Source organism: Clostridium sp. UBA5712 (genome assembly GCF_002419845.1).
In the GTDB taxonomy this organism is placed as follows: Bacteria; Bacillota; Clostridia; order Clostridiales; family Clostridiaceae; genus Clostridium_J; species Clostridium_J sulfidigenes.
On record NZ_DIGW01000011.1, the window covers coordinates 173,015 to 230,685 of the forward strand.

At 29.9% G+C, this 57,671-nt stretch carries 55 protein-coding genes, 1 tRNA gene and 2 pseudogenes (2 of these 58 running past the window's edge); 16 read left to right on the top strand and 42 right to left on the bottom strand.

Annotated elements, in window-relative coordinates:
* A protein-coding gene (locus tag B3B03_RS07100; protein WP_346846715.1) for a serine hydrolase domain-containing protein crosses the window boundary here: on the bottom strand, positions 1-476 show its 5' portion. It extends 805 nt beyond the left edge of the window; 476 of the gene's 1,281 nt are visible here — the first part of the coding sequence; the start codon lies at positions 474-476; the stop codon falls past the left edge of the window.
* 407 nt (positions 477-883) lie between these two features.
* Between B3B03_RS07100 and B3B03_RS07105 the strand changes: the two genes are divergently transcribed.
* The gene (locus tag B3B03_RS07105; RefSeq protein WP_346876856.1) at positions 884-2,971 is read left to right on the top strand and encodes a peptidoglycan-binding protein; all 2,088 of its coding nucleotides are present in this window, start codon (positions 884-886) and stop codon (positions 2,969-2,971) included.
* A 307-nt stretch (positions 2,972-3,278) separates the two neighbouring features.
* On the opposite strand, the gene B3B03_RS07110 is transcribed toward B3B03_RS07105, so the two are convergent.
* The 4 genes and pseudogenes from B3B03_RS07110 to B3B03_RS07125 form a co-directional block, all read right to left on the bottom strand.
* A complete protein-coding gene (locus tag B3B03_RS07110) occupies positions 3,279-3,764 on the bottom strand; it encodes a hypothetical protein (RefSeq protein ID WP_346876857.1) in 486 nt (161 codons plus the stop codon).
* A gap of 129 nt (positions 3,765-3,893) precedes the next feature.
* Positions 3,894-5,058, bottom strand: a pseudogene (locus B3B03_RS07115) (MerR family transcriptional regulator).
* Between the two features lie 379 nt (positions 5,059-5,437).
* Positions 5,438-6,292, bottom strand: coding sequence for a DUF6544 family protein (locus tag B3B03_RS07120; RefSeq protein ID WP_346846711.1), 855 nt, complete (start codon positions 6,290-6,292; stop codon positions 5,438-5,440).
* On the bottom strand, positions 6,276-6,743 hold the full coding sequence (locus B3B03_RS07125) for a MarR family transcriptional regulator (protein ID WP_346846710.1): 468 nt from the start codon (positions 6,741-6,743) through the stop codon (positions 6,276-6,278). Before B3B03_RS07125 ends, B3B03_RS07120 begins: the two co-directional genes overlap by 17 nt.
* 596 nt (positions 6,744-7,339) lie before the next feature.
* Here B3B03_RS07125 and B3B03_RS07130 point away from each other — a divergent pair.
* The 3 genes and pseudogenes from B3B03_RS07130 to B3B03_RS07140 all read left to right on the top strand — a co-directional run bounded on the left by B3B03_RS07130 (position 7,340) and on the right by B3B03_RS07140 (position 9,691).
* On the top strand, positions 7,340-7,960 hold the full coding sequence (locus B3B03_RS07130) for a VanZ family protein (RefSeq protein WP_346876858.1): 621 nt from the start codon (positions 7,340-7,342) through the stop codon (positions 7,958-7,960).
* 206 nt (positions 7,961-8,166) lie between these two features.
* A pseudogene (locus B3B03_RS07135) lies at positions 8,167-9,082 on the top strand (IS1595 family transposase).
* A gap of 81 nt (positions 9,083-9,163) precedes the next feature.
* Positions 9,164-9,691: a GNAT family N-acetyltransferase gene (locus B3B03_RS07140; RefSeq protein WP_346846708.1), complete on the top strand. Its 528-nt coding sequence runs from the start codon at positions 9,164-9,166 to the stop codon at positions 9,689-9,691.
* 524 nt (positions 9,692-10,215) lie between these two features.
* Here the strand turns inward: B3B03_RS07140 and B3B03_RS07145 are convergent.
* On the bottom strand, positions 10,216-11,157 hold the full coding sequence (locus tag B3B03_RS07145) for an iron-siderophore ABC transporter substrate-binding protein (protein ID WP_346846707.1): 942 nt from the start codon (positions 11,155-11,157) through the stop codon (positions 10,216-10,218).
* Between the two features lie 118 nt (positions 11,158-11,275).
* Here B3B03_RS07145 and B3B03_RS07150 point away from each other — a divergent pair, with 118 nt between their 5' ends.
* Genes B3B03_RS07150 through B3B03_RS07160 form a run of 3 tightly spaced genes read left to right on the top strand, consistent with a single transcriptional unit; the run spans position 11,276 to position 14,078 of the window.
* Entirely contained in the window at positions 11,276-12,283 is a 1,008-nt protein-coding gene (locus B3B03_RS07150) for an iron ABC transporter permease (RefSeq protein WP_346846706.1), read from the top strand.
* Positions 12,280-13,302: an iron ABC transporter permease gene (locus tag B3B03_RS07155; RefSeq protein WP_346846705.1), complete on the top strand. Its 1,023-nt coding sequence runs from the start codon at positions 12,280-12,282 to the stop codon at positions 13,300-13,302. Before B3B03_RS07150 ends, B3B03_RS07155 begins: the two co-directional genes overlap by 4 nt.
* 5 nt (positions 13,303-13,307) lie before the next feature.
* The gene (locus B3B03_RS07160) at positions 13,308-14,078 is read left to right on the top strand and encodes an ABC transporter ATP-binding protein (RefSeq protein ID WP_346846704.1); all 771 of its coding nucleotides are present in this window, start codon (positions 13,308-13,310) and stop codon (positions 14,076-14,078) included.
* A gap of 386 nt (positions 14,079-14,464) precedes the next feature.
* Here B3B03_RS07160 and B3B03_RS07165 read toward each other — a convergent pair whose 3' ends face one another.
* The gene (locus B3B03_RS07165; protein WP_346846703.1) at positions 14,465-15,169 is read right to left on the bottom strand and encodes an XRE family transcriptional regulator; all 705 of its coding nucleotides are present in this window, start codon (positions 15,167-15,169) and stop codon (positions 14,465-14,467) included.
* Between the two features lie 108 nt (positions 15,170-15,277).
* On the opposite strand from B3B03_RS07165, the gene B3B03_RS07170 reads away from it, so the two are divergent.
* Positions 15,278-16,555: a DNA polymerase thumb domain-containing protein gene (locus B3B03_RS07170; protein ID WP_346876859.1), complete on the top strand. Its 1,278-nt coding sequence runs from the start codon at positions 15,278-15,280 to the stop codon at positions 16,553-16,555.
* Between the two features lie 9 nt (positions 16,556-16,564).
* Positions 16,565-16,801, top strand: coding sequence for a hypothetical protein (locus tag B3B03_RS07175; RefSeq protein ID WP_035135836.1), 237 nt, complete (start codon positions 16,565-16,567; stop codon positions 16,799-16,801).
* Positions 16,802-16,921: 120 nt separating this feature from the next.
* Here B3B03_RS07175 and B3B03_RS07180 read toward each other — a convergent pair whose 3' ends face one another.
* From B3B03_RS07180 to B3B03_RS07200, 5 genes are all read right to left on the bottom strand, one after another.
* Positions 16,922-17,599, bottom strand: a complete 678-nt coding sequence (locus B3B03_RS07180; protein ID WP_346876860.1) for a class I SAM-dependent methyltransferase — start codon at positions 17,597-17,599, stop codon at positions 16,922-16,924.
* A gap of 22 nt (positions 17,600-17,621) precedes the next feature.
* Positions 17,622-17,960 carry a DUF6054 family protein gene (locus B3B03_RS07185; RefSeq protein WP_346876861.1) on the bottom strand — a complete coding sequence of 113 codons (339 nt, stop codon included), beginning with the start codon at positions 17,958-17,960 and terminating at the stop codon, positions 17,622-17,624.
* Positions 17,961-18,328: 368 nt separating this feature from the next.
* Entirely contained in the window at positions 18,329-20,566 is a 2,238-nt protein-coding gene (helD, locus tag B3B03_RS07190; RefSeq protein ID WP_414632751.1) for an RNA polymerase recycling motor HelD, read from the bottom strand.
* A 319-nt stretch (positions 20,567-20,885) separates the two neighbouring features.
* Positions 20,886-21,710, bottom strand: coding sequence for a GNAT family N-acetyltransferase (locus B3B03_RS07195; RefSeq protein WP_346876862.1), 825 nt, complete (start codon positions 21,708-21,710; stop codon positions 20,886-20,888).
* A gap of 13 nt (positions 21,711-21,723) precedes the next feature.
* Complete coding sequence (locus B3B03_RS07200) at positions 21,724-22,596, bottom strand: AraC family transcriptional regulator (protein WP_346876863.1); 873 nt, start codon at positions 22,594-22,596, stop codon at positions 21,724-21,726.
* A gap of 446 nt (positions 22,597-23,042) precedes the next feature.
* Between B3B03_RS07200 and murC the strand changes: the two genes are divergently transcribed.
* Positions 23,043-24,458: a UDP-N-acetylmuramate--L-alanine ligase gene (gene murC, locus B3B03_RS07205; RefSeq protein WP_346876864.1), complete on the top strand. Its 1,416-nt coding sequence runs from the start codon at positions 23,043-23,045 to the stop codon at positions 24,456-24,458.
* Positions 24,459-24,631: 173 nt separating this feature from the next.
* Here murC and B3B03_RS07210 read toward each other — a convergent pair whose 3' ends face one another.
* From B3B03_RS07210 to B3B03_RS07220, 3 genes are all read right to left on the bottom strand, one after another.
* The gene (locus B3B03_RS07210) at positions 24,632-25,459 is read right to left on the bottom strand and encodes a class I SAM-dependent methyltransferase (RefSeq protein ID WP_346876865.1); all 828 of its coding nucleotides are present in this window, start codon (positions 25,457-25,459) and stop codon (positions 24,632-24,634) included.
* 170 nt (positions 25,460-25,629) lie between these two features.
* Positions 25,630-26,895, bottom strand: coding sequence for an alkaline phosphatase family protein (locus B3B03_RS07215; RefSeq protein ID WP_346876866.1), 1,266 nt, complete (start codon positions 26,893-26,895; stop codon positions 25,630-25,632).
* A 175-nt stretch (positions 26,896-27,070) separates the two neighbouring features.
* Complete coding sequence (locus B3B03_RS07220) at positions 27,071-28,024, bottom strand: GNAT family N-acetyltransferase (protein ID WP_346876867.1); 954 nt, start codon at positions 28,022-28,024, stop codon at positions 27,071-27,073.
* A 371-nt stretch (positions 28,025-28,395) separates the two neighbouring features.
* Here B3B03_RS07220 and B3B03_RS07225 point away from each other — a divergent pair, with 371 nt between their 5' ends.
* Positions 28,396-29,745, top strand: coding sequence for a DUF4317 domain-containing protein (locus tag B3B03_RS07225; RefSeq protein WP_346876868.1), 1,350 nt, complete (start codon positions 28,396-28,398; stop codon positions 29,743-29,745).
* A 31-nt stretch (positions 29,746-29,776) separates the two neighbouring features.
* On the opposite strand, the gene B3B03_RS07230 is transcribed toward B3B03_RS07225, so the two are convergent.
* Positions 29,777-30,616, bottom strand: coding sequence for a hypothetical protein (locus B3B03_RS07230; protein WP_346876869.1), 840 nt, complete (start codon positions 30,614-30,616; stop codon positions 29,777-29,779).
* Positions 30,617-30,835: 219 nt separating this feature from the next.
* Positions 30,836-31,267 carry a GNAT family N-acetyltransferase gene (locus B3B03_RS07235; protein ID WP_346876870.1) on the bottom strand — a complete coding sequence of 144 codons (432 nt, stop codon included), beginning with the start codon at positions 31,265-31,267 and terminating at the stop codon, positions 30,836-30,838.
* A 138-nt stretch (positions 31,268-31,405) separates the two neighbouring features.
* Between B3B03_RS07235 and B3B03_RS07240 the strand changes: the two genes are divergently transcribed.
* A complete protein-coding gene (locus B3B03_RS07240; RefSeq protein ID WP_346846687.1) occupies positions 31,406-32,110 on the top strand; it encodes a DUF421 domain-containing protein in 705 nt (234 codons plus the stop codon).
* A 328-nt stretch (positions 32,111-32,438) separates the two neighbouring features.
* Here the strand turns inward: B3B03_RS07240 and B3B03_RS07245 are convergent, their stop codons facing one another.
* Positions 32,439-32,642, bottom strand: coding sequence for a hypothetical protein (locus B3B03_RS07245; protein ID WP_346876871.1), 204 nt, complete (start codon positions 32,640-32,642; stop codon positions 32,439-32,441).
* Positions 32,643-32,814: 172 nt separating this feature from the next.
* On the opposite strand from B3B03_RS07245, the gene B3B03_RS07250 reads away from it, so the two are divergent.
* Positions 32,815-32,890: transfer RNA gene (locus tag B3B03_RS07250), tRNA-Met, on the top strand.
* Positions 32,891-33,122: 232 nt separating this feature from the next.
* Positions 33,123-33,758, top strand: a complete 636-nt coding sequence (locus tag B3B03_RS07255) for a chloramphenicol acetyltransferase (protein WP_346846906.1) — start codon at positions 33,123-33,125, stop codon at positions 33,756-33,758.
* 43 nt (positions 33,759-33,801) lie between these two features.
* Here the strand turns inward: B3B03_RS07255 and B3B03_RS07260 are convergent, their stop codons facing one another.
* Genes B3B03_RS07260 through B3B03_RS07270 form a run of 3 tightly spaced genes read right to left on the bottom strand, consistent with a single transcriptional unit; the run spans position 33,802 to position 36,515 of the window.
* On the bottom strand, positions 33,802-35,040 hold the full coding sequence (locus tag B3B03_RS07260) for a radical SAM protein (RefSeq protein ID WP_346876872.1): 1,239 nt from the start codon (positions 35,038-35,040) through the stop codon (positions 33,802-33,804).
* Between the two features lie 39 nt (positions 35,041-35,079).
* On the bottom strand, positions 35,080-35,943 hold the full coding sequence (locus B3B03_RS07265) for a methyltransferase domain-containing protein (protein WP_346846684.1): 864 nt from the start codon (positions 35,941-35,943) through the stop codon (positions 35,080-35,082).
* Positions 35,940-36,515 carry a class I SAM-dependent methyltransferase gene (locus B3B03_RS07270; RefSeq protein WP_346846683.1) on the bottom strand — a complete coding sequence of 192 codons (576 nt, stop codon included), beginning with the start codon at positions 36,513-36,515 and terminating at the stop codon, positions 35,940-35,942. The genes B3B03_RS07265 and B3B03_RS07270 overlap by 4 nt, the downstream gene beginning before the upstream one ends.
* A gap of 256 nt (positions 36,516-36,771) precedes the next feature.
* On the opposite strand from B3B03_RS07270, the gene B3B03_RS07275 reads away from it, so the two are divergent.
* Positions 36,772-38,832: a catalase gene (locus tag B3B03_RS07275; protein ID WP_346876873.1), complete on the top strand. Its 2,061-nt coding sequence runs from the start codon at positions 36,772-36,774 to the stop codon at positions 38,830-38,832.
* Between the two features lie 155 nt (positions 38,833-38,987).
* On the opposite strand, the gene thiI is transcribed toward B3B03_RS07275, so the two are convergent.
* From thiI to B3B03_RS07370, 20 genes are all read right to left on the bottom strand, one after another.
* A complete protein-coding gene (gene thiI, locus B3B03_RS07280; protein WP_346876874.1) occupies positions 38,988-40,136 on the bottom strand; it encodes a tRNA uracil 4-sulfurtransferase ThiI in 1,149 nt (382 codons plus the stop codon).
* Between the two features lies 1 nt (position 40,137).
* Positions 40,138-41,271 carry a cysteine desulfurase family protein gene (locus tag B3B03_RS07285; RefSeq protein ID WP_346846680.1) on the bottom strand — a complete coding sequence of 378 codons (1,134 nt, stop codon included), beginning with the start codon at positions 41,269-41,271 and terminating at the stop codon, positions 40,138-40,140.
* Positions 41,272-41,574: 303 nt separating this feature from the next.
* Entirely contained in the window at positions 41,575-41,937 is a 363-nt protein-coding gene (locus tag B3B03_RS07290; protein ID WP_346876875.1) for a DUF4180 domain-containing protein, read from the bottom strand.
* Between the two features lie 14 nt (positions 41,938-41,951).
* Complete coding sequence (locus tag B3B03_RS07295; protein WP_346846678.1) at positions 41,952-42,440, bottom strand: helix-turn-helix domain-containing protein; 489 nt, start codon at positions 42,438-42,440, stop codon at positions 41,952-41,954.
* Between the two features lie 277 nt (positions 42,441-42,717).
* Entirely contained in the window at positions 42,718-42,843 is a 126-nt protein-coding gene (locus B3B03_RS18045) for a hypothetical protein (protein ID WP_414632272.1), read from the bottom strand.
* 42 nt (positions 42,844-42,885) lie between these two features.
* The gene (locus tag B3B03_RS07300) at positions 42,886-43,875 is read right to left on the bottom strand and encodes a GNAT family N-acetyltransferase (protein ID WP_346876876.1); all 990 of its coding nucleotides are present in this window, start codon (positions 43,873-43,875) and stop codon (positions 42,886-42,888) included.
* A 215-nt stretch (positions 43,876-44,090) separates the two neighbouring features.
* A complete protein-coding gene (locus tag B3B03_RS07305) occupies positions 44,091-44,921 on the bottom strand; it encodes a phosphoenolpyruvate hydrolase family protein (RefSeq protein ID WP_346876877.1) in 831 nt (276 codons plus the stop codon).
* Between the two features lie 38 nt (positions 44,922-44,959).
* Positions 44,960-46,168 carry a Tm-1-like ATP-binding domain-containing protein gene (locus B3B03_RS07310; RefSeq protein WP_346846675.1) on the bottom strand — a complete coding sequence of 403 codons (1,209 nt, stop codon included), beginning with the start codon at positions 46,166-46,168 and terminating at the stop codon, positions 44,960-44,962.
* 157 nt (positions 46,169-46,325) lie between these two features.
* Complete coding sequence (locus B3B03_RS07315) at positions 46,326-47,519, bottom strand: phosphoenolpyruvate hydrolase family protein (protein WP_346846674.1); 1,194 nt, start codon at positions 47,517-47,519, stop codon at positions 46,326-46,328.
* A gap of 153 nt (positions 47,520-47,672) precedes the next feature.
* Complete coding sequence (locus B3B03_RS07320) at positions 47,673-48,782, bottom strand: peptidase S41 (protein ID WP_346876878.1); 1,110 nt, start codon at positions 48,780-48,782, stop codon at positions 47,673-47,675.
* A gap of 590 nt (positions 48,783-49,372) precedes the next feature.
* Positions 49,373-50,392 carry a MerR family transcriptional regulator gene (locus tag B3B03_RS07325; protein ID WP_346876879.1) on the bottom strand — a complete coding sequence of 340 codons (1,020 nt, stop codon included), beginning with the start codon at positions 50,390-50,392 and terminating at the stop codon, positions 49,373-49,375.
* Positions 50,393-50,538: 146 nt separating this feature from the next.
* Positions 50,539-50,733: a hypothetical protein gene (locus tag B3B03_RS07330; protein ID WP_346846671.1), complete on the bottom strand. Its 195-nt coding sequence runs from the start codon at positions 50,731-50,733 to the stop codon at positions 50,539-50,541.
* A 55-nt stretch (positions 50,734-50,788) separates the two neighbouring features.
* The gene (locus tag B3B03_RS07335; RefSeq protein WP_346876880.1) at positions 50,789-51,559 is read right to left on the bottom strand and encodes an ABC transporter permease; all 771 of its coding nucleotides are present in this window, start codon (positions 51,557-51,559) and stop codon (positions 50,789-50,791) included.
* A complete protein-coding gene (locus B3B03_RS07340) occupies positions 51,553-52,254 on the bottom strand; it encodes an ABC transporter ATP-binding protein (protein WP_035135480.1) in 702 nt (233 codons plus the stop codon). Before B3B03_RS07340 ends, B3B03_RS07335 begins: the two co-directional genes overlap by 7 nt.
* Positions 52,254-52,622, bottom strand: coding sequence for a GntR family transcriptional regulator (locus tag B3B03_RS07345; protein WP_035135482.1), 369 nt, complete (start codon positions 52,620-52,622; stop codon positions 52,254-52,256). Before B3B03_RS07345 ends, B3B03_RS07340 begins: the two co-directional genes overlap by 1 nt.
* Positions 52,623-52,788: 166 nt before the next feature.
* Entirely contained in the window at positions 52,789-53,334 is a 546-nt protein-coding gene (locus B3B03_RS07350; protein ID WP_346846668.1) for a cyclase family protein, read from the bottom strand.
* 1 nt (position 53,335) lies between these two features.
* Complete coding sequence (locus B3B03_RS07355) at positions 53,336-53,806, bottom strand: MarR family transcriptional regulator (RefSeq protein ID WP_346877184.1); 471 nt, start codon at positions 53,804-53,806, stop codon at positions 53,336-53,338.
* Positions 53,807-54,087: 281 nt separating this feature from the next.
* Positions 54,088-54,918 carry an endonuclease VIII gene (locus tag B3B03_RS07360; RefSeq protein ID WP_346876881.1) on the bottom strand — a complete coding sequence of 277 codons (831 nt, stop codon included), beginning with the start codon at positions 54,916-54,918 and terminating at the stop codon, positions 54,088-54,090.
* A 151-nt stretch (positions 54,919-55,069) separates the two neighbouring features.
* Entirely contained in the window at positions 55,070-56,092 is a 1,023-nt protein-coding gene (recA, locus tag B3B03_RS07365; RefSeq protein WP_346846666.1) for a recombinase RecA, read from the bottom strand.
* Positions 56,093-56,203: 111 nt separating this feature from the next.
* The gene (locus B3B03_RS07370) at positions 56,204-56,707 is read right to left on the bottom strand and encodes a CarD family transcriptional regulator (protein ID WP_346876882.1); all 504 of its coding nucleotides are present in this window, start codon (positions 56,705-56,707) and stop codon (positions 56,204-56,206) included.
* Between the two features lie 154 nt (positions 56,708-56,861).
* On the opposite strand from B3B03_RS07370, the gene B3B03_RS07375 reads away from it, so the two are divergent.
* Positions 56,862-57,290, top strand: a complete 429-nt coding sequence (locus B3B03_RS07375) for a MarR family winged helix-turn-helix transcriptional regulator (RefSeq protein ID WP_346846664.1) — start codon at positions 56,862-56,864, stop codon at positions 57,288-57,290.
* A gap of 97 nt (positions 57,291-57,387) precedes the next feature.
* Here B3B03_RS07375 and B3B03_RS07380 read toward each other — a convergent pair whose 3' ends face one another.
* Positions 57,388-57,671, bottom strand: partial view of a hypothetical protein gene (locus B3B03_RS07380; RefSeq protein ID WP_346876883.1) — the 3' portion only. 70 nt of this gene lie beyond the right edge of the window; the window shows 284 of its 354 coding nt (coding positions 71-354); the start codon falls outside the window, past its right edge; its stop codon occupies positions 57,388-57,390.

Consider the following 57,671-nt stretch of genomic DNA (forward strand, 5'->3'; position numbering starts at 1 on the left):
TAGTATCCGTAATTAGAGTAATTCCACCTTTCCCCTGGCTCACACAAAAGAGGTTTATCTTTAAATATATTAAACATATCTTCATGTGTATGCTTTGATTTACTATACATTATTGGAAAGTTTGGTCCAAATAAATATTGAAGACCGGAAGTATGAGTTAAAAGATGATGTATAGTTATTCTTTTATCAAATTGATGAAATTCAGGAAAATAATTAGTAATGCTTTCATTAACATCTAATAAGCCTTTTTCTTGTAACATCATCACTGCTATAGCGGTAAATTGTTTTGTTATAGAACAAATTCTAAACTTTGTTTGTGATGTATTGGGAATACTATGTTCTATAGAAGCCTTTCCATAGCCTTTTTTAATGATAGTCTCACCCTTTTCAGCTACTAATATGGAACCACTAAATGCCCATGTATTGCAGTATAATTCCATAAAATCATTTATTTTTGTTGCTAGTAAACTGTTCATTACTATACTCCTTACTTACATTCTTTATTTTTTAGTTCTATTTAATATAATTTTAGAGTTAATAAAATTATATTACAATAGTAGAAAATATTTCTATATCATTTTTTACATAAAGCTACCACCTATTATAAGAGTAGTAGCTTTAACCTAAAAATTTCTATCATAATTTTCTCCTTTATGTATTAATACTCTTATTTTTAAATGTATAAGACTTAATAATACCTTTCTTGTATCACCCTAATCTTTATCCCTCAATGAACAAATATCAATTTAGGCAGTCTTATCCTTTAGGACAGTTTAGCATTAATAGCTGATTACAATATAATTATTTTTTATACCGCAATGTGACAGTATCAAAACAAATATCCATCAATATAATATATTAGAGTAATATTTAGTGGTGTAAAATGGGAAAAGGATATATAATAGTTCAACTTTCAAAAGAACAAGAAGCCTTACCTATCACAAGTGCAAAGATAAAAATTAGAGATCAAAAAACAAAAGAGGTTATTTTTGAGACAGACAGTGGTGTAGATGAAAGTGGCAGAAGTGAGATTATTGAGTTAGATGCTCCCGATAAAAATTTGTCATTAGAACCAATGAATAAAACATATATTCCTTATGCTAGATATGATGTGTTAGTAACCGCAGAAGGATATAATAATGTACTAATAGAAGGTGTTAGTATTTTTGATGAAACTACTTCTATTCAAAATGTATCATTAACTGAGATAGTTAAAGTTGGTGCAGCTGCATTTTACAACACAACGGAAAATAGGATTGTTATACCTCCTCATCAATTATTATTGGATGTTCAAAGAGATCAGAAAACTGGAGTGTTATCTCAACCTTTTGTATTAAGAGAAGTATATATACCAGAGTATATTACAGTACACCTTGGAGCTCCTAGTGCATGGGCGCAAAATGTCACTGTCAGGTTTGTAGATTATATTAAAAATGTTGCTTCCAGTGAAATTTACCCAACATGGCCTGAAGAATCCCTAAGAGCCAATATTTATGCACAAATAACCTTTGCTCTTAACAGAGTTTATACAGAATGGTATGTAAGTAGAGGTTATTCATTTCAAATAACAAATTCTACAGCCTATGATCAATACTTTGTACCTGGTAGAAACATATTTGAAAATATAAGCAAAATTGTAGATTCTATTTTTAATGAATATTTTTCTATAGTTAATAGCAGAGCGCCATATTTCACACAATATTGCAATGGTACAACATCTAGGTGTAATGGACTGTCTCAATGGGGAACTGTAGACCTAGCAAATGCTGGTAGAAATGCTTTTGAAATACTACAGTATTATTATGGTAATGATAAAATACTAAAAAGAACTCCAATTATTGCAGGTTTAGTAGAATCATATCCTGGATCAGCAATAAGGATCAACGATAGAAATTCCAATGTAACTATAATACAACAACAGTTAAATAGAATATCACAAAATTATCCTGCTATCCCTAAGCTAATTCCAGATGGAATCTTTGGACCTAACACTGAAGCATCCGTTAAAGTATTTCAAAGAATATTTAATTTAGTTCAAGATGGAATAGTGGGAAGAGCAACCTGGTATAAATTATCAGCAATTTATACTGCTGTAAAAAGATTAGCTGAATTAGATCAAGAAGCAGAAGAAAATATGATTATTGAAGAATTAGATGGAAGTTTTGATGGAGATTATCCATTAGGAGGATTAAAATATGGTTCTAAAGGAGGAAAAGTAAGGGAGCTACAAGTATATTTAAGTACCCTAGCAGAGGCTTATGGATTAAAGAAAAATGCTATAACTGGTATTTTTGATTATGAAACTCTGGAAACCTTAATGGAATTTCAAAAGGCATTTAATTTGCCTATTTTAAAATCAGTTGATAGAAGGCTTTGGAATACTATATACTGTGCCTATGTAGATTTAGAAGACATTTACTCAGTAGAGGACTTAACTAGATATCCAGGGTATGTTTTAAGGAAAAATTTTAGCAATAAAGATGTAAGAAGACTTAAAACAATGCTTAGAAAGATATCTACATTATATAAAGAGATACCAGAAGTTAATGTTGATAGAGATTTTGATGGAAGAACACAAAATGCTGTGTTAAGATTTCAAAGAACCTTTGGATTAGTTCAAAATGGCGAGGTGGATATTAATACTTGGAGGAATATTGTATTTGTATATTTGGCATTAGACTCTGGTAGGGATATAAATACCTCAGATATTCTTTTCCCATTCCCATTTGAACTAAAACTTGGAGATAACAATGGGTATGTTGCTGTTCTTAAAGAGTATATGAATGTTTTAGCTAAAAACGGATATAACATAAGAATTCTACCTATAGATAATATATTTGACTTAGCAACGGAAAGAAATGTTAAGAGTCTTCAAAAGGTATTTGACCTAAGGAGAACTGGAGTTGTGGATAGAATAACCTGGGAAAAAATCGCATCAACCTATAACGACTTCTTCACTGGTAGAAGGTAAGGTCCATTCTTAAAATTTATATAGCTATGGAAAAACAGCTAACTTCAACAAAAAGAGAGTAGGTAAATTTGTATTTACACAAATTTACCTACTCTCTCTTAACCTAAATTAAACTTTAATAAAATTATAATCTTCTGATTGGGAAAATAAATATAATTGTCCTATACCCTGCTTCTCTAGCAAGCTGCATTGTTGTTTCTAATAATAAACCACCAATACCTGTGTTCTGTAAATCAGTTTCCACACAAAGTGGTCCAAAGGTTATCACATCATAAGTTTCTTTATCATTAACAACTTCGTACTTTGTTTATCTATCATATTTCATTCTTAGCTTAATTGGTATAAATGTTTCCATCTGTGCCCATCCCTGTGCCTTGATAATATCCTTAGGAGTAATAATATGTCCCATACTATAATGATTATTGCGTTCATCCAATTCAAACAATTCTGATTTATTAATGTATTCTATAGCCTCATTATACAATTTACTACTCATTTCTTCATCGCCGTCTCTATATGTGTAAGTAAGATAATACCCGCCATCAAAGTCAACTACATTGTTACTACCGCTATCCATGTCATCATTTAGCGCCCACCACCAAACCATACCTTGTTCGACAGGATCAAAAAATAAAAAATCTCGTGGCATAAAGTCATCTCGTGGTAATGGCTTAATATCAGAAAAATATGCATCAAACTTTCCCAATATTCCTTCTGCAGAAAAATCAAAATTTTTATCAACCCCTGATGAAGCAGCTTTAAACGGTGGTAATGAAACAATTCTAAATTTCATAATTCCATCTCCTTGTATATATTACAAAAATTTTATTTTACCTAATTATAACATATATCCTAGCGCCAATATACGTTAATACTTGTAACCTTCTTTCTATATGGCAAATCCTTCATAGTTTTTAATTCATTACTTACTATTTTCAGCATAAAACTTTAAAGCTTCCCCCATAAATTTAGATGCTCCACTTCCATAATTGTTTATCAATGGCTTTTATCCATGTGGAATTTGATAAATAAAGCTCTGCTGTATAACCCCAATGATTCTCTCCCTCATCTACTTTGTAAAATTCTTGACTTTTTTTAGTTGCATCTGATATTTCTTCAACAATTTGTTGAACCTCTTTTGAATAAGGATCTTTACTTAAGTCAGATGCAAGCTTTTTATATAGTTCTTCTAATTTAGGCTGCTTATCTCCCAAATAATTTTTTAGAGCTTCTCCGATAAATTTAGATGCACCATTTCCATATTTCTTATCCACTTCTTCTATCCACTTAGGATATACCAAATAAATTTGCACCATATAGTACCAATGATCATCCCCATTATCCATTTTGAAAATTTCATAATCTTTTTTAGCTATATCTGTTATTTCTTCAGCAATTTCTTGAATCTCCTTTGAATAAGGATCCTTACTTAAGTCAGATGTAAGCTTCTTAAATAGTTCTTTTAATTTAGGGTGCTTACCTTCCAAGGAATCTCTTTTAAACTCATCATATTGTTCTGCTAAAGTAAACGTAGCACTATTGTTAAGATTTTTCTTTAAAGCCGTAGCATATTTTTCAATACTTCCATATTTCTTTATAGCCATTTTAGCAATTTCATCTTCCTTAGATTTAAATTTTTCAATATGGTCATTATATTTATCTACACTACCATAAATTTCACTTACCTTATCCTCGTGTTCTGTTTTAAATTCTTCCAATACATTAAAATATTCATTCATATCAAATTCTTTAAAATTCATTGTGCTTTCTCCTTTTAAGGTTTTATTTATAAGCTCTATTAAACCATTCAATCTTTTTCTTTTTAAAATAAGCAACTTTTTCTGATTTTTTAGTGCTTGCATTTTATCAAAATATGGACTCATCATTATCTCTTTAACATCTTTTAAAGGTATATCAAGCTCTTTGAAAAATAAAATTTGCTGCAGAGTTTTAAGAGCTTCATCATCATAAAGTCTATATCCTGCCTCTGTAATTTCACTTGGTTTTAATAATCCTATTTCATCATAGTAATGTAATGCACGCACACTTACTCCTGTCAAATCCGAAACTTGTTTTACTGTTCTCATTGCTACACCTCAAAGTTTGATTTTACAGCTATCAATATTATCTAATACTCAGCCGGCTGTGAGTTTTTGTTAATATACTCAAGTTATATTTTTATATTACACTATGACGTGGTGTTAGAGTCAACGCTTTACAAAAGAATTTACACACTCTTTAGTTTTCTTGTTTTTAAACTTTAAGCAAAGAAATCTCATGAGAAAAGAGGCTGTGACAAAGTATTTTCATACTTTTGTCACAACCTCTGTTTCACAAATCTGTCTACTCTCACCTATATTTGAACCTCTAATGTAAAACTTATAATATTATATTTTCATATAACAATTTTAGTAAAAGGGTTTCCACCTATAGATTCAAACCATATCTACTGTAACTACCAATCTACTAATAGAATGTATATTCTATATCAGTACCATCAAAATATATTATATCTTCATTATCAAAATGCCACTTAGATTTTAATCTATTAGGTAATAGTAAATCACCATTATTCTTATAATCTTCATATAGCGCAGACCATTTTCTATGTTCTAATCTTCCATCATTATAGATAAGTGCTCTATCATCAGTTGTAAATTCAACAAGCTCTCCACTATCTAAGAATTTATAAATTCCACTTGCCTTTATGTTATCATACGTTATTGATACACCCACTGTATTTTTATCTATTTCTTTTATGTCTACATCTCCACTTAATAACTGTGACGGCATAAATATAATTTCGGCAAGCCAGGTCACCAAGGCTGCTTTATTCATTTCTTCCCCGCGTTGATTGAATAGAGTAATATTTTTTGCTACTACTCCCTTCATCCCACCTTCACCATTAATAAATGAGTCCAAGCCTTGAAATGGTATGCCATAAAGTGATGAATCTATAAAAGCAAATCTAGCTGGAACATCTCCAAAAATATGTTCTGAATAATTTATTTTCAATGTTTTATTCATCTCTATATTTACAAAATCGGCATCCTTAAAATTAAAACTCACATGGTTACTACTAACCTTATTAACTAGCTTAGTATAGCTATAAAAATTCTGCATGGATTGTGGTAAATCCTCCAATGTATATTTAGCAGCTTTTTTATTTTCATTAATATTTTCTTCACTTGCAACTAAATAATCCTTAAAGTTTGTTTTTAATCTTGAATAAGGTACATTGAAATAAATAACTAATATAGATACTAATAATAAAATTATGCCTGAAATTAACCCCATTTTTTTCTTAACTCTCCTCTTCATTTTGTTTCTCCAATACCATAATATTTTTCTCTAATTGCTTTATTCCTTTAAATACACCTAATAACATTTCTTCATCAAAATCTGCAAACAAATTTTCAATATACTTTTCTTCACTTTCCATTCTTTGTTCAAAATAGTCTGTACAGTACTTTGTTAATTCTAATCTTTGTATTCTACCATCCTCTTTATCCTTAACTATTACTAAGAAGCCTCTTCTTTCTAATATACTAGCCATCTTTTTAACATTCTGTCTTGAAGTCCCCATTCTTTCCGCAGTCATTGAAATTGTTGGAGCTTCATATTTAAAGCTAGCTATAATAGCAATTAAAAACCATTGCTTTGTAGATATATTAGAATCGAATTTATCTCCTAGTAGTTGTAATTTATTAGATAAAGCAAATATACCTCCATATATATAAGCTTCCATTTTCTTTTCCTCTTTTTTATCCACTATTCATCACACTCCATAAAAATTATATTCACCAATATTTATTGTAACTTAAAAGTAACTGATTACATATATAATTATACGTAACCAGTTACCCTTATGTCAATACTTACAAAAAGATAATAGATACTTACCTATTATCTCTTATTTTCCATATTTAAATGATTTGTAATAACACTTATTCTTCATATTTGAATATATTAAATCCTACCTTCGAAATAGGAAAACCTCTGAAATACCCATAAACAGAACAACTATTTGACTAGCATTCCTGCTATATAATTAAAATTAAATATATATATTTATAAAAATATGATTTTCATCTAGGAGGCTTAATGATAGTAGTAGCAATAGAGTTAATAAGATGAAGTTACTAAAGAGTTTCATAACAACTATTACAAAGGTATATAATTGAAAGTTTGCAATAATAATCTTAAGAAAACCTTAAGAAACAATTAAGAAGATTTTAAATAATTACTTATATACTATATTTAGTAATAAAAAATAATTTATAAAGGAGTGTTTTAGAGATCAGTTTTCAAATTAAATTTTTAATGTAATAGTAAATATTAAGATTAAAACGGGGGAAAGAGATTTCTATGATGAAAAGTTATATAATACCAATGATATTATCATTTTTTCTAATAACTATTTTAAATATATTCTTAAATAAAAATAGTAAGAGTCTTAAAAAGAAAATAGGATGGCAACATTACTTTTTGGGATATCTTTTTATATTATATCTTATGATTTCCTTAATAGATGTAGTCGGAATTCCTACTTTGAGCGAATGGAAAAGACTTTCAAGATTAAACAGGCCATTATTTAATCCCATTATAAATTTAGTGCCTTTTAACGATGGACTTGAGCTTTCAGCAATACTTAATATAATACTTTTTATGCCTTTTGGATTTTTATTGCCAACATTATGGAAAAAGTATAGAACATTATTGCCCACAGTATGTAGTGGAATATTATTTTCAATTATTATTGAAATTGCTCAATTGTTTGTCCAATTTCGTGCATCAGATATTAATGATTTAATAATGAATACCCTAGGAACTATTTGTGGTTGGATTATTTTCAATATTATTAGTAAGTTTTTTCATGAACTTGCCAATAAAACAGTAGTTGAAATTTCTTCTAAGGATAGTATGGTTATTAAATTAGAACCTTATCTATACATTGCAATTCCAATTATAAGTACGTTTTTGAGTTAATAAAATGATACTCTTATTTTTAAAAGGGTTACTTTAGATGTGTTATCTTTAGATTACTGTATTACAATTAACTGTTAGATTTAAAGAATAGTGTTTATAATATTACATTTTTAATTTAGGCTATGTTTAAGATAAGTGTTGAAAATTTATATTTTCTGAATATTTGGGTGCAATAAGACTATATAAAGGATTACGGAGGTATTATTATGCCAAGTGTAGCGTCAGTAAAGAAAGATTTAGATGCTTTAGGAACAACAGGACAGGAAGAAATATTAAATTATCTTGAAGAAGTTATTGTATTAGGTTCTTTTGCTACCGAGGTTAAAGAGAACCGATTCTCCAAGGGAAAAGTCTGCCCCCACTGTGGACATGAGGAAGTATCAAGAAATGGCAAGTTCAATAGCAAACAAAGATATATCTGTAAGTCCTGCCGAAAGACCTTTACTGATTTTACACGTTCACCCCGTTACAACAGTAAGAAAGATATTAAAAAGTGGATATTATATTCTAAATGTATGATAAATGGTTATTCCATAAGAAAATGTGCAGAGATAGTTGGGATTAGTGTGCCTACATCTTTTTATTGGAGGCATAAGTTTTTAGACGCTATCAGAGTGTATATGGGTATTGGTAATGTTGGTGGAGTTATAGAAGTTGACGAGGCGTTTTTCAGAGAATCCTTTAAAGGAAATCATAAGAAAAGCACTACGTTTATAATGCCACGAGAACCTCATAAATGTGGAGTAAAAGGCAGTAGGAGTAGTAAGAGGTATATCAAAGGAACAGGTCTGTGTACTATGTGCCATTGATAGAGTGGGAAATATTATGACTGAACTAATATGTAAAGGTAGGATGAAACATACAGATTTAGAAAGGCTCTTTACAGGCAGGATTGAGGATGAATCTATCCTTTGTACTGATTCACACAAGAGTTATATTAGATTTGCACAAAATTTAGGTGTTAAACTACAACAAATTAAACGTGGGAAGCATAAGGAAGGCATTTACCATATACAGCACATAAATGCTTTTCATAGCAAACTAAAAGAATGGATGTATAGTTTTCATAGTGTAGCCACAAAATATCTTTTGAATAATCACATTACTATGTTGTATAATTAAATACAGACACAATAGTAGATTAATGTGGCTATAAAAGATGTAAAACAACTCAACAAATAGTAATTTATAGAGGTGATTTTTATGGAAGACTTAGTATTAAAGAAAGTAGCAATAGAATATGGTGATGACATATTCTCATATAAGAATGAGTTTATTAAAAATAATGAATCAATGGATGGAACAGGTTTCTTAAGAAATTCGAATTCGCCACAAGAATATATTGAAAAGTCATTATTGAATGAAACAGAAGAAGTAGATGGAAGAAAAGTTACATCAACACAATTATTAGCAATTAGGAAAAATGATAATTGCATTGTAGGAATGATACAAATAAGGCATTTTTTAAATGATTATCTTTTACAATATGGTGGACATATAGGATATTCTGTAAGAAAGTCTGAAAGAAACAAAGGATATGCAAAAGAAGAATTAAGACAAGCATTAATTTATTGTAAGGACATATTACAACTAAGTAGAATTTTACTAACTTGTGATAATGATAATTTGGCTTCTCAGAAAACCATATTATCCCAAGGTGGAAAAAAAGAAAATGAAGTATTAATTAAAGATGAGAATTGTGTTGTTGAACGATATTGGATAGATTTATAAATTCCAATTTGTAGGGCTGATGTAACATAATTTTAGATTCAGTTCTGTCGTATCTTTCTTTAAATATGAATTAATGGAAGCCATTTTTGACTTCCATTAAAAATTGCCATATTATCAACACTGTTATTAAACATAGCCTTAATTTAATATTATTGTTAGCGAATGCCATTCGAACTTAGTTCTTCTAATTTACTAGAAGAACTTCCATGAATATTTTATTACTTAGTATTTATGAATGGTAAAATCGTAAGCAACACAACTTGTTTGAGTGTATACGAGTTATTGTGTTGTAGATTTTATCTTGAATAAATGCTTTAGTAAATCAATATTCCGAAAGGGCTGAGCGTTAATAATATAAGAGATTATTCAATATTTATTTAGACTAGCTTATTTTACGAAAGCTTCTTTTCACCCTTAAAAACAAAAGGTTCTGTCTTGTCCAGGAAATATATCCCATTTTTAGATAGCACCTTTTTTATTATATTATATGTATTAAAATTTCCATTAATGGCTAATTAATAACCTTAGATTTTTCCTTCCTTTAACATATTAGTTAAATCATCAAGCATTAAATTAGCGGCTTTTATACCACCTGCTGTATTCCAAATAGTATCGTCTACTTTATAAGCTTTATTATTTTTTACAACATTTAGAGATTTAAACATCGGATCATTTAACCACTCTTCTTCTCTAGCAAGACCTTTACCATCTCCTAGTTCATAAGTAAAGTATAACATTACATCTCCATCAGCTTCATTTAATCTTTCCTTGCCTATTTCATTAACGAAGTCTGTTCCGTGTTGAGCTGCTGGTCTTTTAAATCCTATTTCTTTAAGAATAGTTCCAGCGAAAGTATCACCAAGGTATATTCTAGTTTTTCCATCCATAAATCTCACAAGTGATATTTCATTATTTAATTTATCACTATAAGTTTCTTTTATAGAAGTAATCTTACTTTCATATGCTTGTATAGCTTTCTCACCTTCAGATTTTTTATTTAAAACTTCAGCATAGAATTTAAAATTATCCTTCCATTCGCCTCTTATTGTATCTGAATAAACAGTTGGTGCTATTGCACTTAATTGGTCATATATCTTTTCATGTCTCATTTTATTTCCAATTATTAAATCAGGTTTTAAAGCAGCAATTGCTTCTACATTTGGCTCTGTCTCCTTACCAACAGGCTTAACACCTGTAAGTTCACTTTTAGTATGTTCATACCAATCACCAGTAAAACCAGTTACAGCTCCAACTGGTTTAACACCAAGTGTAAGAAGTGCTTCTACACCCTCATTAGTTAATATAACAACATTCTTTGGATTTTCAGGAATTTCTGTTGTTCCCATAGCATGTTGTATAGATATAGTTTTATAATCTGTTGTATTTTCTGTTTTATTAGAGCAACCAACAAGTAAGCTTACAATTAGCATACCTAATAAAATTGCAGATAATAATTTTTTTTGCATTTGTCATTCCTCCTAAAATTTATTATGGATTTTATCACTTAATTATGATATCATGTTTGAGAAAGATTATCAATAATAAATGATATCATTTTTCAATATTATAAATCGGAGGAGTTATATGAAAAATATTCTAAAAAGTAATAGCGGTAGATGGATGTTACTTATATTACTTACAATATTCACTCTTATATTATGTTACTTAAGTATTACTAAAGGATTTATACCTACATCTTATGATACTTTAATAGATGCATATAAAGATTTTAATAATTCTCAAGAACATATAATTATAAGAACTTCAAGAATTCCAAGAACATTAAATTCTCTTCTAGTTGGAGGAGCTCTTGGAGTATCTGGACTTTTAACTCAAGGATTGACTAGAAATAAATTAGCCTCGCCAAGTATCTTAGGTATAAATTCAGGAGCAGTATTAACTTTGGTTATAGTTCTCACATATTTTCCCAATGTATCTTCACTAAGACTTGCCTGGTTAGCATTTTTAGGTTCACTAGGATCTTCTCTACTAGTTTATTTATTATGTGGAGGTCTTTCAGGTGACATAAGGCCTATGGACTTAACATTAGGAGGTACTGCTTTAGGTGCACTATTCTTTTCCTTAGCACAAGGTATTTTGTATAAAAATGAGGCTGCACTTGAGCAGGTTGTTTATTGGATGACAGGTTCTGTTGAAGGGAAGAAATTAGAACTAATAGTTAAATTTATTCCAATAATATTAATAGTAATAGTATTTACGTTGCTTATCGGGAAAAAATTCAATGTATTTTCATTAGGAGAAGAAATGGCAAGGTCATTGGGTATGAAAACTCTATATTTTAAAATACTTATAATAGCTATAGTTGCTATTTTATCTGGTGTATCTGTGGCTTTGGCAGGTCCAATAGCTTTCATTGGACTTATAACTCCACATATAGTACATAAATTTATTGGAACTGATTATAAATGGCTAATACCATTTTCTATATTAACAGGGGCATCTATACTATTGCTTGCAGATATAATGTCAAGATTTATAATTTATCCAAAAGAAGTCCCAGTTGGTGCTTTAACTGCACTTATAGGTGGTCCTTTCTTTATATATGTTGCGAAAAGGAGGACCAGACAATGATAAATATAAGTAAAAAAGCTATTAAGTTAAGTGCGCTTTTACTAGGGATTACTATCTTAATGATATTTTTTTCATTATGCCTAGGTGAAGCTATGGTAGGTCCATTAGATGTACTAAAGAGTATATTAGGAATAGATATAGGATTTTCATCTATTTTAGTTACGAAAATAAGGTTACCAAGAGTTCTTGTTGCCTTTTTTGTTGGAGCCTCTTTAGCATTATCGGGAGCTATACTTCAAGGAGTGGTTAAAAATGATTTAGCATCTCCAGATATATTAGGTGTAGTTAATGGAGGTTCCGTTGGAGCATTGGTGTTTTTAACTATTTTTATAGATCCTAAGAATAATTCATTAACAACATCTATATTATATATGCCTATATTTACTTTTATATTTTCATTTATAGCTTTAATGTGCATTTTGCTTATAAATGGAAAATCTTCTTCAACAAATAAATTAATTATAATAGGAATTGGAGTCTCTGCTATTGCTAAGGCCATAACTAATATTCTTATAATAAATGGACCAATAATTTTTATAAAAGAAGCTACAACTTGGATAACAGGAAGTATATATGGTGCTAACTGGACACATGCAATACTGATTATAGTAATATTTAGTATTTTCGCTACATTAACATTAATATTTATTAAAGATTTAAATCTTCATCAGCTTGAAGATGAAGTTGTAATAGTCCTTGGTAATAAGCTACATAAAAGCAGGATAATACTCTTAGGCATTTCTGCTGCATTAGCAGCAGGAGCTGTAACTATTGGTGGTGGTATATCTTTTGTAGGTTTAATAGCTCCTCACATTGCAAGAAAATTGGTAGATTCAAAGTTTGAAAATGTAATCCCACTTTCAATACTTATAGGTGGAATAATAACATTATTAGCTGACTTTGTATCTAAATGGTTATTTTATCCACAGGATTTACCTATAGGTATATTTACAGCTTTTATAGGAGCACCTTACTTTATATACCTTTTAGTTAAAAAAAGAAACTACAAAAGGGGATGATAGAAATGATAAAAGCAAAAAATTTAAAGTTATGTTATGATGAAAAAATTATATTAGATAATATTAATATAAATATAGAGAAAGGAAAAATTACTGCCTTAATTGGCTCTAATGGATGTGGAAAATCTACATTAATAAAGGCCATGGCAAGAATACTTAAACCTAAAAATGGAGATATACTCATGGAGGATAGAGATATTCTTAAAATGCCTTCAAAGGAAGTTGCCAAGCTTATGTCCATGCTTCCTCAAAGCAGTAATGCTCCAGAAGATTTAACTGTCTATGATTTGGTGAAACAAGGAAGATACCCTTACCATAATTTATTATCATTTTGGAGTAAAAAGGATGAAAATCTAGTTTTAGAAGCCATAAAAAAGGTTGGACTTATAAACGATAAGGATATAACTTTAAATAACCTATCTGGTGGTCAAAGACAAAGGGCTTGGATTGCATTATCTTTAGCACAAGATACAGATATCATCCTTTTAGATGAGCCTACAAATCATCTAGACATAAAGTATCAGCTAGAAATTTTAAATATTTTAAGAAATTTAAATGAAAAAGAAAATAGAACCATAGCAATGGTTATTCACGATATAAATCATGCATTAAAATATGCTGATAATATAGTTGCTATAAAGAATGGAAACATATTGGCTCAAGGCCCTAAGGATGAGATTATAAATGAAAAACTTATAAAGGATGTCTTTGATGTTGAATGTACTCTTATTAATTCCCCTATAGATAACTGTAAATTATGTGTACCTTTTATTTAAGTTTTATAACGAAAACATATTAAGATATAGTTATTCGTATCATAATATGATGTTATTATTGAGGTTTTCCACATCCTTTTGTTATACATAGATTTAAAAGTTATCCCTTATTGTAACTTAGATAAACTATTTTATAATAGGGAATAACTTTTTTATTAGTATAATTCTATTGCTATTTATTTTTCATATTTTTACATACTTAATCCTAACTTCAAAATTGGAAATTCCCTAAAACCCGCATGACCACAACAACTATTTTAATAGTTATATATTTCTATAGTTAAATAGGTTCATATTTTTATAGTTAAATAGTTTCCTACTTACATTTTTAAGGGAACTCTTAAAAAGAATTCCCTTAATTGATTTGAGTATCTATAAAAAATTTATTACTCTACAACCTTCCCAAAGCAATGAAACTCTACATTTCTTGGAACACTTATAGGCGCATATTTTTCATTAAGGGAAATAAGCTTAATTCCATCTCCACAAATAGAAATCTTTTTACAGTAGGAGTTATTTTCAAAGGCAAATACTCCAATTTCTCCATCCTCCAAAATGTCCTGTTTATGAATCCAAACTATTTGGCCATCTACAAAACGAGGCTCCATACTATCTCCTGAAATTCTAACTCCAAAGTCTGCTTCCATAGGAACATCACTACCTACTTCAATGATTTCACAGGAGTTGTCATCTAGATATTTACCAGTTCCTGCAGATACCGGTAAATCATAAAGAGGAAGCTTTCTCATATATATTACTTTTTCTTCTTTAACATCATTACTATACATACCGCTGGCAATAAGGAGCGTTATGTATTCTTCTACCTTATTTTTCCCCTCTTGATTTAGATTAGATAAAGGTGAGTCTACACTGCAATCCACAAAGGTTCCTAGCACGTCACTAACCTTTAGTGCTTCACAAAGAGCTAAAAACTGATAAGCATTGGGAGTAGTATAATTAGTTTCCCACTTACTAACCTTTTGATTCGTTACATCTATACCTTTGTTTTTTATAAACTCAGCTACTTCATATTGGGATAAACCTATAGCTTCCCTTGCAGCTGTTATTTTTTCTCCTAGGGTCTTTTTCATAATTAGACACCCCCTTATGTTAATTGTATATTAGTGGAATGATAATTACAATAGAAAAATATCATTATATGATACATAAAACTATTTACTTATCATATAATGATATATATGATGTTAATATATCTCATATGGAGATGGTTTTATTTTGAACGAGTAATTTTACATTCAGATATTAATTCTTGTTATGCAAGTATTGAACTTTTGCATCATCCCGAGCTAAAAGGAAAACCAGTGGCAGTTGGTGGAGATCCTGAAGCTCGTCATGGAATTGTCCTTGCTAAGGATGAAATAGCTAAAAATTTTGGAGTGAAAACAGGAATGCCTTTGTGGCAGGCAAAACAGCTATGTCCTGGAATCATATTTTTGCCACCAAGGATGGATCTTTATCTAAGATTTTCTAGAATGGCCCATGAAATATATGGACAGTACACAGATATGCAGCAGGCTTTTGGAATAGACGAAAGCTGGCTAGATGTAACAGGGAGCTGTGGGATTTTTGGCAATGGCTTTGAAATAGCAAAGCAAATTAGCAATAGAATGAAGGAAGAATTAGGTATAACAGTTAGTATAGGAGTTTCATGGAATAAGATATTTGCAAAGCTAGGCTCCGATTATAAAAAGCCTGATGCTATAACTGTAATTTCAAAGGAAAATTATAAGAACATAGCTTGGTCTTTACCAGCTTCAGATCTTTTATATGTTGGTAGAAGCACCAATGCAAAACTTAAAAGCATAAATATAAATACTATTGGAGATATAGCCAAAACCCATCCTAATTTTCTTAAAAGGCATCTAGGGAAAATGGGACTTATTCTACATTCTTTCGCCAACGGTTATGACACTTCAGAAGTACTAGTTGAAAATTATAGTGCTCCCATAAAATCTATAGGTAATAGCACTACTACGCCTAGGGATTTAGTTTGTGATGAAGATGTATGGCTTATTATAATAGTTTTAGCTGAAAGTTTTACAAAACGACTTAGAGAAAATGGATTAAAATGTACCGTAGTTGAAATATCAGTTAGAGATACCAAGCTTTGCAGTTTTTCAAGGCAAAGGAAACTTCTAACTCCTACCAATATAACCAAGGAAGTTGCCCAGGCAGCCTTTAAGCTATTTAAAGAAAATTATAGCTTTAAAAATCCCGTAAGAAGTATTGGTGTAAGAGGTGCTGACCTTGTAATTGATACAATGCCAGTACAGACAGATTTATTTATGGACAATGAAAAAAGACTTAAACTGGAAAAAATAGATGAGGCTTTAGACCAAATTAGAAGACGTTTTGGATATAAGAGTATTCATAGAGCTATTATGTATACAGATAGGAATTTATCAAGGATTAATCCTTGTGAGGATCATACAATACATCCTCATGGTTATTTTTAGGAGGTAATTATGTCAAAGATTTATGTGGATGTTTTAGCAGAGTTTACAAAGGAAGGTGTATTAAAACCCAGAGAAATAATTTGGGAAGATGGCCGCCACTATGAAGTAGACAAAATAATAGACACAAGACCAGCTGCTAGCTTAAAAGCTGGAGGAGCCGGAATTAGATACACTTGCAAAATTCAAGGCCGTGAAAAGTACGTATTTTACGAATCAAATTACAAATGGTTTGTAGAGGGAAAGTAGATAAAATAACCCTTCATAACATAGAAATGTATTATGGAGGGTTTCATGGATGAATGTAAAATGCTCCCTACCTAAATCTCAATATGATATTTTTTTATGAAAATTAAGGATAGACTAAAATTAATCTATGGACTTTTTAATAATAAGAAATAGACTAGACTCATCTACTTCTTCAATGCTATAATCACTACCGAATTCCTCACCAAACTTTTTAAGTTCATCTTCAGAAAATGTATTAGCAACAAATCCGTCCTTACACACAATCATACCATCATGAGTTTTTTCCAAATCAATTTCTCCAAGTAGCCCCTTATCCGCCTGTTCATAGAACCAGGCTATACGATGATTCCAAAATTTAGGGCTGTATGTGCTAAAATAAGCCTTTCCTCCAGGAATAAGCACTTTCATACATTGTCTAATTAAATCCATAGGGTATCCTTTCATAGCTGATAAACCATTTTGTAAACATAATACCACATCAAATTCTTCACCAAATTTAAGGTCGTGGGCATCCATAACTTCAATACTACATTTAGGGCTTTCTTTTATATAATTCCTACCAAGTTCTACAGAGTCCTTTGAAATATCGATACCTACAAACTTTGATGCAAAAGGTGCCAGTTCCTTAATTATACGTCCATAGCCTGTTCCAACCTCCAACACCTTCTCATTACCCTGTAAATTTTCACCCACAAATTTGATTTCTTCACCTAAATAACGCTTAATTCTTGGATATTTTGAATCATAAACCTTAAACAATTTTGTAGAATTTAAACTTTGTTCATAGTAATTAGACACAAATACACCTCCCAATTACTGTTTATATTATATAATTTTTTAATATTTCTCTTGGAGAATTAGTAAATTTATCACTTGCTCCCCAGTCAAATCTAAATAGTCCTTCACCACCACCGGCACCTATGCAGTGAACATGTGTAACATCATGAACATTATTTATGCATACTGTTAATGTAAGCCTGTTCCCAGCTCTATAGAAATGTTTTTCATAGACTATTACAATCATAGCATGAATATCATCAATACTTACAACATGATAATCTATCCTTTCACCTGTAATACTTTCATTTACTATTCCTTTGTCTAATAATTCAGCTACCTCACTTAAGCTTAAGTTAACATTAAAATTATCTCCAGTCATAATATTCATCTCCCATAAAATATTTAATTAATTCAATTTGTATTTGTTTTACTATATATTTATGAAAAACCACTACCCTTAAATTCCTATTTATCTAATACCTTATAGTAATTTCCCCTTTTATTATAACATATTTTGTAATTAACCCTTGCTTAAAATATGGTATTTAATGAGTTAATGCTTTTTCTAGCAATATTAATTTTGATACTTAATCGTCTAAAAATATTCTCTTCTGTAAATTTGCCTGCCACACAAATAAACCTAGTTAACTACCCTATACAACAAAATTAATAATATTTCAGATTCAAGTTTTGATTACATTTTCATATAAAATAAGATAGACTTTTTTCAGTCTATCTTATTTCTTTTCACTTTAATAATGATGATACATTCCTTAAATAAAATATATTTAAAACATGAAGAGCTCTTGTACAAGCTGTATAAAGTAGCAATCTATCCTCTTCATTCTTATACCTTAAATCACTGGCATTATATATCATAACCACATCAAATTCCAAACCCTTAGCAAGATATGCAGGAATAATTAAAATATCATTAACATACTCATCATCCTCACTTATAACCATTTTAACACTAATCCTATCCTTCAAATGATTGTAAACCCTCTGTGCCTCATCAACATTTTTTGTTATTATTCCTATAGAATTATGTCCATCATCCTTATGAACTTTTACCTCTTCCACTATTCTTTCATTTATATCTTCTTCATCTAAAATACCAGTTAATTTGGGCCAATCCCCACTTCTTTCCACGTATTCATCATGAATTTCATCACTTAATATTTTTCGAGAAAATTTAGTTATTTCCATTGTAGATCTATAACTTTTAGTTAAATTTATTATAGAAGTATCCTCAGGTTTAAGTATATTTACAACATTGTTATAGCTTCCAACACTCATATAAGGATTAATGGATTGAGATATATCGCCAAGGACTGTTTTATTTGCTTTGTTAAATAATTGATTAAAAATTTCATACTGTAATGGTGAATAATCTTGAGCTTCATCAATAATTACATACTTCACTTCTTCTGTTTTTAGAATATCACCTACAGCTCCTTTTATAAATAATAAAGCTATTTGATCTTCATAATTTATCTTTTTAACCCCTAAATCCTCTAGGGTATATCTTTTAATTTCTCTAATACTTTCATTATCAAATTTAATATTTGCTATCTTTAAGAAGTCTTCTAAATCTTCATAAAAGGCTTTATAGCAATCCATCAAATCAAATTTAGTTTTTTCTTTCACCTCATTAATTATAGTTTTAATTTCTCTATCTACTAAGGATTTACTTACTTTAACAATTTCATCGCTATCTAAATATTCACCAGAGTTTTCAAGTTCTTTCATAGCTTTATTGACTAATGTTTTTTCATAAGGTTCTATAACATATAAAATTCTTTGCTTTAGCTTTTCTAACCTTCTCTTAAGAGGAAGCCTCTTATAGTCCTTGTAAAACAATTCCTGTATTTCCACTGCTGAAATTATAGTTTTCCCTCTTAAAGTGATATCTTTAAAATCTCTACCTACCTTTTCTAAGTGCTTTATATATATCTTTAATAAATTAACAAACTCAGCAGATGACTTAAATTTTAAGCTTTTAATCCTTATATCATAAGACTGCTCACTGTTATCACCAAAAATTGTCTCCATCATTGCACAATAATCTTCTTTATCTCCTACCTCCTCTAGAACTTTATGCATATATTCTTTAAAGGTAGTTTGAAGCATATTCTCTTCCCCAAGCTGAGGTAAAACATTAGAAATATAATCATTTAAAATATTATTTGGAGAAAATATTACTATGTTTTTAGATGTTATGGTATCACGATGCTTATATAATAAATATGCAATCCTATGAAGAGCAACAGAAGTCTTTCCACTCCCTGCAGGACCCTGAACAATTAAATTTTTATATTTTTCATTACGAATTACCTTGTTTTGCTCTCTTTGAATTGTAGTCACTATAGCCTTCATTTTATTATCGCTACTTTTACTTAATATATCTTGTAATACTTCATCATCTATTTTTATATTACTGTCAAACATATAATCAATCTTGCCATCACTAATTTTATATTGCCTTTTCATTGATATTTTGCCATTTATAATCCCATCAGGACATTTATAATTAGCACTTCCAATTTCATAATCATAAAACATACTAGAAACTGGTGCCCTCCAATCATATATAAAGAAATTAAAGTCTTCATCAATTAAATTAGAAATTCCAACATAATACTTTTCAGCTTTTTCTTCTCCCTCTTCCTCAAAATCCATTCTTGCAAAATAAGGAGATGAAATCATCTTCTCATATTTATCAACTAGCTTTCTTTCAAACTCATGGGTCCTCTTTTGAATTTTCATGGTATTAATAAACTGCATAAAATCTCCTATATGCTGCATACCATTTTCTACTGAAACAGCCCCAAGATTTTCCCATAATTCTCTTTGGGTTTCAATAGCTTCCTTTTTAAAATTATCTTTGGAGTTTTGCTTTTCTTTTAATTGCTTTTTTACTTCCCTAAGCACCTTTTCTAACCATTCCATTTCTACTAGCCATTCAGATTTATTTATTGACAAAATATCTCCTCCTTGTAATAAGCTTTAGCATTTTAGAATTAACATTGCTATTTTATCACATGTACCTTAAATTACCAGTCTATAATTACTTTGTTATATATGTTATAATTAAAGTGTAGAGATAGTATATTAAAACTTTCTAGCTTAAAAATAGTAAAAAGTGAAAAACTCCATTTATATGAAGTTTCTCACTTTTTATCATTTCTTCTCACTATACTAATTTTTCTTTTTATTTATTTTGTTTCTCAACAGATACACTTCACCCTAACTATTATAATTTGTGTTTTCCATTTAATATTCCTATATTTATTCTACATAATTAAATAGTTATACCTGGAAACATGAAGTTCTTTTCAACCTCATTATATCCAAAAGATTTATATAAATTTATTGCACGTTTATTAAGTTCCCATACTTCTAGCTTTGTTTTATTTAAGTTTTTTGACAAGAAATAATTAAATATATACTTAACTATAATTTTTGATATTCCTTTGCCACGTGCTTCTGATAAAACATATAAAGTTTCAATATAGCCGTAGCCATCCTTTTCAAAGATTGTACAACCACCTTGTATATTTCCATCAACTAAAAAATATAGATTTTTAAAATGCTTTTCCTTACTTTGTTCTAAAAGTGCATCTACATCTAAGGGTGATATAAAGATTTCATTATATATTGCACTATACTCCATAAGCTCCTTCTGAGAACTTAAATTTATCTCAGTTACTTCCACTTCAGTGAATGTATATTTAGGATTCTCTTCAATATCTGCTTCCATAATGATACTGTAGTTTTCATCAAAACCATTTTTAATATAGAAATCAAGCTTCTCATTGTTATATTCAAATCCAGAATATATTCTTGCTTTTAAGTCTGGTCTTTCCTTATGAAGCTCTTTAGCCCTTAGAAATACCTTATCAAATAATTTTTGTTTAACTTCATCTTTTAAAAGCTTGTCTATATTAGATTCTATATCAATATCTATAAAGATAAGGTATGGTGTTTCATGGGCCTGATGATAATTTATATTAGGATATGTATAGGCACTTCCCAAATAGCTTCCATCATCACTAAAGGCTAAAAAAATATTTTCTTTACTATTACCGTACTGATCTTCCTTTGGATTTTTTATTTCAATACTCATTTTATCCCCCATTTTATTTTCTTTTTACTGGAATCCATAACTCACAACTATAATTAATATATTGATCATCATCCCAAAAATACTTTTCTATACATGGTCCTTCTATTTGTTCAAATCCTGATGATGGAAACCATTCTGAATATATTAGCCTCCATAAATCTGCTATGGCAAGGGTATTCAAGTTATCTCCCCTGCCATCGAAAACAGCCCATGTACATGAAGGTATGTTTACTATTTTATATTCATTAGGTATATCTTTATCAGGAACTTTCCACCCCATCATATATTTTCTACTTCCATCTTCTTTAAAATCATAATGAATTCCATAAAGTATATTCATTTTAGAATATCCTAAAAATTCATTAATCTTAAGATGGGTTCCATCCTCCCAAATTTTATCACAAAATTCTGGTATCTCTTTATACAATGCATTATCTATTATTGTAGTTAAAAAATCCACTCCAAAAAATTTAAATTCATCTTGTTTAACTATTCTATAATTAATTTCGCATTCCCCTTTAATTGATATTTGAAATGAGAGTTTTGGAAATGATTTAAGTCTTGTATTGCCCTTTTTTATCATAGAAGGTGTTGAACCATGAAGTCTTTGAAAAGCTTTAGTAAACGTATCTGGACTTTCATAACCATATTTAGCAGCTACATCAATAATCTTTACATTTTTAGAAGATAACTCTTCACCAGCGAGTGTTAGCCTACGATTTCTAATATATTCTGTTAAAGTAACCCCAGTTAATGCATGAAACATTCTTTGAAAATGGTAACGTGATGTAAATGCAACCTTCGCTATTTCATCAATACTTATATTTGAACCTAAATTATCTTCAATATATTCAATTGCATTATTAATATCCTTAATTATTTCCAAAATTCTAACCTCCATTAAAGTATATAGTAACAAAGGATTTTATTCCCGTCTTACTGTGCTTTGTTTTGTCCATACTAATTTGATTATATTAATTTATTAATTACCTTATATTCTGTTAGTTCTTTGCCAAAGATGAAAAAATTCATTAAATTTAACTTCTTATTTATATTTTAAATACAACTTAATTTTTCACATATTATCAAATTTTTACTTAATTCTTATTATACATTACTTTAAAATTGAATTGAATGGTTTCTTGAGCTTCATGTGACAAGTCTATAATCATTTCTTTTTCACCCATTGGAAAACAATAGTAAATTCATGTTATAATTAATTTGAAATTGTAATTTAATGTGAATCAACTTTATTTTGAATAAATATCAGAACAAAGGCTTTTCTAAAACATATTCTTAATCTAAATTACATTATGATAGGAGTGAATTATATTGGAAAATAAAATAAAAGTGCATTTCATGGGTATATGCGGAAGTGGTGCTGCACCTATAGCAATTATTGCAAAGAACATGGGGTTTGATGTTTCAGGATGTGACTTGAATATATCAGGATATTATAAAGATGCTCTTTTACAAAATAATATAGATATTTTAAAAGGTCACGATTCAAGCCATATACAGGATATTGATATCTTAGCTATATCACCTGCCATTTTAGATATTTCACCGGATCATCCAGAAATACTTGAAGCTAAAAGAAGAGGAATTTTAATGACATGGCAGGAGTTTTCAGCTAAATATGTGCAAAATGAAAAGTTTGTTGTTTCCATTGCAGGTACCCATGGTAAATCTACAACTACAATTTTAATGGGACTTGTTTTGGAAAATGGTGGTCTAGATCCAATTGTTGAAGCCGGAACAACCTTTAAGAATTGGGGTGGTGGATACAGGTTAGGAAAGTCAGATTACTTTGTATGTGAAGCTGATGAATTCAATAATAATTTTTTAAATTATAGTCCTTCAATAGCTGTAATAAACAATGTGGAAATGGATCATCCAGAGTTTTTCAAGGATATAAATCATGTTAAGGATTCTTTTAAAAACTTTATAGAAAGGCTTAAAGGTCCAAAAATTTTAGTTGTTAATGAAGATAGTACAGCTATTAGAGAAATATTATGTGAGTTAAGACATTGGCTAAATGAAGAAGGAGTAAAAGTTATTGGATATTATATAGATAATAAGCTCGAATTCCCTTTCTACATGGAGTATAAAGCAGAATTGACTTCAAACACCCCTGAATATTCCTCCTTTAAAGTAGTAAATGGAGATAAAGAATATAATTTTAACCTTGGACTTATCGGTAAGCATAACGTTGAAAACTCTTTAGGGGTGTTAATTACTGCCCTAGAGTTAGGTGTTGATATAGATGCAATAAAGAATTCATTTAAAAATTTCAAAGGAATAGGAAGAAGACTAGAATTAGTAGCAGATATTGATGATATTAAGATTTTTGATGACTTTGCTCATCATCCTACAGCAGTAGCAACTACCTTAGATTCAATTAAACTTAGTTATCCAGGAAAAAAGGTTTTCGCTGTCTTTGAACCACATCAACTTTCAAGAACAAAGCTGTTTTTTAATGAGTTTGCTATAGCATTAAAAAAGGCAGATAGAGTTATTATTACAAATCCCTTCTTAGGACGAGAAGCAAATAAAAACATAGAGCCAGTTAATTTAGATATGCTATGTAGTGAAATAGATATAAATAAAGCTGAGTATATAAAAAGCTCTGATAAAATATGTAGTAAACTCCTTAATGAAGCTAAAAGTGGAGATATAATTATAGTTTTTGGAGCGGGTGAATCTTATAAATTATCTAGAAAAATTATTAATGTATTAAAAGAATAAAATAATAAGGTGTGTAATAAATTCAACATAATTTATTACACGCCCTATTTGCTTTAATTATAACTCAACTCATATGCGTTCGCTGAGTAAGTTCTACTAATTAAATATGAAATTTGAAGCATAACTCAAATGTAACTCTACTCATATGCGTTCAAATATAGCAATCATTCCTTTTATAACACTTTCTTAGGATTCTTAGCTATAAACATTCCGCTAGATTTAGGTATATCAATACTTCCTTCTCTTAAAATTATATCTTCCAAATATCTGTAAAAATCCTGTACTTTGCTCTCCGTCATTATATCCTGTATGTTCACATGTCCATCTAATGATAGAACATAATCCGCTAAAGGCTTTGCTTCTGTAATATGAAGGGAATCTTCATATACTAAAGTTTCAACAGAATCAAAATGCTTTGATAACTGCTCTGCCCCATTTTCTATACCAAACTCCTTTGCAACAGAAAAGGATTCATAATCAAGTTGAGAATCAAAATTTCTCACTAAGTCTTTTAGTCCCTTCATATTATAAAGACTATTGGTAGTAGCATAAAAAGTTCCATCTGCCTTAAGTATACGGGCAATTTCACTGATTGCTAAATCTCTATTTTCCACATGGTAAAGCATATGATTTGCAATGGCACACTGAAATGAATTGTCTTCATATTCAATATTTTGTATATCACTAACAGAATAATCAAATACTTCATCAATTCCTAAAAGGTTATCTTTTGCTGATCTCAACATACCTTCAGACAAATCTGTGAGAATCACCTGGATATCCTTTGGTATCCTATTTCTATTATTAGCCCATGTACTTCCATTCCCACATCCAAATTCAATAACTTTATCATTAGGCTTAAACTTATATTGATCAAATACCCAATTAAACCATCCATATTTATTTGTACTAAAACCATCATGTAAAGCTTGTCTGGCTTTTAAATTCTTATCTGAATTATACTGTCCCCTAACTATATCTCTGTTATTTGCTCTAGACACATAATCACTCCATTCCTATCATTCAACATTAAAACCTGACCTTTGTCATTACAGCCTCTCCCATTCATCCCCCCTTTCCATCAGGCAGATACAATCAGATTGTGTTCATAACTTGTTTATGTCTCCCTGGGGACTTTTCGAAGTAGCTTGTAACTTAGGTTACTACAATATTATTTAAACATATAAAATAGAAATGGTATCTCCATCTCTTCTTTACTTGCTCCACCATGCATTCCTAGGAATGTAACTTCAAATATATCTTTTTCATACCACCAAACAGTATTATTTTCTTTAGGCAATATAACTAAATTTCCAACTCTCTCTAATAACTTTTCACTAGGAACTCCAAATAAGCCTTTATCTTTTAAATCTTCAAATAGATATACTTGTGCTATTTCATATAACTCCTTTTCAAGAATAGTCTTTAACTCTATCAAATATTTCTCCTCTACATGCAGAAATAAATCTCTACAATATCCTGCTGGTGACATGATATCATTGTTTTTATTTTTCTTTAAATACTTCTCTATATCAGGAATTAGTTTATTAATATAATATGGATTTTTTAGATCAATATCAATTTGACCATGGTCTGCAGAAATTATAATAGCAGTATTACTAAACTTATCTTTTCCTTCTTCATAAAACCTATCTAAATTTTTAAATAAATTACCCATAACTATTTTAAATTCTTCTGATTGATTTCCTTTTGCATGAGCTATAGCATCAATGTCATGTAAATAAACATAAAAATATTCTTTATCATCATTCTTTAATAAATCCTTTGATAATGATTTAAACAAATCTTCATTTGTGTCATAACCCTTTAAATTAGCATCCCTACATGTGAATCTAGTATAGGTACCATTATTTATATGACTAGGTTGATAAACAGTACTTTTTATTCCATGGTTTAATAATTCTTTAAAAAAGCTTTTTTGTGGTATAAAGTCACTGGGTTTTATATTTTTCCTTGTTAAGGTTTCATTATATTTATTTCTTGCTTCCTTAAATAAAAATGATGTTACTATATCATCAGCTTTTGGTTCATAATAAAACCACTCATAAAGTCCATGTTCATAAACTGATTCACCAGATAATGCTGTTGTTACATGTGCTGTTGTAGTAGATGGGAATTGTGAAGTTAATTTTGAAACTACACCGCTCTTTTCTAATTTACATAAAAATTTAGAATGCTCTTTATATTTATCGTAAAAACACCATCCAAAAGCATCCGTTAGAAAAAATACTATTTTATTAGGTTTCTCATTGCCATTTCCGATAACATCACTAGGAAGTTTTTTATCTGAATCAATATTAAATAAATCTTTTATAGTTCCACAAATATTAGAAAAACAGTAACTATCATATAAAGGAATTGTCAGTCCACTAATATTACTTTTATTAACTTGGTTTATTGAATTTGTATTTATCATATACTCACCTCTCAACTTTGAGTTTACAAATATATTTTAAAACTTCCATTTATTTCCTTCAAGCTCTATGCATCTTATTTCTACATTATAGAAACCGATTTCTGCAAATATCACTATATATTAATAACGGGATACCATATTAGAGTATATAGAAATCAGCATTTGCTTCTAGTTTTTATCTAAGAATTCTTTCATCAATTCTTCTAACAAGACTATACGTATAACTATCAAAATACTTTTCCCAAAATCTTAACGCAGTTGGATTAATTGTTTCAAAATCCACACCTAATCTCTTTATACCATCCCTTTTTAATGTTTCAATAACAACGGAAAGTAAACTCTGGATTATATTCTTCCCACGATAGCTATCTTTCAAATATGCCCCACAGATATGCAAATAGTCTGGTTCTTCAGTGATAAATGTTTCTCCATCATTTGTGACTTCTAAATATCCTATTATTTCTGATTTATCCTTGGCAATAAAGAAACGTGATTGTCTATTATTGCATCTCTCTACAAATTCCCCTTCTGAAAGCTCTTCATTCAGAAAATATGTAGGGCTCTTTCTCATATGCCTTACTAAACTATTGCTTAACGATAACAAACATCCTGCTTTGCTATAATGTACTTCTTCATAAGAATATTCTGTGTTAATTTCAATATTGAGCGGCTTGTTAACATTTCTGATTCCATCTCCACACCTTATGCCAAATCCATTCATTGTCAAAGATTTCATAACTTGAGCATCATAGCTATATAGACAAATTGCATAACTTAAAATTTCTTCCTTAATCATTTCTTCTGATACATATTGAAAAAGAAGTGATGCTATTTTACCCCTATTTTCTCCGCCATAAGCATTTGCAAATAATGGAGAAAATGAACCTTTAACATTGCCAAAATGACCGTTTACACTTTTCCAAAAACTTAAATACCCTAATACTTTTCCTCTTTCAATAGCTACCATTCCATGATTATTCTTAAAAATATCACTCAATAAATCAGTAAGAACCTCTTTATAGTCTTTATCATTTAAGGCTTCTATATATTTCTGCTCCATATTATATTGTTTTTGTGCAAGCTTAACTGCATCCTCTAAATACTTTTCATTTAACTTTTCAAATACCATTCTCTTACCCCTCTTAATATATAACTTATTTAGTAAAATCCTGTTTTAGTTTTTCTGCCACTAACCTTCTATATGGAATCATACCCTTATTATACCAGATACATTCTAGGTATGCTTATTATTTTCATATCATCTGTATTTACTTTACCTAATAAACCCTTTAATTAAGATGAAAAAAATATTATACTTAAGTGAGTGTCCAAATCTTTGGTTTGGCTTACATGGACTTATTTATCCTAAAGGACAACGAGTCCTAAGTATGGAAAATACTGATACTAAGAACTCTGTTTATTGGAATGAATATAGTGATGCCTTTCTGTATAGTTAATAATACCTACAAATAGAAAAATACTAGATTGAGGAGTTTATATATGAGAAAAAAAGATATACTTGAGTTAAAAAGACGTTTAAAAAAAGATCATTGCACCTTCACTAAGTTGTGTGGTTGCTATGTTAATGGAGAAAAAAATATCATTTTAAAATTTAAAGAATCATTTCTAAATTTAGATGAAGATGAATACTTTAAGTACTTAGAAATCGCTAAAAAAGTACTGTCTGGTACTATTGGAAATAATATTTTAGAACTTAACTTTCCAATTAATGAAGACTATGTGAATGAAAGACAAATTTCTCTTATGCAACTTAAAAAAAGTCAATTAAAAGATGATGCCCTCCTTGATAACTTTTATAATTTAATTATTGATAATTATGATTTTACCGGTAATTTTATAATACTTGTTTTTCATGATGCTTATGACGTTATTACTAAAACCACTGATAATGCAAAGTTAGATGAATCTGAAGAAGTATATGAATATGTGTTATGTGCAATATGCCCTGTTTCACTTTCTGAGCCTGGTCTTAGATACTTTGAAGAAGAAAATAAAATAAAAGCACGTATTAGAGATTGGGTAGTTGATGCTCCAACTAATGGCTTTGTGTTTCCTGCTTTTATTGAGCGTAGTTCAGATGTCAACTCTATTATGTATTACACGAAAAATGCAAAGGATACCCATCCTGAATTAATGGAAAATGCTTTGGGTTGTTATTCAAAACAAACTGCTACCTTGCAAAAAGAAACATTTGAGTCAATTATTAAAGATTCTTTTAGTACTGAAGAAAAGAAGGCTGATAAAATTTTTATGGAAGTACAAGAAAATCTAAGTGCTATGGTAGAGGAATACAATGCTATATATGATGATGCAGATTGTGAACCTATAAGCTTAACAAAGAAGGATATACAAAACCTTTTAATAGAAAGTGGGGTTCCTAAAGAAATCACTTCTAAGATTGAAGAATCCTATGTAGAAAACTTTGGTGATGATCTTCCTTTAGCAGAAAATTTAATTGATTCAAAGGTACTTAAGGTAAATGCCCAAAGAAAGAAGGAAGAACACCTTCAAAAACAAGTAGAAATACTTCAAACTAAACTGGATGAAGTTAAACAAGAAACTTCTGTAGATAGTGAAACTCCCTCATCTACAGAAGTTAGTGAAGATAATATAATTTTAGAAGAAACTTTAGAAACTAATTTAGAGAAAGATTTGGATATAAATTCAGAAGATAATAAGAATGCTCCTGACTATGACGTTATACTTCAAGTAAAACCTGAAAAGATACCTCAAATAAAATCTCAAATAATTGATGGTCAAAAATGCATAGTTATTCCTATTAATGAGAATGAGCAAACTGCAGTTAATGGCTTAGATCATTTAGTTTAAGGTATCTAAGGATAAATATAGATTTACTTACCTACATTGCTGAAGTATTACTTCTAATGAAGCTTACTTCAGCCTTACCTGAATGTAGTTGCCATATATACCAGAAAGCATAAGGAATTATTATTAGACCGTTAAATATTCCCCATCCATATAATATATCTGCATTAAACCATGATGATGAATCCATTACAGCTGGGAATAAGTTAGGTAAACAAGCTCTAATTAATACGTGAGCAGATAAGGTATATATACGAGCTGCTATATAAAGTTCAGGTTTTCTTTTAATAATTGGATATATTTCTGCCGCCAATAATATGCATATAGAGCTAGCAAAGTATTTACCAGTTTCACCATAAACAAAGCATAAATTCCAAGTTGTATATAATAAATTCCAAGCTATAGTTGTATAAGCTATAAACATACTATTATCTTCAGCACTTAATTTAAAGAATTTTCGTCCATTTGGGAATGGAATAGTAAAACATAATAATAATCCACAAAGCGCATTGCCATAGTTTTTTAAAGTAACATCTTTTATAGTAGCTTCTGCAATATTTAAGAATAGTACCGCATAAATGAACCAAACGATCCAATCCTTTCTCATAAAGTCCCAGAACTTTCCTTTATATTGTTCCTGATCAGCTACACGGAAAAATCCACCTATTATAAGTGGCAATATAGCACTGAATGTTTTTGCCCAACGAAACCAACCATTTATGCCTCCCATAAGCCAAAGTGGAAAAGTAAATAAAGATACAACCCAGAAGATAGCTGCAAATTTGTGATGTTTCCTCATATATTCAATCATGAATAAAAGTAAAATAAAATAAGTTCCCATGGAAAGTATATATTCCCAAACAGGAATATTCATATTATACATCTCCTCTTTTAAATATTGTAACAAATAATCCTATACTTATATATATTACATAGTATAGCTAAACATAACTAATATAAATTTACAGTTTATGTTTTCAATTACAATCCGAATTAATAAATTAGTGATTATAAAAGATAAAACTCTAATGCCATTGTAACTTTAGATAAACTTAAAAGAGATACCCCCTTAAAGATGGTATCTCCTTTTTAGTTATATATTAAATATCTGAACGCTACATTCTAAATCATAATTTATTTCTTTTGATTCTATATATTTAATACCTTGTTTTTCATATAATTTTCTCCAAAAATTCACCGCAGGCTTATTACTTGATATTTGCTCAACTTTATATTTACCCTTGTATGTATCTAACAAAACTCTAATTGCAGCATTACCTACTCCTTTCTTTCTAAAACCCTTTAATAGAAATAGCTCATGAACAACATAATCAATATCTTTTGGAACATATTTCCCAGTATTAAAAAGAACAAAACCTGCCACTTCCTCTTGATATGTTATAAAATAAGGAGTTAAATCCTCTGATTTAAAATACATTTCTAATCCATCATATTCAAATTTTCCATCTTCATTAATTTTTAAATCATCTGCAAACTCTGATAAATCATGTAAATATATACTCATCAAATTCTCCAGTTTTCCCTTTGATTCTATGGTTACTAATTCTAATTTTTTTCATTTTAATTTTTTTATTGACTATTGGTTAAAATAACATCAACGATAAACTACATATTAGATTTTTAGTATAAAGGAGATATCATTATGGATTTTTTACAAGGTCAGGAAACACTTACTATCATGGAGTGGGCTTTGCGTGCTATTATTGCTTTTTTCTTTTTAGTTATTGTTGCAAAAGTCTTAGGACAACGTAGCATCTCCCAATTAAGACTCCTTGATTTTGTCATTGCTTTAGTAATTGGAAATATTATTGCTCATCCATTATCTGATGAAAACCTTGGGTTAAAGGGATCTGTCATTTCAACAATTGTATTAGTTGTCCTATATATTGCTGGAGTATTTTGTGTTCTAAAATTTCCATTTATAAAAATACTTATTAATCATAAACCAATCACAATTATCAAAGACGGAGAAATTATTTATAAAGGATTAAAAAAAGCAAGAATATCTCTTGATGTGTTATTAGAAGAATTACGTGAAGAAAAAGTAGAAGATATAAAAAAAGTAGCATTAGCGATTTGGGAAGCTGATGGAAAATTTTCTGTTTTTTTAGACCCAAAATATGAACCTATTACTCCTTCATTCTATCAAATGGAAACAGAAGCCTTTGATTTGCCTAGGACAATCATTAAGGATGGTAGAATTAATTACGAGGAGCTAAAGCAAACTAATAAAGATGAAGGTTGGGTTGTTTCCAAATTAAAAAAGTTATATCAAACTGATATAAAAAACGTTCTACTTGCCACCTTAGACAATAAAGATAACCTAAAAGTTTTTTTATATAAATAATTCCTAGAGGACTAAGCATATCCATTAATATTATAGATACGTTTAAGCCTCTTTTTATTTAAAAACCTCCCTATTATAGCACGTTTTAACTGACTTATATCTATTAACATCCATATTAATTTAATTTTTCCAACAAGCTATATACTAATAGTAGCTCATTGAAGTTACTCAATGTATCTCTTAACACTTCATATGGTACACTTATATAAATTTAAATTATTTTATATTTCTTTGTCTTTAATTTGATTTTGAAGTTTATTTGAAAACCCTGTTGCTATCCCCGTTATCAAACCACTAAATATGAAGAATACATTAGTAGGAATATCTATCAATATATACCTATAATTCCAATAATTATCTGCAATACAAAAGCAGAACATACTACTAAAAAAGGTTGCCATTTCTTGTCCATTTTTATTTTTGCACTAATTTTATCAGTTATGGCATATTCCTTATCAAAGTTATGGTAAACTATCATACTTAACATCAATGGTACTAATATAAATGATGATTTTATTAATGAATCTAACATGCCCTTCTCCCCTTTAAATATGGCTATTTAGATGTATAAATCTTAATGAAATATCTTCATTAAATTATACACGTAAAAATATAATATTTCTTTTGCTAATACCATTGACTTATCTCACTATTAATACTATACTGAATAAGAAGCTTAAGGAAATCTCTTAAGAACTTAATATCGCGGGATGGAGCAGTTGGCAGCTCGTCGGGCTCATAACCCGAAGGTCGTAGGTTCAAGTCCTGCTCCCGCAACCATAAAAAGATTCTATATTTAATATAGAATCTTTTTTATTTATGAATTATATTTAAGTCTAACTTCTCAATTTAAACTTAGTGGTATAAATGATATAATTGTAATGTTATGCATTGTAATTTAGTTTAAAAGTTAACTATGAGATTTTTAAGTGTTCATAATGCTAATTTTACAAAATGGAAATTGCGGTATTTTATCAGGGAATTTACTATTTTTATGGAGAGTGATATATTAATGAAATTTATAGATATAGAAAACTGGAAAAGAAAAGACCACTATAATTTTTTTAAGAGCTTTAATTACCCACATTTTAATATTTGCGGTAATGTAGATATTACAAAATTTTATAGTTATATTAAAGAAAATGAAATCCCATTTTTTATATCCTTTGTATATGTAGCTACAAAAGCAGCCAATGATATAAAAGAATTTAGATATAGGATAAGAGAAGATAAGGTAGTTGAGCATGAATATATAAACCCTGCTTTTACTGTAATGGTACAAGATGAAGTATTTAGTTTTTGTAGAGCAAAATTCATAAATGAGTTCAATGATTTTAAAATTAGTGCATCTGAAGAAATAGATAAAATAAAAAATAATATCATTATTAAAGATGAATCTGATTGTGATGATCTCTTATATATGACCAGTATTCCTTGGGTTTCATTTACTGGTGTAGCCCACCCAATTCAGATGAATCCTGTTGACAGTATTCCAAGAATAGCCTGGGGTAAATACTTTGAAGAAAATGGTAAAGTTAAGTTGCCACTGTCTGTTCAGGTACACCACGCCTTAGTTGATGGCTTACATGTAGGACAATATTTTAGTGTAATTCAAGAGATTTTAGATAATCCTTCAAAATATTTATAAAACATGTTAAAGGAGCTTTTCAAAAGCCCCTTTAATTTCCTTATTATAAATCCCTATAATATTTAGGATATCTATTACTTTTATTCTTATTACAGATATTTATTGCCTTTTCCTTATTAAGTGGAAGTATCCCTTCTGATTGCTTAAATACTTCCCTATTTACTTTTTGAGCAAAGCATCCAATTTTAGGCTTGCCTATATGATTTTTCATTTCAATCCATAGTTTTTTTACAGATTCTTTTTTTACATTTCCAAAGTTCATAGGTACAAAATCACAGGGATATAATTCTCCCGAAGCACTTATATAGGAATGTTGATTTCCTGCTCCACAACCAAATTTTAATTCACTTTCTGTATAAGCAAAGGTACTTATCTTAGGTAAATCACTTCTTTTATTTGCCTTATGTTGCAATTTTATAAGCTTTTCTCTATCACTTTCACTATACATTACACTACTTAATTGTTTTTCTGTTAAAAGATTGCCACTTAGGATAGGTTCAAGTATCTTAACTTCATGGGCCCCATTATCCTTAGCAAATTTAAATAACTTAAATAACTCTTCCTCATCAAGATTTTCTTTCAATATAACGGTTTGTGCCATTACATATAACCCTGCTTTATTTGCATTTCTAAGAGCTTCAATAGCATAATCAAAGGCATTTTCATTATTTCTATTTTTATTGTGTACATCTTTTTCATAAGAATCTAAACTTATTCCAATGCCAAATAGACCACTATCCTTTAACTTTTTTGCTTTTTCATAGCTTAGATTAAAACCACTGGTAAATAAAATAGATGTACTTCTATTATCTATACTTCTTACTATATCAAATATATCTTCACGTGCCATGGGCTCTCCTCCTGTAATTCCAATAATAGGAGTGCACATTTCTTGAAGCTCCTGTATAACCTTAATCCATTGTTCCTTTGTTAACTCTTCTCCTAATTGTCTACTTTTTGCACTACAATAAACACAATTATTAGGACATTTATGTGTTATACATAAATACATAGAAATAGGTGCAGTTCTCTCTGCATAGATTTGCTTTGTAAATATGTTTTTAGACCCATCAACTGCTAGTACATTTTGTACAAAGGACTTAGATGGAAAGGGTGGTAAAAATGTACTCAGTATATACTTGTCCTCATGCTTCACTAGTTTTTCACCCTTTATAAAACTTCTCATCATTTTTATATATTTTAATAGATTAAACTGCTTATCTTCCCTTAGAATATTGTAAATGTCAAATATACTCCTTATAACATTTTTATCAATAGCCATTTGAGACATGATTTTTAAATTATTTATGCTCATCCATTTCTATTCCTTTCTAAATACCCCATAGGCAAATTTATGATTTATTTCATAATCTTCATTTTTATATTTCTCTTTCTTTATTTTTTCCACTATAAGAGGTTCAACTTCATTATAATCATTAAAGATCTTCTTAGTGCCTGCCAATGCACCAGTTATATTTAACCACTCCATAAGTTCCTCTGGCTCCTTAAATCTAAAAAACACTTCACCTTCATCTACTTCTAAAACCTTAAAATTGTACTGCCTGCACCATTTAACTAAGCCTTTCTTCCCCTTTGGTAAATTTAATCTTATATCCATAGGTTTAATTACTTCCTTTTCCTTCTCTCTCATTACTTCTAGAAATATTTCTTCTATCTTATCTAAAGTTCCATGAACATTTGTAATTATAGCTAATATACCCTGGGGTTTTAAAGCATTATTAAAGAGCTTAAATAATTCATGATGATTGAAATAAGAAAGTGCCCAACCAAAAAATATCACATCAAATTTTTCATTAGATTTTTTCAAAAATTCAATACCATCACTATTAATAATAGTAACCTTATCCTTATTAACAGCGTTTAACTTCTCAAGCATTTTACTTGATTGGTCTACAGCTGTGATTTTATATTTTTCAGATTTATCTAAAAGACCCTTAGTTATATATCCTGTTCCACAAGCAAAATCTAGTATTTTCAATTCCTTATTTGGATCTATATACTTTGAATGAATAATATTATCAGAATGTGTTCCCATTTCTTCGAGCCAATGATTATAGGTATCAGAAACTTTATCATACTCTGCTCTATAATCTTCTTTGCTTACAACTTCTTTTTTAAAGAGTTTATAGCCAACCTTTAAGTAAAATACCATTTTATTTATCATATTTTCTCACCTACAAATATAAAATAATAGCCCTTATCATAAACTTTACTTATATGAAAATGTTCTTCAAGCAAAACCTTAATTTCATCTTTAGTTCTAAAAAACAATCTTCCAAAGAGAATAAATTCAAATAATCTTAACAACCTGGTTCTTATATGATTTTTATGGAAATCCATAATAACTATTTTTCCACTATCCTTTAGTATCCTACTTATTTCAGCAATGAGCTCCTCTTGTTCTTTGATATGATGAAAAACATCACTCATTATAACTGTATCTATAGAACCGCTGTGAAATGGCGTACTTAAAGCATTACCTTTTATAACTTTAACATTACCTCTTTCCTCTACTCTTGAAAGCATCTTCTCACTTTCATCAAGGACATATACAGTGTTACAGCTATTACAAATATGATTAGCCAAAAAGCCAGTGCCTCCCCCTATATCTACAACCACTTCATCCTCATTAATACCGGCTGCATCTTCTATATCTTTAATCTTATATAAGTTAAAAGTAGCCATAAACTTATCATAATATTTATAAACCTTATCAAAATCCTTAGTATTTCCCATAGACACCCTGCCCTTCAGCATGAAAAATATTTACTAAATATATTATAACATTCTTACACAAGCTATTACACAACAATTAACTTATAAGGTAATCAAAACCTTTTATTAAAACTCTGTTTAAAAAACATATCATAATGCACAAATTCAATATAATAAAACTTAGTTATCACTTAGTAGTATAAATACTTTTTAGTTGACAATATTATAGTAAACAACATTTTTAACTTTAAAGTTGATACTTTGAAAGGAGAATACCATGGGAAATCAAAACAACAATGAAAATAACCAGATAAAAAATGCAAAAGAGAAACAACTAGATGAATTTAAAGTGGATAACCAAGGAAAAAATCTTACTACAAATCAAGGTCTTACAATGTCACAGGATGAGTTTTCATTAAAGGCTGGGGATAGAGGGCCAACTTTAATGGAAGATTTCCATTTCAGAGAAAAAATTACTCATTTTGACCATGAAAGGATTCCAGAAAGAGTTGTCCATGCACGAGGTACTGGAGCACACGGAGAATTTCAATTATATGAATCAATGAAGGAATATACTAAAGCAGGATTTTTACAAGATCCTTCTATAAAAACTCCTATATTTGTAAGATTCTCTACAGTAGCTGGATTTAGAGGCTCTGCAGATACAGTTAGAGATATAAGAGGTTTTGCAGTAAAGTTTTATACTCAAGAAGGCAATTATGATATAGTTGCAAATAATATTCCTGTTTTCTTTATTCAAGATGCAATTAAATTCCCTGATTTTGTTCATGCAGTGAAACCTGAGCCAGATACGGAAGTTCCTCAAGCCTCTAGTGCTCACGATACCTTTTGGGACTTTGTTGCAAATAATCAGGAATCTGCTCATACTGTTATGTGGGCTATGTCCGATAGAGCAATTCCGAAAAGTTACCGTATGATGGAAGGCTTTGGCATACATACCTTTAGATTTATTAATGAAAGTGGTAAATCTACTTTCTTTAAAGTGCATTTTAAACCTGCCCTTGGAGTCCATTCTTTAGTTTGGGATGAAACTCAAAAAATAGCTGGAAAGGATCCAGATTTCAATAGAAAGGACTTGCAAGAAGCTATCAATACAGGCAATTATCCGGAATATGAAGTAGGTGTACAATTATTGCCAGAAGATAAAGAATTCAGTTTAGATTTTGACATACTGGATCCTACAAAAATTTGGCCAGAAGAGGATATTCCAGTAAAGATTATAGGAAAAATAACCTTAAATAAAAATGTAGATAATTTCTTTGCAGAAGTTGAACAAGTGGCATTTCACCCCGGTCATTTAGTTCCAGGAATTGATTTTACAAATGATCCACTACTCCAAGGTAGGTTATTCTCATATACAGATACTCAACTTACAAGACTAGGTGGACCTAACTTCCATGAGATTCCTATAAACAGACCTGTAGTCACCGTCCATAATAATCAAAGAGATGGACATTCAAGGCAGACAATAAATACTACTAATGTGAGCTACCATAATAATTCATTATCTAACAACACTCCTAAAACCCTAGGTGAAGACCAAGGTGGTTTTGCTAATTACCAAGAAAAGGTAGAAGGAAATATAGTTCGCTCACGAAGTAAAAGTTTTGAAGATCATTTTTCTCAAGCAGCAATGTTTTATAATAGCATGAGTGATGTGGAGAAAAAGCATATCATTGATGCATTTAAATTTGAACTTTCTAAGGTAAACAATAAAGATATTAGGCAACAAATAATTGATATGTTTGGTAATGTAAATATTAACATGATGACTCAAGTAGCACAATATCTCGGAGCTAACCTTCCTAAAGGTGAAGCATCAAAATATAACAAAGTATCACCAGCACTGAGTCAAGAAAATACTATTAAAAAATCGGATACATTAAAAGTTGGAATAATATTATCAGAAGGATATAATTCAGATGAATTTAACACAATGATAAAAGCTTTAAACGCAGCAAAAACTATGCCAGAAATAATAGGTTGTAACTTAAGCCCAATAAAGGGTTCTGATGGCACAAGTCAGCTACCTAAACATTCCTTGCTATCTGCAGACCCCGTACTGTTTGATGCTATCTGCGTTCTTGGCTCAGGCAATGTTGACCCTGACTTCAAAATGCGCACTAAGATGTTTATCGAAGAAACCTATAAGCATTTCAAGCCAATTTTAGTTTCACAATCAATGACTATGCTATTAAAGCCAGAGATGAAAGATCAACATGGAGTTACAGTTGGGGATTCTAAGGATAAGTTTACAAATAAATTCATAACTGATATTTCAGCTCATAGACATTGGGATAGAAATATTACTATATAATAGATATTTTATTAAACTTGCAGCAACAGCATTCCATATGTGTTTTGATATTTCTAATTATATAACAACATTTGACTATGTTTAGCCAAATTTTCATCTAAAAAAAGATGCAGTTTAGAATTACTGCATCCTTTTATTTATTTAGGCATCAATTATTAAAGATCGTTGTATATCTCCATATTATCTATACATTCTTGAACAAGTCTATCTATATCCAGTATACTTTCAGAATTTCTTATTAAGTCCACTCTAGGTTTTATTTTTGGATGCTTTGGTACAAATATTGTACAGCAGTCTTCATAAGGAAGTATAGATGTTTCATAGGTTCCAATATCTCTAGATATATCCATGATATCTATTTTATCCATGGCGATAAGAGGTCTAAACACTGGCCTATCTGCCACGTCATTGCTGACCATTAGTCCCTCCATAGTTTGACTTGCTACCTGGCCTATACTTTCCCCGGTGGTTACAGAGTTTATATTATATTTTTCCGCTACAGCACAGGCAACTCTCATCATAAATTTTCTCATTATTATAGTAAGCTCATTCTCAGGGCATTTTTCTATTATATCCATTTGAATATCAGTGAAAGGTGCCACGTAAAGATTGATTTTCCCAGTGTAGCCCTTTAGTAATCTTGCCAAGTCCTTTACCTTTTCTTTAGCTCTTTCACTAGTGTAAGGATGGCTGTGGAAATAAATAGCGTTTAATTCTACCCCACGTCTTGCCATCAAATATCCAGCAACAGGAGAATCTATACCACCAGAAAGCATAAGCATAGTACTACCATTTGTGCCGTAAGGCATTCCTCCAACAGCTTTTACCCTTTTAGAATATACATATGCCCTTTTTCTTACTTCCACATTTATTATTCTTTGTGGTTTATGAACATCTACCCTTAATCCTTCTACAGCGTTTAATACTACAGCACCAATTTCACGACTCATCTCCATAGAATTTAGAGGGAAGGCTTTATTTGCTCGATTACTTTGAACCTTGAAGGTAGTTTCTCCAAAATCCTCAGCTTCCACAACCGCTTGAGCACTGATAGCTTCCATGGTAGGTTCTACTTCAGTAACTAAACAAACTTCAGAAACGCCAAAAACCCTTTTTACTTTTGACATTACCTCCTCCAAATCTTCACTATAGAGGAACCACCTTCCTTGATCGCTTATAAATTCATAGCTACATCCCTTAAGTACTGAATCTATATTCTTCATTAGCTTTTTTTCAAAGATTCTTCTATTTAATCCCTTTAAAAAAATTTCCGATGCATATTTAATAAGTAATAGTTTTCTCATATTATTTTCTCCTTAAAAATTTCAAACTTTTTTCTAGTACTTCTATAGTGTAATCTACTTCTTCTTTTGTATTAAACTCATTAAAGCTAAACCTTATGGTTCCCTTTGTTTCCTGAGTATTAAGGCCTATAGCTTTAAGCACATGGCTATCTCCTTGTTTCTTTGCGGAACAGGCAGAACCAGTAGATACATATATTCCCTTTTCCTCTAAAAGATGTAGTAGTACTTCGCCTCTTACACCTTTAAATGAAACACTTAAAATATAAGGACTGAAGCAATCCTCACAAGGACTGTTTATCACTATATCTTTTATATCTCTAAGTCTTTCTATAAAATATTCTTTAAGCTCACTTACCTTTGAATAATTAAGTTGAACATTATTATATATAATATCTGAAGCCTTTACAAAGCCTATAATACCTGGTAAATTTTCTGTGCCTGATCTAAAGTTTCTCTCCTGTCCACCACCGCTTATTAAAGCCTTAGGATTAAATCCTTTTTTTATGTAAGAAAAACCAACTCCTCTAGGACCATGAATTTTATGTCCACTGACGGATAACAAATCTATTTGAGCTCTTTTTACATCTATTTTAAACTTTCCATAGCTTTGGACCGCATCTACATGGAACTTAACTCTAGGACTTTTTCCTTTTATTAATGTCCCTATAGCTTCTATATCCTGTACAACTCCCAGCTCATTATTAACATGGATTATGCTCACTAATCTAGTGTCACTATTTATGCTGTTTTTTAATTCTTCTAGAGATATACGACCCTTATTATCAACCTTTAAATAAGTAACCTTAGTCCCTGCTGCCTCCAAATCCCTGAAGGTATTAAGTACGCTAGGATGTTCAATTTCACTAGTTATTATGTGCGCACCTACCCCAGTAAAACCTTTTACTAAAAAATTATTGCTTTCACTTCCACCAGAAGTAAATATTATTTCATCCTTGGTACAATTGATAGTCTTAGCTATTTTATCTCTTGATTCATTAAGAGCTATTTCTGCCTTAAGGCCTAAACCATGAGCGGATGAAGGATTTCCAAAATTATTTTTCATTGTATGTACCACAGCATCTATTACCTCATCATAAGGCTCAGTGGTGGCACTATTATCAAAATACACTTGCATAAAACCACTCCTAATCTATTATTCTACTTATTATATCAAATAATTCCTCCACCGCAACAAACTTTTGAAAAAAGTGTGATAGAGCATTAATATTGGCACATTAAATAGTTAGAGAAAAGACTACCATAATTTTTTAAAGCAAAAAACTGTAATAAGATTACATCTTATTACAGTCTGAAAATAATGTGTATTTTCAGAATAGATAGTTTAGATATCTCTCCTATTGAAAAATATTTCTCCATAATAGACCTCTTTGTAATGACAACCATATGAGTTATAACTTACATACATGCCATTGTTATATTATAATTTCGAAATCCAAATTTCAGCATCTGCAATATTCTTAAATGTTCTGAAATGATTTCCTTTGTTAGCTTCCATAATCATTTCTTTAAATCGCTCATTAAGCTTTTCTTCATCTTCAATAATAACAGCGACTTTTACATTGTAGTTTATAAATTTTTGCAATGCCATGCCTGCGAGTCCAGTTTTAAGATTAAAGAAGTCTTCAGATAATACATTAGAATGCAGTATTATTGTATAAATGTCATTTTCCATACATTTAGATATGTAATCTAGCACATCTTGCTCTGAAGAAAGTTTCCTCAAATCAGAAATAAATTCAATATATTTATTGTTATTTTTGTTTACTACTCTGTAATTCAAAGTATTCACTCTCCTTATAAATTGGTTTGTTCCACAAGCATAGAAATTGAACTTAGCATACCTTCAATAAAGCTTACATTTCCCCATAACAAAACCCTTAGTCTGTTTACTTTTTCATCATATTTCATATTAATTGTTGATTTTTCCATTCCGGAATCTTTACAATTCATTAGTGCTATAAGAGTATTTGATATTCTAAAATATTCTTCTTTATCTACATCATTAATATCCACAACAGTAGATACATTTACCTTTTGCTTTATAGTATCTTTCACTTCTCCATTAGTAACAAAATCAATATTTGACTCTTCACTAATCTTTTTATTATTAATACTAACATTATTTTTTTCCATAAAAACACTTAAATCATGACCTGAAATTCTCCATTGCTTTCCAACTTTATTTGCTCCAAGCTTCCCTTCTGTTATAAATTTTCTTATAGTTTTGTGATGCATACCTAATATTTCTGCGATTTTATCTATTGTATAAAATTGATTTTCCATAAAAATCTACCCTTTCAAAATTAGTTTATGATTAAATTATAATAGTTCTCTTTGCACTTGTAAAGTATTTTGTTGTATTTTGTTTAACTTTATTGTATTTTGTTTCTATTTGTTCAGCTTTTTATTTTATTTACATATTGTAAAATACCTATTTACTTATAAAATTTTTAACTTTTGATGACTCTATCAACTATTTGAGCACAAAACAAAAACTCTTAGCATTACTTCGGAGGATTTTATTAATGTATTATATCAACTATTATTTTGAAATTGGCAACTATTTTTTTCTATATTCATAGGGTGAAATACCATAAAAAGTTACAAATGCACGTGAAAAATATTTCTGGGATGAATAATCTAGGTACTTTGAGATTGTGGCAATAGGTTTAAGAATAGTAGCCATCAGTTTAGTAAACTGATGGCTATCATAATAGTGAAATATTTGTTATTTATATAAAATATGAGCTGTCATTAAATAGTTGAATTTATATCCAACCCATTCACTAACATTAATTGCATGTTTGTTTGCAGGATGATGACATACAATCACCCTGTCAAAATTAACAGTCTCGAATAATCTCTTATACATAGATGCATAAAGCCATTTTCCTAAATTCCTTCCCCTATAGGATCTTTTAACTCCAATCATAAATTGGTAAGGAAAACCAGGGTCGTTATTATTGACAGATACATTTGATTTAGCAATCATTTCATTATTTGAGTTAAAAATCATATAACAATTATGAGTTATATTTCTTTTCTTATTAGACTCATTAATTTGCCTTTGTTTTTCAGGATTTATAATAAACTGTACATACCCCTCTTCCATAACATCCGGCATATCTTTCATAGTTTCTGTAAACAAATCACAATATTGTTTGATATAGCTCTCTGAGATGATATCAGTATATTTAATAGAAAGATCTGAATTTTTTGCTTCCAATTCTTTCATGAATTTATTAAGCATGTCTATATCAATGTCTTCTCTTTTTAAAGTGTAATAATTAGCCCTTAAGCTTACCTTATTATTGTATTGATTCATTAATTCATTTAATTCATAATTATATGTAACCATTACAATTTCACCATGTTGAGCTAGTTTCTCTTGAACCAATTGATTTATAGCCTTAATCATAAGTTCATCAATTGATAAATCGCATAAAGTGATGTTTAATTTATATTGTTCATTTCCATTACAGTCAGCAGCCTTACCACAATTAATCATTCCACAAATTAAAGAATTCTTTTCAAGTACAAATAGCTCATTATCACTTCCATTAAAAGACGATAAATATAGAGCTTTATAGTCATCATTACTTTTATATGGGTCTAAAAAATTATATTTTTTTGTTATATTCTTATTGATTAAATATAAGTTTTCAACTTCATCTGCTGTCAAATTATTGGAGTCAATTTTATAAATTTTATACATCATCTCTACCCTCCACATTTTTGATTTTTACCAATATATAACATTTTAGCATACTTATTTGAGGTAAACAATACATTTTGTAGATCAAATTTACTATACACTTACTTTAAAATAATTTTACTAATATAAATAGAAGTTAACATCTCTCAGCAAAAAGTACCACCACCTATAAATAACTATTTAAGCCATTACAGGTGGTGGATGTGATGTTATATTTATTATTTACTTATTGCTTTAAACGCTTCTGTTTGTGATTTTATACCTTTTTCCGCTGCAAACCTTTCAATGCTTGAAGCACCAAAGAAACCGTCAATTCCTTCTGTTTTTTCTATTACATATGCAGCATCTTCTGGCTCCGCAATAGGTCCGCCATGACAGATTATCATAATATCAGGGTTAACTTCTCTTCCCGCTTTAATAATAGCTTCAATTCTCTCTACACAGTCATCAAGTGTAAGTGCTGTTTGTGCTCCTATTGTACCTTTTGTAGTCAATCCCATGTGTGCAACTAATATATCAGCACCAGCTTCTGCCATTGCTCTTGCTTGATCAGGGTCAAATACATAAGGAGTTGTAAGCATATCCAGTTCATGTGCTTTTCTTATCATTTCAACTTCTAAATCATAACCCATTCCAGTCTCTTCTAGGTTCTGTCTAAATACACCATCAATTAACCCTACTGTAGGGAAGTTTTGAACCCCTGCAAAACCTTGTGCTTTTAATTGCTTAAGAAAAATCTCCATTACTCTGAATGGGTCAGTTCCACAAACACCAGCAAGAACTGGAGTATTTTTTACAACCGGAAGTACTTCTGCTCCCATTTCAACTACAATCTGATTAGCATCTCCATAGGATAGTAATCCTGCGAGAGAACCTCTTCCTGCCATTCTGTATCTGCCTGAATTGTAAACTATAAGCATATCTGCTCCACCAGCTTCACTGAATTTAGCCGTAATACCTGTACCAGCTCCTACACCTAATAATGTTTGCCCATTTTTAACCTGTTCTTTGAACTTTGTCATAATTTCGTTTCTTGTCATTGTATTCATCAATAAAGCCTCCTTCTATTATTTAAATTTATTATTCACTATTTTTTCATCATATCTATTAATTTTTGTGCTGCTGCTTCTGCAAACTCTACTTCGTTAATAGCGCAATTCATTTCTACTACTTCTACAACATTTCTGTTTACACCATTTTTTAATATATTAAATAATACTTCATCCTCTTCTGGACCGTAAAAAGGCTGACCTTCTACATCAATAGCAGATACTCCTTTTAGAGGTATGAATAAAGCTGTTTTTCCTTTAGCTAGATTTAATTTTTCAACTAGTCTCATACCAATTGCTTCATTTTCCTCTTTGTTTGTTCTCATAAGCGTTACTGAAGGGTTATGTTTATATAAGTTACGTGTTATAAACTTCTCAGGAACTGTTTCATATGGTCCAAAATTACACATATCAATGGCACCTACTGATACAACCTGTGGTATTTGATTTTTGCCTGCTGCCTCTAAACGATGAGGTCCTGCATTTAAAACACCACCGATAACTTCATCTGCCCATTCTGTGGTAGTAAGGTCTAATACGCCTTCAATAAAGCCTCCATGGATAAGTGCTTCCATTGAACGTCCACCTACACCTGTTGCATGAAATACAAGAACTTCATAACCTCTCTTTTCAAGGTATTCCCTTGCAGCTGTTATACATGGAGTTGTTACGCCGAACATAGTTGCAGCAACTAATGGCTTTTTCTCTACGACTTTTGTATTTTCAAACTTAAGCATACCTGCAATTGCAAATACTGCATTTGTAAAGATCCTTGTTGAAATCGAGTTAAGACCTGCAACATCCACCACAGAAGGCATCATAATAATATCGCTGGTACCTACATAAGGTTCAGTATTGCCTGAAGCAACCGTTGAAACCATAACCTTTGGCACACCTATAGGCAGTGCCCTCATAGCTGGAGTTACCAATGAAGTTCCTCCAGTTCCACCAAAGGATATAATACCATCAAACTTACCCTGTTTATATAATTCAGGTAATAACTTCTCCATGCCTTTTGATAATACTTCTGTTGCTAATGCCCTATCTTTTTTGGAAACTAGAGTTTCTATGTCTGAGCCTGCTGCCTTTGCAACTTCATTGTTTGATACATCTGGTTCAAAAGCTGGCTCAAATACACCGGTATGAATGGTAAAAGTACATAAACCCAAACCTTCAATTAGTTCTTTTACGTATAAATATTCAGTGCCTTTAGTGTCAAATGTTCCTGCAATAGCGATTGTCTTCATTTCTTTAATCTCCCTACATAAATTTTCTTTTATCTAGTCTGTACAATATTAGATAAATGACTAAGATAATCGTCTTATAAAACGTATGATATTTATAAGTTAATCATACTTTTTTCATCTCTTTATGTAAACGTTGCTATGTACTATATTTTTGTGTTTATGTCATATTTCTAAATTTATATTGTTTTGGTGAACATCCCTTATACTTTTTAAACATTTTGCTAAACTGCACATAATCTTTATAACCAACTAATGATGCTAAGTCTGACAATTGGATATTCTCTTTGTTTATAATTTCTGCTGCTTTATTTACACGAAATTTAACTAGATACTCTGGAAAACTACAACCAACTTCTTTTTTAAATAAACTGCTTAAGTATCCTCTAGATATATGAGCTACTTTGGCTAAATCTAGAAATGAAATATCATTCATATAATTTTGGGCAACGTACTCTTTTACAAATTCAACATAATTATAGTGCTTTGTAATGCCATCTAACATTTTAATCATTAAATCATCTTCATCTAACTGAGTTGAAACTTTAAAAGCCTTTGTTATGTTTGTAATGAACTTCTCCGATGGAATTCTTTCAAATGTTGATCCCCCTATATATCCCATTAAGTCTTCAATATTACTATACATGTACTGAACATCAATTGGTGTTTTTACAGGTCCACCATATATTAATTTAATAACCTGTGGCTTTAACTCATTACATCTATTAAATATCTTTTCTGCTTTAACCTTTGCAGCTTCTAGTGAGAAGACTTTTTTTGCTCCCAACAATCCTCCTCCTGTTAGACCTAAATGTACGCAAATAACGTCAGCACCTGCAATAATCATCTGCTCTGCCTGTAATTCATTAAATACAAAGGCAACTGTAAACATGTCTTTTTCATTGGCTATTCTTATTGCTTCTACTTCAATTAAATAATTACATCCTTCTTCTTCAAGAGCTTCACCGAACTGACTGTCTATAAGTCCAACTGTAGGATAGTTATTAATACCTGAAAAGCCCATATCCTTTATTTTATCTATGTAACTTTCCATATTCTTTAGAGGGTCCGTTGCATTGAATCCAAATATAATAGGCATATCTTTTACCAATGGTATTATCTCTTTTGAAGCAAAGTCCATTACCATATCATTGCTATTACAAAATGGTAAATAACCTGCCAATGAACTTCTCCCCATTTGCCGAAATCTACCCGAATTTAACACTAAAATAAAATCAGCTCCCCCCTTTTCAGCATATTTTGCCGTCATTCCTGTACCTGTTGCTACACCAATAATATGATTTCCATTCTTTATTTGTATATTGATATTCTCTAATAACTTTTTTCTTTTCATACTTTCGAACCTCTTATTTTTTCATTAAACTCTTTATAAAGAAACAGCCCGGATAAATTTCAATGGTAAAGGCTTTTTTTCATTAACATTACTTCACTACGATAACTAAACACGCCCTCTTCATTTTTTAAATAGTATATCTTATTTATTCATTTATATCTCTCTCAAATTTATATAATCCTCAATTTTTTCATGTAAGGTCTTATCTGGATATAGAGACATGATACTATCATCATCTATCAATTTATAATATCGAGTTGAGTAGCTAACACTAAATTTACTATTTGGTAAAACAAATCTTAATATCTCCCCATAACAATTAGGTTTTCCTCCTGAAGGTTCACCCCAAATAACACAGTTTGTCTCAAATTTGAATTCATAAGCATTAAGTAATCCTGAGGAAAAAGTCTCTCTTCCTATTATTATTTTTAGCCTTTCCTTATTGTTAATTCTAGGATTATTCTTTATATAGCATAATAACGATCCTAATAATCTAGAATCACCACCAAGATTATTTCTTAAATCTATAGTGATTTTATCAATAGAATTTTTCTCTATATAGTCTATAATCTCTGTTATTTTTGTGCTAATTGTTTTATTTCCGTCTTCCCTGCAATAATTATACTTTATGTAAAGTTCCTCTTTATCTTCTAAATATTCATACCACAAATTTTCATTAGGTCTTCTTGCATATAAAGGTAATTGACTATCTAAGTATTTTAATTCATTAATATTAACTGTTTTAACTTTAACTGTATTGTGTTCTGTTGTTATTTTTATATTATCCACAGAATCTGATATCAATAATCCATATAAAACTTCTGCAACCTGCATATACTTCATACTCTGAGCCTTAAAAAAATATTCATTTTCAAAAGATATGATTTCTGAAAGTTCATGAAGAATTTTATCCATGCTAACATCCTCAATTGCTATAACTTTCTTAAATAATAAGTTCTTATAAGCTTCACTAGTTCTTATAATATAAATCCCATCCTCAAACCAATAAAACATAATAGGCAAATACTTATTAGCAGGAAATGCAACTGATGTATGGGCATCTCCAATCGAGGCAATCACCCTTGAAATCTCTACCTTCATCTCTTCATAATCAAAGTCACCTATCATTGACTTTAATTTATCTATCCTACTATCAAACTCTTCCCTACTTATATTAAAAAATAAATTTTTATGCTTTTCTATGAGATTTTCCCTCAAAAACTCAATATCTTCTACCCATTTTTCTTCCCATTGACTTTTCATAATATCACGCTCACCTCTTTATTTATGTCCCCTTAGTAAATAATTTCTAAATTAATCATGTTACTAAGACTTTAACATAAAATCTAATGCTTAAACAATTATATTTTAAAATATGATTCCTATATTGAATCACATTTTTACTCCATTGTCACATCTTTTTATTTAGGTATACTTAATCTAACTTTCAAAATAGGAAAACCCCTGAAACCCGCATGGCTACAACAAATAGTTAAATAGTTAAATAGGTTCATATATTTATAGTTTAATAGTTATCTATATAAATAGCTTAATATATTCCTATGTATATATTTGAACTAGCTAAAAGTATAATTTTTTTCAGATGTAAAATTGGTTTTTAAAATGAATAGCTTCATTAGAATTTTAACTAAATGTTTTAACATAATATTGAATAGCGTAAAAAATCCACCGGTTAAACCGTTGGATTTTTATTAATTTGCTTAAAATTTGGATTTTAGATATAGTCTTAAACTACTTCTAATAAGAATACCGAATATTTATTTCTGCATGTACAGTAGTTAAAGAAATTATTTGATTTATAGCTGTTGCGTATTATAAGAACTTATTTATTATTACAGATTATCCACTTTATTTCTATTAGCAACCACAACTCCTACAAGTGGATGCAATCTGTGTACTTCAACAGTAAAATCAAAATTTAAAAAGCAATTTTTTAACTCTTCCACGCTGGATGGAAAATCTACTTCTGGTCCATATCCTACTAAGGAAAATTCATCCTTATAATCATTAGGATTTTCAAAAAACATTAAATCACCAATAATAATACTTTGCAAATTTTCTCCACCTATATTAATCATTTTTTCTATTGCTTTTTGCTTATATATTGTAGTTAGATGATGTAATGCATAATTAGAAATAATTTTTGTAATACATTTTTTTCGTAAATCTACACTTAATTCAGGCTCTTCAAATGTTCCTATATATAGTTCAATATTATGTGCTCTTTCATTTTCTATATTTTCTTTAGCTTGTTTAAGCATTCCATCACTAATATCTACACCAATTGCTAATTTTATTTTTCGTGATAGCTCAATAATTTGCTTTCCAGTTCCACACCCTAAATCAAGTACAATATCATTTATGTTAGGTTTAATCAATTCATTTATTAGTTCTGCAGTTTTAGACCTCCAGTGATAGCTGTCCGTAACATATTGTTTACTTGCGTCATTGAATCTTTGTTTTGCTCTTGTTTCCATATTCGTTATCTTGATAATATCAATAAGTTGTTGAACTTCCAAAAAACTATTATTTTGTATTTGCTTTTCGGCTTTATTTAGAGCAGTAATAACTGTCTCAATATGTTTCTTCTTTTCCTCTAATGCTCTTGTTTGAACACTTATTATATTCTCTATATTTTGATTCTTTTCATTTATAAGTTGTTTTATTTCTTCAAGTGGCAACCCAATAAACTTAAGAGTAATAATCTGTTGTAGCTTGATGAAATCTTCATCACAATAAATTCTATAACCAGCTTGCGTTTTTAAAGATGGCTGTAACAGCCCAATCTTATCATAATGAAGCAATGTTTTTACAGTTACCCCTGATCTTTTAGCAAACTCACCAATCTTCAAGATTCACACCCCTTTCAATATTATTTTAAATCCTAACCTTTGGTTAGAGTCAATACTGATTGTTATAATTTATTAGATACTACCAATACTCTTACTATTGTTCATTAGATTATAGTTCTGTATCATAGTTAAGCAGTTTTAAGAATTTATTCATTTTCATTCCTTTCATCTAAATAAACTGAAAGATATGCTCCTATTCTTCCATTTGGAGCACATTCATCCATAAGGCCGAATTCTGGATCGTAAAATTTTCCATTATAATAAACTACCCAATGACCATAATTAGGAAACCATACTAAAAGAACGCATAGATGCGGTAAATGAATTATTTGTATATACATAAAAATATGCGCCAGTTTAAGTTTATTACTAAAACTGACGCTTTAAATTTTTTTATTATTCTAGATTAAGTTTATTCTTCATAATGTAGTTAGTTATACAGAATAAAATTGTGAAGAAAATTAAACAAACTATAATTCCACAAAGTATTGCATAGTGTGCAGATAGATAAATAAAACTATCACTTGCAACTAATATAGTCATACCTATTCCTATTATTGATTGTTGAGCAATACTTAATATCATAAATCCAGCAAATCCTCCTAATAATTTTTTTGATTTAAACAACTGACCTATAGAAAGTGATGCATAAAGCATCATAATTTGATGAGTTAAAGATACAATTCCAAATATTGTAAATTCTATTATACCGAAAATATTTAATCCAATTTCAGAGTAAATATTTTTAAATTCTCTAATTGCTTCTTTTAATACCCCTGGTTCATAGGCCATTACAAATATAGATGTTGCAGCTATGAAACCACTTATTATAATCCATACCATAGATACTACTAATTTATTAACTATATTTTGAGAACTTTTTACTGGGATAGTATTCATTAAATATCCTTCATCACCAAATAGGTTTTTATAAAATCTTTGTACAGTTATAAAAAGTGTTCCCACAAAAACTGCCACCATAGTTACGAAATATCCTATCATTGTTATAATGGCAGGAATTCCACCTAAAAAATCCATATTTACCTCAGCCATATTAGTTCCAATAAATATCTTATTAATAATTGAAAATCCAAGCAAAGCTCCATAAAGAGGTAGCATTATTCTGCCTGTAGCCTTAAATTCATATTTTATTAATTTTCTTAGCATCTAAATACCTCCCTAAATAATTCATCTACTGTCTTTCCGCTACTTTCTCTTATTTCATCTACACTTTTTTGTAGCATTATTTCTCCATTTGATATAAAAACAACATCATCGAGAACTTTCTCTATATCTGCTATTAGATGAGTTGAAATTACTACAGTTGCATTTTCGTTATAATTGCTTATTATAGTATTTAAAATATAGTCCCTTGCTGCTGGGTCTACCCCTGCAATAGGCTCATCTAAAAAGTATAACTCTGCTTGCCTACTCATAACTAAAATAAGTTGAACCTTTTCTTTTGTTCCTTTTGATAAGGTCTTAAGCTTAACATTTGATTCAATATTTAACTTGCTTAGCATATCATAGGCTCTCTTTTCATCAAAATCCTCATAGAAGTCTTTGAAAAAATTTATAATATCAGATACCTTCATCCAATCATTAAGATAGGTTCTTTCAGGGAGGTAAGAAACTATTTTTTGAGTTTCTATGCCCTGAGGAAGTCCCGCTATCTTTACTTCTCCCGACGTTGGCTTTAACAACCCATTAGCTAGCTTTATTAAAGTCGTTTTACCACTACCATTAGGACCTAAAAGTCCAACTATTTTACCTTTTTCTAAAGTTAAATTAATACCTTTAAGTGCTTCTTTATTGTCATATTTTTTAACTAATTCCTTACACTGAAAAATTGGTTCACCCATTACTTCATCTCCTTTGCCATTTTCCCTAGAAATTCCATGATATCCTCATTACTAAGTCCTAAACTTTTCATACTCTTAAGAAAATTTACTGCTTGGTCTTTAGCTATATCCAGTTTAATCTCTTTTATCATATCTATATCCTCCGTGATAAATCTTCCACTAGTCCTTTGACTATAAACAAACCCTGACCGTTCTAACTCTGCTAAAGCCTTTTGTATAGTATTAGGATTAACTGATGCCTCTTCAGCAAGCTCTCTTACCGTTGGAAACTTTTGTCCTGGCTTGTATTCTCCTGAAATTATCTTTAGTTTAATCTGCTCAATTAATTGAATATATATAGGCCTTTGGTCCTTAAATTCCCATGCCATCTAATCACCTCTCTTGTATTATTGTGTTGTTGTACTAACATCTTAATACAATAATACAACTTGCAAATATTCTTGTCAATAGTTTTTTACATAAATATCAAAAATAAAATCCAGAGGAAGTTTAATCTTTCTCTGAATTTTAATCTTTACTTTATAATATATAAATTTATATAGTTTCAATCTCAACTTTTATTGCTGTAGCACCTTCTAGTTGAATCCATTTTAAATTCGCCTTGAATTCTGTAGTAACCTTATGTAAATTACATATATTTTCTATAACATAGGATCCTTTATTTTCAACATATTTATCTATTGCTACGTGATCTTTTCCATGTTGTATTCCACTTAGATCAATGCCTATTAATTTTACATTACAGTCTAATAATCTATCTATAAGCTCATTAGTTAAATATGGACTAGGCTTAGAATTAAAATACTCATCACTTCCATATCCATAGGTTTCTAAGTAACCCGTTCTAAATATTACAAAAGAACCTGCTTTAATTGATAAGTTTTCTAATATGTTAACGTCTATAATATCTATTTTCCTAGCATCTATTACCTTAACATCTATTTGTGGTGGTAATTCTATATTGGATAGATTGTAGCAATCTATATGAGTTCCTATATGTTGCCTTTGGTGTGTCGGCTGTGAGTCTCCCCACTTTAATATTTCTACCGGAATGTTAAAATCTGTTAAGTGTAAATTCATATTATATTTCTCCTTCTGTTTCTATTAGTTCGTCTAAATAACTATTAAATTTAATCAAGAAATTAGTTATAATTTTTTCTTCCTTCTTATCTACATTTTTAAAAAATATCCTATTTCTTGCTTCCCATTGCTTATGCTTTATTTCATGATATTTATATAACTCTTCACCTGACTCCGTTAATTTGAAATATATCTCCTTATCATTATTAGGATTTTTATATTTATCAATAAGATTACTATTAAGAAGCTTTTTAGTTATCTTACTAATAGCACCTCTTGTCATATTCATACTTTGGGATATTTTAGTAACATTAGGATTTTCTATTTTCCCTATTAAATCTATACAGTGTATTTCTGAAACCCCATAATTTTCATATTCACTACCCAAAGCCAACTTACCTAAAATCTCTTCCTTTTCATATATTTCTTTAAAACTTTTCATAATAATATTGATATTATCTACTTTAAACACCTCCATATTGTTTCCTTGTAAACAATACTATCATCTTTTTGTTTCCATGTCAACAATTTTGCACAAGTACTAATTTACTATTATAATTCCATTATTAATATAATTTAATAAAAGAAGCCATAAGCATAATTCTTCTTATAGCTTCTTTTAGGTCATTTTATATATTTTAGTAAAACCTCATCTAATTAAAAGCTCTACTCCTTATTAATTTTTATACTAGCCTTTATATACTTTTTCTATATCTAACTATAAAAGTACATTATTAATTTTATCATATTGAGTTAAAGTAACTGGCAATTCTCACAGTAATAAATGCTACCACCTAAATAATTTTCTTTTTTTATAATTTCACCACAAGAAACACAAGAAGAGCCTACACTATTTTTGCTCATCATAGTTTTATATCCACCATTGTTTCCATATAGATCCTTTTCTGTATCTCTTCCACCAAGTTCTGTCATTTTAGAAAGAACAGTTTTAATGGAAGTATATAAAACTTCCTTATTTTCATCCTTTAATGTATTAATTTTTCGTTTTGGATGAATTTTAGCCTGCCATAATATATCTTGTAGCACTCCATTTCCAAGGCCAGGTATTCGCTGCTCTGTAGCAAGAAATGCTTTTATACTTAGCTTCTGTAAATCCTGTGAGGATATCAGTTTATCAAAATAAGTTTCATTAAATTCATAAGAAAGTGGAGATGGTTTTTCCTTTGTAACCTGATAATAATTATTGGGAAACCCTTCTTTGGTATTAAAACACCATATTCCTCCATACATCTGAATTGATGCACTAACTTCAGATGAATCATTAAACTCTAACAGAAGTTGATGTTTGACCGGACGTTTTTCACCACTGCGCCTATATCTAAATCCTACCCCATCACCAATTAATATTGATGTATTATCAGCACTAATTTCAACCATACCTCCGTAGGCAGTTGCCATATTAATAGTCTTTCCTACAAGTATTTCATGGTATTTTTGTGGATCTCCATGATACCACGCAAACTTATGTGGATTATGAGCAGCAACAACATTCACAATCTTCTTTCCCCTAATTGTATTGTTAATCTGCCCTGCAAGTGTTAAAGCTTCCGGTATCTCAATCATTGTTATCCCTCCAATTATTTAAGACATAGTTTATCTAAATTTAGCTTTTCCAATTATTATTTATTATTCCATTATATACTTATCGTAAAGAAAATAAAAGAAAGAGAATCTCCATAATATGATGATTCCCTTTCTTTTATATTTAAAACATTTATTCATTTTCCTTAGTCTGTTTTACTAATTTAAGATTATATTTTTCTCTTATTATATTTTCTATTTCAAGAGCTATTTCAGGATTTTCTTTTAGATATAACTTAGAATTTTCTCTTCCTTGACCAAGTCTAGCATCTTTATAAGAAAACCAAGCTCCACTTTTTTCAACTATATCTTCCTTAACTGCTATATCAATAAGTGCACCTTCCTTTGAAATTCCTTCGTTGTACATTATATCGAATTCAGCTAGCTTAAAAGGCGGAGCAACCTTATTTTTGGTTACTTTTATCCTTGTTCTACTTCCAAGAATATCTTCCCCTACTTTTATAATATCTATTTTCCTTATATCAAGCCTAACTGATGAATAAAACTTCAGCGCTCTTCCACCTGTTGTTGTTTCAGGATTACCAAACATAATACCTATTTTTTCTCTTAGTTGGTTTATAAATATAACAACACATTTAGATTTATTAATTGATCCAGTTAGTTTTCTTAAGGCTTGTGACATTAACCTTGCCTGCAATCCTATATGAGAATCCCCCATGTCACCTTCTATTTCAGCTCTTGGAACAAGGGCAGCAACAGAGTCAACCACAAGGACATCTAAAGCATTTGATCTTACAAGCGCTTCAGCTATTTCCAGGCCTTGTTCTCCAGTATCAGGTTGAGAAATAATCAGATCATCAGTATTAACACCAAGTTTTTTTGCATAGGATGGATCCAAAGCATGTTCAGCATCGATATACGCCGCTGCACCACCACTTTTTTGAGCTTCTGCCACTATATGTAGTGCTACTGTTGTTTTACCAGAAGATTCTGGTCCATATATCTCCACTATTCTACCCTTTGGAACTCCTCCAACGCCAAGGGCTATATCTAAAGCAAGACATCCTGTTGGGATAGCTTCTATATCCATTGTTGAGGTTCCTCCAAGCTTCATTACGGAACCTTTTCCAAATTGTTTTTCTATATGGTTCATAACTGTTTCTATGGCCATACTTCTATCATTACTTATATTCATTTTTATCAACTACCCTTTCAAAAGCCCTTATAGCTTAAATTATGTCTCACTTTTTTAACTTCTACTGAGTAAAACAGCCCTCTTTAACATACACTTCTATTATGAGCATATTTAGTAGTCATTTTCATTAATTAATCTAGCAACTTTTCTATTTATTACTTCAAAAGTTGTGTTTAATTTGAATGCCAATTCTGTAAACAATATACTTTGAACATTAGATAAAAGTTTGATATCTTGCTGATGAAATTTCCTTCCTTCTGCTTCAATTTTAAGCTTTTTTCTCATTAAAGTACTTATTACCTTAGAGATTTCTTTACGATCTCCATTCTTTACAACCTTAGAATATACTTGATTTCTTTCAGTACTAGCTTCTATCCACTCTACACCTGGCTCCCTAAAGGATTCTAAAAGTTCTTCTGCCTCTTCTTTGTTTACAAGCTGTAACATGGCTACCTTATCACTCTCAACTGGGACACTTATACTTAATGAACTATCGTCCACTGGGTGCAATTTATAGTAATTTCTTTTTTTACCCCCTATTATTTGTTCAAATATGTCATCTACACGGCAAATTCCATGGGCCGAATAAATTATTAATTCTCCAATATTAAACATTTCAATTTCTCCCTTGTTGTACTTTGTCAACTAAGTTGACTAATTTCATTGTACATTAAATTAAACAAATTGTCAATTAAATTGACAATTCTTAATGAATTATGTATATTATTTGTATATTATTTTAGCAAAGATAACGATTGGAGTGAAGCCATTGAATTCTGAATTACAAAACTTACATTTAATTGATTTAATAAGTGAGCGTCACGTTCTACTTCGTAGAATATGTGAAAAATCATGGAATGATAGTAGTGATATACATATTTCAAACTCTGAATGGTATATCATGGCAAGAATATATAATAAAAAACCAACTCTATCTTACGTTACAAAACATGTTGATATCTCTAGACAGGCAACTCATAAATTTGTAAAAAATCTTGAAGCAAAGGGCTTAATTGAAATTACAAATTCAACAAACAATAATAGGGATAAATGTTTGCAGTTGACTCCCTTAGGTGAAGAATGTTATGAGATAAATTTATCTCAAAAGGCAGCCATAGAGCAAACACTATGTGAGAAAATTGGAACTGATAAGGTAGAAATACTTAAAGATATGTTAAAATTAGAATGGGACATATAGCTAATAAAATAGCCTTATGCCTCTGCTAATGTGTTTTTATTATATCTTTAGAATCATAAAGCTATGCAATGACTCTATATTTATCAAAAACTACTGATTATCTTGCATCTTTTGCTTTTGCAAGTTTTGCTGCTGCTCTCTTTTCTGCAAGTAATATTTTTTTCTCTTCCTTTGCAGCTTTTTCAAGTATTTCTTTTTCCTGTTTTTCTTCATTTCTTTTCTCTTCTAGTTCAGCTTTTGACTGCTCTTGCTTTATATACAATTTTTCTAATATACTATTCTGAACTTCCTCATTTGCTGCTTCTAGAAACATTTTAAATGCTTCTGGATATGCGAAGGCTTTTACTCCAAGGTCATCTTGAAATTGCACTAATATCTTAT

Coding starts and splice junctions, on each gene's coding strand:
- B3B03_RS07105 (WP_346876856.1), top strand. CDS start 884: ATGGGAAAAGGATATATAATAGTTCAACTTTCAAAAGAACAAGAAGCC.
- B3B03_RS07110 (WP_346876857.1), bottom strand. CDS start 3,764: ATGAAATTTAGAATTGTTTCATTACCACCGTTTAAAGCTGCTTCATCA.
- B3B03_RS07120 (WP_346846711.1), bottom strand. CDS start 6,292: ATGAAGAGGAGAGTTAAGAAAAAAATGGGGTTAATTTCAGGCATAATT.
- B3B03_RS07130 (WP_346876858.1), top strand. CDS start 7,340: ATGATGAAAAGTTATATAATACCAATGATATTATCATTTTTTCTAATA.
- B3B03_RS07140 (WP_346846708.1), top strand. CDS start 9,164: ATGGAAGACTTAGTATTAAAGAAAGTAGCAATAGAATATGGTGATGAC.
- B3B03_RS07145 (WP_346846707.1), bottom strand. CDS start 11,157: ATGCAAAAAAAATTATTATCTGCAATTTTATTAGGTATGCTAATTGTA.
- B3B03_RS07150 (WP_346846706.1), top strand. CDS start 11,276: ATGAAAAATATTCTAAAAAGTAATAGCGGTAGATGGATGTTACTTATA.
- B3B03_RS07155 (WP_346846705.1), top strand. CDS start 12,280: ATGATAAATATAAGTAAAAAAGCTATTAAGTTAAGTGCGCTTTTACTA.
- B3B03_RS07160 (WP_346846704.1), top strand. CDS start 13,308: ATGATAAAAGCAAAAAATTTAAAGTTATGTTATGATGAAAAAATTATA.
- B3B03_RS07165 (WP_346846703.1), bottom strand. CDS start 15,169: ATGAAAAAGACCCTAGGAGAAAAAATAACAGCTGCAAGGGAAGCTATA.
- B3B03_RS07170 (WP_346876859.1), top strand. CDS start 15,278: ATGATGTTAATATATCTCATATGGAGATGGTTTTATTTTGAACGAGTA.
- B3B03_RS07175 (WP_035135836.1), top strand. CDS start 16,565: ATGTCAAAGATTTATGTGGATGTTTTAGCAGAGTTTACAAAGGAAGGT.
- B3B03_RS07185 (WP_346876861.1), bottom strand. CDS start 17,960: ATGACTGGAGATAATTTTAATGTTAACTTAAGCTTAAGTGAGGTAGCT.
- B3B03_RS07195 (WP_346876862.1), bottom strand. CDS start 21,710: ATGAGTATTGAAATAAAAAATCCAAAGGAAGATCAGTACGGTAATAGT.
- B3B03_RS07215 (WP_346876866.1), bottom strand. CDS start 26,895: ATGATAAATACAAATTCAATAAACCAAGTTAATAAAAGTAATATTAGT.
- B3B03_RS07220 (WP_346876867.1), bottom strand. CDS start 28,024: ATGGTATTTGAAAAGTTAAATGAAAAGTATTTAGAGGATGCAGTTAAG.
- B3B03_RS07225 (WP_346876868.1), top strand. CDS start 28,396: ATGAGAAAAAAAGATATACTTGAGTTAAAAAGACGTTTAAAAAAAGAT.
- B3B03_RS07230 (WP_346876869.1), bottom strand. CDS start 30,616: ATGAATATTCCTGTTTGGGAATATATACTTTCCATGGGAACTTATTTT.
- B3B03_RS07235 (WP_346876870.1), bottom strand. CDS start 31,267: ATGAGTATATATTTACATGATTTATCAGAGTTTGCAGATGATTTAAAA.
- B3B03_RS07240 (WP_346846687.1), top strand. CDS start 31,406: ATGGATTTTTTACAAGGTCAGGAAACACTTACTATCATGGAGTGGGCT.
- B3B03_RS07245 (WP_346876871.1), bottom strand. CDS start 32,642: ATGTTAGATTCATTAATAAAATCATCATTTATATTAGTACCATTGATG.
- B3B03_RS07255 (WP_346846906.1), top strand. CDS start 33,123: ATGAAATTTATAGATATAGAAAACTGGAAAAGAAAAGACCACTATAAT.
- B3B03_RS07260 (WP_346876872.1), bottom strand. CDS start 35,040: ATGGCTATTGATAAAAATGTTATAAGGAGTATATTTGACATTTACAAT.
- B3B03_RS07265 (WP_346846684.1), bottom strand. CDS start 35,943: ATGATAAATAAAATGGTATTTTACTTAAAGGTTGGCTATAAACTCTTT.
- B3B03_RS07270 (WP_346846683.1), bottom strand. CDS start 36,515: ATGGGAAATACTAAGGATTTTGATAAGGTTTATAAATATTATGATAAG.
- B3B03_RS07275 (WP_346876873.1), top strand. CDS start 36,772: ATGGGAAATCAAAACAACAATGAAAATAACCAGATAAAAAATGCAAAA.
- thiI (WP_346876874.1), bottom strand. CDS start 40,136: ATGAGAAAACTATTACTTATTAAATATGCATCGGAAATTTTTTTAAAG.
- B3B03_RS07285 (WP_346846680.1), bottom strand. CDS start 41,271: ATGCAAGTGTATTTTGATAATAGTGCCACCACTGAGCCTTATGATGAG.
- B3B03_RS07295 (WP_346846678.1), bottom strand. CDS start 42,440: ATGGAAAATCAATTTTATACAATAGATAAAATCGCAGAAATATTAGGT.
- B3B03_RS18045 (WP_414632272.1), bottom strand. CDS start 42,843: ATGGCTACTATTCTTAAACCTATTGCCACAATCTCAAAGTACCTAGAT.
- B3B03_RS07300 (WP_346876876.1), bottom strand. CDS start 43,875: ATGATGTATAAAATTTATAAAATTGACTCCAATAATTTGACAGCAGAT.
- B3B03_RS07305 (WP_346876877.1), bottom strand. CDS start 44,921: ATGAATACAATGACAAGAAACGAAATTATGACAAAGTTCAAAGAACAG.
- B3B03_RS07310 (WP_346846675.1), bottom strand. CDS start 46,168: ATGAAGACAATCGCTATTGCAGGAACATTTGACACTAAAGGCACTGAA.
- B3B03_RS07315 (WP_346846674.1), bottom strand. CDS start 47,519: ATGAAAAGAAAAAAGTTATTAGAGAATATCAATATACAAATAAAGAAT.
- B3B03_RS07320 (WP_346876878.1), bottom strand. CDS start 48,782: ATGAAAAGTCAATGGGAAGAAAAATGGGTAGAAGATATTGAGTTTTTG.
- B3B03_RS07330 (WP_346846671.1), bottom strand. CDS start 50,733: ATGTATATACAAATAATTCATTTACCGCATCTATGCGTTCTTTTAGTA.
- B3B03_RS07335 (WP_346876880.1), bottom strand. CDS start 51,559: ATGCTAAGAAAATTAATAAAATATGAATTTAAGGCTACAGGCAGAATA.
- B3B03_RS07340 (WP_035135480.1), bottom strand. CDS start 52,254: ATGGGTGAACCAATTTTTCAGTGTAAGGAATTAGTTAAAAAATATGAC.
- B3B03_RS07345 (WP_035135482.1), bottom strand. CDS start 52,622: ATGGCATGGGAATTTAAGGACCAAAGGCCTATATATATTCAATTAATT.
- B3B03_RS07350 (WP_346846668.1), bottom strand. CDS start 53,334: ATGAATTTACACTTAACAGATTTTAACATTCCGGTAGAAATATTAAAG.
- B3B03_RS07360 (WP_346876881.1), bottom strand. CDS start 54,918: ATGATTGAGATACCGGAAGCTTTAACACTTGCAGGGCAGATTAACAAT.
- recA (WP_346846666.1), bottom strand. CDS start 56,092: ATGAATATAAGTAATGATAGAAGTATGGCCATAGAAACAGTTATGAAC.
- B3B03_RS07370 (WP_346876882.1), bottom strand. CDS start 56,707: ATGTTTAATATTGGAGAATTAATAATTTATTCGGCCCATGGAATTTGC.